The sequence below is a fragment of the Rhodophyticola sp. genome, assembly GCF_965284195.1.
GTDB lineage: Bacteria > Pseudomonadota > Alphaproteobacteria > Rhodobacterales > Rhodobacteraceae > Rhodophyticola.
On record NZ_CBDIRM010000001.1, the window covers coordinates 3376477 to 3430972 of the forward strand.

At 64.8% G+C, this 54496-nt stretch carries 58 protein-coding genes (2 of these 58 running past the window's edge); 23 read left to right on the top strand and 35 right to left on the bottom strand.

Features of this window, described 5'->3' with window-relative positions; all coding sequences use genetic code 11:
- Nucleotides 1–188, bottom strand: partial view of a preprotein translocase subunit SecA gene (gene secA / locus ACQ651_RS16865; protein WP_430449924.1) — the start only. It extends 2527 nt beyond the left edge of the window; only the first 188 of its 2715 coding nucleotides appear in the window; it begins with the start codon at nucleotides 186–188; the stop codon falls past the left edge of the window.
- 226 nt (nucleotides 189–414) lie between these two features.
- Between secA and ACQ651_RS16870 the strand changes: the two genes are divergently transcribed.
- From ACQ651_RS16870 to ACQ651_RS16880, 3 genes are read left to right on the top strand one after another with little or no spacing between them, the layout of a single operon-like run.
- Complete coding sequence (locus tag ACQ651_RS16870; RefSeq protein WP_227286385.1) at nucleotides 415–1248, top strand: peptidylprolyl isomerase; 834 nt, start codon at nucleotides 415–417, stop codon at nucleotides 1246–1248.
- 10 nt (nucleotides 1249–1258) lie between these two features.
- Nucleotides 1259–2527, top strand: coding sequence for a bifunctional glutamate N-acetyltransferase/amino-acid acetyltransferase ArgJ (gene argJ, locus ACQ651_RS16875; protein ID WP_430449925.1), 1269 nt, complete (start codon nucleotides 1259–1261; stop codon nucleotides 2525–2527).
- A gap of 34 nt (nucleotides 2528–2561) precedes the next feature.
- Nucleotides 2562–2960, top strand: a complete 399-nt coding sequence (locus ACQ651_RS16880; RefSeq protein WP_375551069.1) for a (deoxy)nucleoside triphosphate pyrophosphohydrolase — start codon at nucleotides 2562–2564, stop codon at nucleotides 2958–2960.
- A 260-nt stretch (nucleotides 2961–3220) separates the two neighbouring features.
- On the opposite strand, the gene hemH is transcribed toward ACQ651_RS16880, so the two are convergent.
- Together hemH and ACQ651_RS16890 are read right to left on the bottom strand one after the other, a co-directional pair.
- On the bottom strand, nucleotides 3221–4273 hold the full coding sequence (hemH, locus tag ACQ651_RS16885) for a ferrochelatase (protein ID WP_430449926.1): 1053 nt from the start codon (nucleotides 4271–4273) through the stop codon (nucleotides 3221–3223).
- A gap of 22 nt (nucleotides 4274–4295) precedes the next feature.
- Nucleotides 4296–5150 (bottom strand): methyltransferase domain-containing protein, encoded by an 855-nt coding sequence (locus ACQ651_RS16890; protein WP_430449927.1) that lies wholly within the window; start codon nucleotides 5148–5150, stop codon nucleotides 4296–4298.
- A gap of 43 nt (nucleotides 5151–5193) precedes the next feature.
- Between ACQ651_RS16890 and ACQ651_RS16895 the strand changes: the two genes are divergently transcribed.
- From ACQ651_RS16895 to ACQ651_RS16905, 3 genes are read left to right on the top strand one after another with little or no spacing between them, the layout of a single operon-like run.
- Nucleotides 5194–5916: a double zinc ribbon domain-containing protein gene (locus ACQ651_RS16895; RefSeq protein ID WP_430449928.1), complete on the top strand. Its 723-nt coding sequence runs from the start codon at nucleotides 5194–5196 to the stop codon at nucleotides 5914–5916.
- Between the two features lie 36 nt (nucleotides 5917–5952).
- Nucleotides 5953–6210, top strand: a complete 258-nt coding sequence (gene grxC, locus ACQ651_RS16900; protein ID WP_430449929.1) for a glutaredoxin 3 — start codon at nucleotides 5953–5955, stop codon at nucleotides 6208–6210.
- Nucleotides 6211–6263: 53 nt separating this feature from the next.
- Entirely contained in the window at nucleotides 6264–6707 is a 444-nt protein-coding gene (locus ACQ651_RS16905; protein ID WP_121896759.1) for a MarR family winged helix-turn-helix transcriptional regulator, read from the top strand.
- A 187-nt stretch (nucleotides 6708–6894) separates the two neighbouring features.
- Here ACQ651_RS16905 and ACQ651_RS16910 read toward each other — a convergent pair whose 3' ends face one another.
- From ACQ651_RS16910 to ubiG, 3 genes are all read right to left on the bottom strand, one after another.
- On the bottom strand, nucleotides 6895–7755 hold the full coding sequence (locus ACQ651_RS16910; protein ID WP_430449930.1) for a CPBP family intramembrane glutamic endopeptidase: 861 nt from the start codon (nucleotides 7753–7755) through the stop codon (nucleotides 6895–6897).
- 542 nt (nucleotides 7756–8297) lie between these two features.
- Nucleotides 8298–8609 (bottom strand): VOC family protein, encoded by a 312-nt coding sequence (locus ACQ651_RS16915; protein WP_375551065.1) that lies wholly within the window; start codon nucleotides 8607–8609, stop codon nucleotides 8298–8300.
- A 74-nt stretch (nucleotides 8610–8683) separates the two neighbouring features.
- Entirely contained in the window at nucleotides 8684–9430 is a 747-nt protein-coding gene (ubiG, locus tag ACQ651_RS16920; RefSeq protein WP_227286373.1) for a bifunctional 2-polyprenyl-6-hydroxyphenol methylase/3-demethylubiquinol 3-O-methyltransferase UbiG, read from the bottom strand.
- A gap of 72 nt (nucleotides 9431–9502) precedes the next feature.
- Here ubiG and pip point away from each other — a divergent pair, with 72 nt between their 5' ends.
- Nucleotides 9503–10492, top strand: a complete 990-nt coding sequence (pip, locus tag ACQ651_RS16925) for a prolyl aminopeptidase (protein ID WP_121896012.1) — start codon at nucleotides 9503–9505, stop codon at nucleotides 10490–10492.
- 39 nt (nucleotides 10493–10531) lie between these two features.
- Here pip and ACQ651_RS16930 read toward each other — a convergent pair whose 3' ends face one another.
- The 8 genes from ACQ651_RS16930 to ACQ651_RS16965 all read right to left on the bottom strand — a co-directional run bounded on the left by ACQ651_RS16930 (nucleotide 10532) and on the right by ACQ651_RS16965 (nucleotide 17156).
- A complete protein-coding gene (locus tag ACQ651_RS16930) occupies nucleotides 10532–11029 on the bottom strand; it encodes a hypothetical protein (RefSeq protein WP_227286370.1) in 498 nt (165 codons plus the stop codon).
- The gene (locus ACQ651_RS16935) at nucleotides 11023–11502 is read right to left on the bottom strand and encodes an RNA pyrophosphohydrolase (RefSeq protein WP_430449931.1); all 480 of its coding nucleotides are present in this window, start codon (nucleotides 11500–11502) and stop codon (nucleotides 11023–11025) included. The genes ACQ651_RS16930 and ACQ651_RS16935 overlap by 7 nt, the downstream gene beginning before the upstream one ends.
- 6 nt (nucleotides 11503–11508) lie before the next feature.
- On the bottom strand, nucleotides 11509–12834 hold the full coding sequence (locus tag ACQ651_RS16940) for a S41 family peptidase (RefSeq protein ID WP_227286365.1): 1326 nt from the start codon (nucleotides 12832–12834) through the stop codon (nucleotides 11509–11511).
- 19 nt (nucleotides 12835–12853) lie between these two features.
- Nucleotides 12854–13999 carry a murein hydrolase activator EnvC family protein gene (locus tag ACQ651_RS16945; RefSeq protein WP_227286362.1) on the bottom strand — a complete coding sequence of 382 codons (1146 nt, stop codon included), beginning with the start codon at nucleotides 13997–13999 and terminating at the stop codon, nucleotides 12854–12856.
- Nucleotides 13996–15513 carry a 2,3-bisphosphoglycerate-independent phosphoglycerate mutase gene (gene gpmI / locus ACQ651_RS16950; RefSeq protein WP_430449932.1) on the bottom strand — a complete coding sequence of 506 codons (1518 nt, stop codon included), beginning with the start codon at nucleotides 15511–15513 and terminating at the stop codon, nucleotides 13996–13998. Before gpmI ends, ACQ651_RS16945 begins: the two co-directional genes overlap by 4 nt.
- A gap of 39 nt (nucleotides 15514–15552) precedes the next feature.
- Nucleotides 15553–16023, bottom strand: coding sequence for a 23S rRNA (pseudouridine(1915)-N(3))-methyltransferase RlmH (rlmH, locus tag ACQ651_RS16955; RefSeq protein WP_227286357.1), 471 nt, complete (start codon nucleotides 16021–16023; stop codon nucleotides 15553–15555).
- A 9-nt stretch (nucleotides 16024–16032) separates the two neighbouring features.
- Nucleotides 16033–16464 (bottom strand): ribosome silencing factor, encoded by a 432-nt coding sequence (gene rsfS, locus ACQ651_RS16960; protein ID WP_227286356.1) that lies wholly within the window; start codon nucleotides 16462–16464, stop codon nucleotides 16033–16035.
- Nucleotides 16465–16631: 167 nt separating this feature from the next.
- On the bottom strand, nucleotides 16632–17156 hold the full coding sequence (locus tag ACQ651_RS16965) for a hypothetical protein (protein ID WP_227286355.1): 525 nt from the start codon (nucleotides 17154–17156) through the stop codon (nucleotides 16632–16634).
- 70 nt (nucleotides 17157–17226) lie between these two features.
- Here ACQ651_RS16965 and ACQ651_RS16970 point away from each other — a divergent pair, with 70 nt between their 5' ends.
- Together ACQ651_RS16970 and ACQ651_RS16975 are read left to right on the top strand one after the other, a co-directional pair.
- Nucleotides 17227–17769, top strand: coding sequence for a DUF2975 domain-containing protein (locus ACQ651_RS16970; RefSeq protein ID WP_430449933.1), 543 nt, complete (start codon nucleotides 17227–17229; stop codon nucleotides 17767–17769).
- Nucleotides 17769–17981 carry a helix-turn-helix domain-containing protein gene (locus tag ACQ651_RS16975; RefSeq protein ID WP_121896021.1) on the top strand — a complete coding sequence of 71 codons (213 nt, stop codon included), beginning with the start codon at nucleotides 17769–17771 and terminating at the stop codon, nucleotides 17979–17981. Before ACQ651_RS16970 ends, ACQ651_RS16975 begins: the two co-directional genes overlap by 1 nt.
- A gap of 30 nt (nucleotides 17982–18011) precedes the next feature.
- Here ACQ651_RS16975 and ACQ651_RS16980 read toward each other — a convergent pair whose 3' ends face one another.
- On the bottom strand, nucleotides 18012–19205 hold the full coding sequence (locus ACQ651_RS16980) for a TsoY family (seleno)protein (protein WP_430449934.1): 1194 nt from the start codon (nucleotides 19203–19205) through the stop codon (nucleotides 18012–18014).
- Between the two features lie 89 nt (nucleotides 19206–19294).
- Nucleotides 19295–19744, bottom strand: a complete 450-nt coding sequence (locus ACQ651_RS16985; RefSeq protein WP_375551059.1) for a GNAT family N-acetyltransferase — start codon at nucleotides 19742–19744, stop codon at nucleotides 19295–19297.
- A gap of 151 nt (nucleotides 19745–19895) precedes the next feature.
- Between ACQ651_RS16985 and smc the strand changes: the two genes are divergently transcribed.
- Nucleotides 19896–23366, top strand: coding sequence for a chromosome segregation protein SMC (smc, locus tag ACQ651_RS16990; protein WP_430449935.1), 3471 nt, complete (start codon nucleotides 19896–19898; stop codon nucleotides 23364–23366).
- Between the two features lie 6 nt (nucleotides 23367–23372).
- On the opposite strand, the gene ACQ651_RS16995 is transcribed toward smc, so the two are convergent.
- From ACQ651_RS16995 to ACQ651_RS17015, 5 genes are all read right to left on the bottom strand, one after another.
- Nucleotides 23373–24773 (bottom strand): GntP family permease, encoded by a 1401-nt coding sequence (locus tag ACQ651_RS16995; RefSeq protein ID WP_227286348.1) that lies wholly within the window; start codon nucleotides 24771–24773, stop codon nucleotides 23373–23375.
- 84 nt (nucleotides 24774–24857) lie between these two features.
- Nucleotides 24858–26033 carry a lytic murein transglycosylase gene (locus ACQ651_RS17000; RefSeq protein ID WP_430449936.1) on the bottom strand — a complete coding sequence of 392 codons (1176 nt, stop codon included), beginning with the start codon at nucleotides 26031–26033 and terminating at the stop codon, nucleotides 24858–24860.
- 62 nt (nucleotides 26034–26095) lie between these two features.
- Nucleotides 26096–26998 (bottom strand): adenosylcobinamide-phosphate synthase CbiB, encoded by a 903-nt coding sequence (gene cbiB / locus ACQ651_RS17005; RefSeq protein ID WP_430449937.1) that lies wholly within the window; start codon nucleotides 26996–26998, stop codon nucleotides 26096–26098.
- Entirely contained in the window at nucleotides 26995–27960 is a 966-nt protein-coding gene (locus ACQ651_RS17010) for a threonine-phosphate decarboxylase (RefSeq protein WP_227286345.1), read from the bottom strand. The genes cbiB and ACQ651_RS17010 overlap by 4 nt, the downstream gene beginning before the upstream one ends.
- Before the next feature lie 21 nt (nucleotides 27961–27981).
- Nucleotides 27982–28971 (bottom strand): glutathione S-transferase family protein, encoded by a 990-nt coding sequence (locus ACQ651_RS17015; protein WP_430449938.1) that lies wholly within the window; start codon nucleotides 28969–28971, stop codon nucleotides 27982–27984.
- Nucleotides 28972–29175: 204 nt separating this feature from the next.
- Between ACQ651_RS17015 and ACQ651_RS17020 the strand changes: the two genes are divergently transcribed.
- From ACQ651_RS17020 to ACQ651_RS17040, 5 genes are all read left to right on the top strand, one after another.
- A complete protein-coding gene (locus tag ACQ651_RS17020; RefSeq protein WP_375551053.1) occupies nucleotides 29176–29526 on the top strand; it encodes a hypothetical protein in 351 nt (116 codons plus the stop codon).
- A gap of 189 nt (nucleotides 29527–29715) precedes the next feature.
- Nucleotides 29716–30717, top strand: a complete 1002-nt coding sequence (gene dgcN, locus ACQ651_RS17025; protein ID WP_430449939.1) for an N-acetyltransferase DgcN — start codon at nucleotides 29716–29718, stop codon at nucleotides 30715–30717.
- Nucleotides 30714–31676: an N-acetyl-D-Glu racemase DgcA gene (gene dgcA, locus ACQ651_RS17030; RefSeq protein ID WP_430449940.1), complete on the top strand. Its 963-nt coding sequence runs from the start codon at nucleotides 30714–30716 to the stop codon at nucleotides 31674–31676. Before dgcN ends, dgcA begins: the two co-directional genes overlap by 4 nt.
- A 76-nt stretch (nucleotides 31677–31752) precedes the next feature.
- Nucleotides 31753–32547 (top strand): alpha/beta hydrolase family esterase, encoded by a 795-nt coding sequence (locus tag ACQ651_RS17035; RefSeq protein ID WP_430449941.1) that lies wholly within the window; start codon nucleotides 31753–31755, stop codon nucleotides 32545–32547.
- A gap of 64 nt (nucleotides 32548–32611) precedes the next feature.
- Nucleotides 32612–33466 carry a D-amino-acid transaminase gene (locus ACQ651_RS17040; protein ID WP_430449942.1) on the top strand — a complete coding sequence of 285 codons (855 nt, stop codon included), beginning with the start codon at nucleotides 32612–32614 and terminating at the stop codon, nucleotides 33464–33466.
- On the opposite strand, the gene ACQ651_RS17045 is transcribed toward ACQ651_RS17040, so the two are convergent.
- Entirely contained in the window at nucleotides 33463–33915 is a 453-nt protein-coding gene (locus ACQ651_RS17045) for a VOC family protein (protein WP_430449943.1), read from the bottom strand. The two genes, ACQ651_RS17040 and ACQ651_RS17045, sit on opposite strands and share 4 nt — an antisense overlap.
- Nucleotides 33916–34012: 97 nt before the next feature.
- Here ACQ651_RS17045 and ACQ651_RS17050 point away from each other — a divergent pair, with 97 nt between their 5' ends.
- Nucleotides 34013–34489 (top strand): MOSC domain-containing protein, encoded by a 477-nt coding sequence (locus ACQ651_RS17050; RefSeq protein ID WP_430449944.1) that lies wholly within the window; start codon nucleotides 34013–34015, stop codon nucleotides 34487–34489.
- Nucleotides 34490–34550: 61 nt separating this feature from the next.
- On the opposite strand, the gene ACQ651_RS17055 is transcribed toward ACQ651_RS17050, so the two are convergent.
- The 3 genes from ACQ651_RS17055 to dapE all read right to left on the bottom strand — a co-directional run bounded on the left by ACQ651_RS17055 (nucleotide 34551) and on the right by dapE (nucleotide 39620).
- Nucleotides 34551–35900, bottom strand: a complete 1350-nt coding sequence (locus ACQ651_RS17055) for a lytic murein transglycosylase (protein ID WP_430449945.1) — start codon at nucleotides 35898–35900, stop codon at nucleotides 34551–34553.
- 171 nt (nucleotides 35901–36071) lie between these two features.
- Nucleotides 36072–38342: a ribonuclease R gene (gene rnr / locus ACQ651_RS17060; RefSeq protein WP_430449946.1), complete on the bottom strand. Its 2271-nt coding sequence runs from the start codon at nucleotides 38340–38342 to the stop codon at nucleotides 36072–36074.
- Between the two features lie 129 nt (nucleotides 38343–38471).
- Nucleotides 38472–39620: a succinyl-diaminopimelate desuccinylase gene (gene dapE / locus ACQ651_RS17065; RefSeq protein WP_227286325.1), complete on the bottom strand. Its 1149-nt coding sequence runs from the start codon at nucleotides 39618–39620 to the stop codon at nucleotides 38472–38474.
- A 277-nt stretch (nucleotides 39621–39897) separates the two neighbouring features.
- On the opposite strand from dapE, the gene ACQ651_RS17070 reads away from it, so the two are divergent.
- Both ACQ651_RS17070 and ACQ651_RS17075 read left to right on the top strand, forming a co-directional pair.
- A complete protein-coding gene (locus tag ACQ651_RS17070; protein WP_430449947.1) occupies nucleotides 39898–41475 on the top strand; it encodes a Hint domain-containing protein in 1578 nt (525 codons plus the stop codon).
- 87 nt (nucleotides 41476–41562) lie between these two features.
- Nucleotides 41563–42597: a Hint domain-containing protein gene (locus ACQ651_RS17075; RefSeq protein ID WP_227286323.1), complete on the top strand. Its 1035-nt coding sequence runs from the start codon at nucleotides 41563–41565 to the stop codon at nucleotides 42595–42597.
- On the opposite strand, the gene ACQ651_RS17080 is transcribed toward ACQ651_RS17075, so the two are convergent.
- From ACQ651_RS17080 to dapD, 5 genes are all read right to left on the bottom strand, one after another.
- Nucleotides 42594–42944, bottom strand: coding sequence for a hypothetical protein (locus ACQ651_RS17080; protein WP_227286322.1), 351 nt, complete (start codon nucleotides 42942–42944; stop codon nucleotides 42594–42596). The two genes, ACQ651_RS17075 and ACQ651_RS17080, sit on opposite strands and share 4 nt — an antisense overlap.
- A 110-nt stretch (nucleotides 42945–43054) precedes the next feature.
- Complete coding sequence (locus ACQ651_RS17085) at nucleotides 43055–43246, bottom strand: hypothetical protein (protein ID WP_227286321.1); 192 nt, start codon at nucleotides 43244–43246, stop codon at nucleotides 43055–43057.
- 72 nt (nucleotides 43247–43318) lie between these two features.
- On the bottom strand, nucleotides 43319–44065 hold the full coding sequence (locus ACQ651_RS17090) for a MipA/OmpV family protein (protein WP_430449948.1): 747 nt from the start codon (nucleotides 44063–44065) through the stop codon (nucleotides 43319–43321).
- A 90-nt stretch (nucleotides 44066–44155) separates the two neighbouring features.
- Nucleotides 44156–44404, bottom strand: a complete 249-nt coding sequence (locus ACQ651_RS17095; protein ID WP_375551040.1) for a GlsB/YeaQ/YmgE family stress response membrane protein — start codon at nucleotides 44402–44404, stop codon at nucleotides 44156–44158.
- Nucleotides 44405–44472: 68 nt separating this feature from the next.
- A complete protein-coding gene (gene dapD / locus ACQ651_RS17100; protein WP_430449949.1) occupies nucleotides 44473–45300 on the bottom strand; it encodes a 2,3,4,5-tetrahydropyridine-2,6-dicarboxylate N-succinyltransferase in 828 nt (275 codons plus the stop codon).
- Between the two features lie 160 nt (nucleotides 45301–45460).
- Between dapD and ACQ651_RS17105 the strand changes: the two genes are divergently transcribed.
- Nucleotides 45461–46300, top strand: a complete 840-nt coding sequence (locus ACQ651_RS17105) for a TIGR00730 family Rossman fold protein (protein ID WP_430449950.1) — start codon at nucleotides 45461–45463, stop codon at nucleotides 46298–46300.
- 12 nt (nucleotides 46301–46312) lie between these two features.
- Here the strand turns inward: ACQ651_RS17105 and ACQ651_RS17110 are convergent, their stop codons facing one another.
- From ACQ651_RS17110 to ACQ651_RS17125, 4 genes are all read right to left on the bottom strand, one after another.
- Nucleotides 46313–47188, bottom strand: coding sequence for an esterase-like activity of phytase family protein (locus ACQ651_RS17110; protein ID WP_430449951.1), 876 nt, complete (start codon nucleotides 47186–47188; stop codon nucleotides 46313–46315).
- Nucleotides 47164–48084, bottom strand: coding sequence for a penicillin-insensitive murein endopeptidase (gene mepA, locus ACQ651_RS17115; RefSeq protein WP_430449952.1), 921 nt, complete (start codon nucleotides 48082–48084; stop codon nucleotides 47164–47166). The genes ACQ651_RS17110 and mepA overlap by 25 nt, the downstream gene beginning before the upstream one ends.
- Nucleotides 48081–49430 carry an MFS transporter gene (locus tag ACQ651_RS17120; protein WP_227286314.1) on the bottom strand — a complete coding sequence of 450 codons (1350 nt, stop codon included), beginning with the start codon at nucleotides 49428–49430 and terminating at the stop codon, nucleotides 48081–48083. The genes mepA and ACQ651_RS17120 overlap by 4 nt, the downstream gene beginning before the upstream one ends.
- Nucleotides 49431–49506: 76 nt before the next feature.
- Nucleotides 49507–50037 (bottom strand): acyl-CoA thioesterase, encoded by a 531-nt coding sequence (locus tag ACQ651_RS17125; RefSeq protein ID WP_430450342.1) that lies wholly within the window; start codon nucleotides 50035–50037, stop codon nucleotides 49507–49509.
- Between the two features lie 121 nt (nucleotides 50038–50158).
- On the opposite strand from ACQ651_RS17125, the gene ACQ651_RS17130 reads away from it, so the two are divergent.
- Nucleotides 50159–50446 carry a YggT family protein gene (locus tag ACQ651_RS17130; protein ID WP_227286313.1) on the top strand — a complete coding sequence of 96 codons (288 nt, stop codon included), beginning with the start codon at nucleotides 50159–50161 and terminating at the stop codon, nucleotides 50444–50446.
- 3 nt (nucleotides 50447–50449) lie between these two features.
- Here the strand turns inward: ACQ651_RS17130 and msrA are convergent, their stop codons facing one another.
- Nucleotides 50450–51115 carry a peptide-methionine (S)-S-oxide reductase MsrA gene (gene msrA, locus ACQ651_RS17135; RefSeq protein ID WP_227286312.1) on the bottom strand — a complete coding sequence of 222 codons (666 nt, stop codon included), beginning with the start codon at nucleotides 51113–51115 and terminating at the stop codon, nucleotides 50450–50452.
- A gap of 110 nt (nucleotides 51116–51225) precedes the next feature.
- On the opposite strand from msrA, the gene ACQ651_RS17140 reads away from it, so the two are divergent.
- The 3 genes in view from ACQ651_RS17140 to ACQ651_RS17150 are tightly spaced (at most 56 nt apart) and all read left to right on the top strand, a layout consistent with a single transcriptional unit that may run on beyond the window.
- On the top strand, nucleotides 51226–52131 hold the full coding sequence (locus ACQ651_RS17140) for a D-amino acid aminotransferase (RefSeq protein WP_430449953.1): 906 nt from the start codon (nucleotides 51226–51228) through the stop codon (nucleotides 52129–52131).
- A 36-nt stretch (nucleotides 52132–52167) separates the two neighbouring features.
- Nucleotides 52168–52872: an HAD family hydrolase gene (locus ACQ651_RS17145; RefSeq protein WP_227286310.1), complete on the top strand. Its 705-nt coding sequence runs from the start codon at nucleotides 52168–52170 to the stop codon at nucleotides 52870–52872.
- A 56-nt stretch (nucleotides 52873–52928) separates the two neighbouring features.
- Nucleotides 52929–54496 carry the 5' portion of an adenine deaminase gene (locus ACQ651_RS17150; RefSeq protein ID WP_430449955.1) on the top strand. The gene runs 232 nt beyond the window's last position, so 1568 of the gene's 1800 nt are visible here — the first part of the coding sequence; its start codon is at nucleotides 52929–52931; the stop codon falls past the right edge of the window.

Consider the following 54496-nt stretch of genomic DNA (forward strand, 5'->3'; position numbering starts at 1 on the left):
TCCAGCGCCTCGCCGTTCTGAACCCGGTTGCGGAACTCGGCCGTCTTGGCGACGATTTCCGTGTCGCTCAGCTTTTCGAACTCCGGTTCCAGCGCATTGATCCGGTCAACCACCGGTCTGACCGATTTCACCTTGCGGTCATTCGGCGTTCCGAAGACCTTCTTCGCGATGGTTCCAAGCCCCAGCATGTTCTCAAACGCCTTTTTGTTGCGGGTGGCGCCATTGGCGGCATTCCCCCGGATCATCAATTCGTGTGCGGCACGCGGCTTGTTTGGCCAGACTCTGCGGTCTATCAACGGCGGCAAGATCGGCACGGCCCCGGTGCGAAACCCGTCAGGGACATAAGGGGCCGCCGGATATGTGTCAACGCGGCCAATGGATCAAGGGCCCGACGAAAACAAAGGACTTTCGAAAATGAAACGACTTCTTGCCGGTGTGGCTCTGTCCGCGCTTCTTGCCGCTCCCCTTCAGGCCCAGGACGCAACCACCGTTCTGGCCACCGTGAACGGCACCGACATCACGCTTGGCCACCTGATCGCAATGCAATCGCTTCTGCCCGACCAGTATCGCCAGTTGCCCGATCAGGTGCTGTTCGAGGGGATGCTGGAGCAGCTGATTCAGCAGGAGGTCATGGCCGGGCAGGCGCGGGGCATGATGACCTCCCGGATGGAACTCGGTCTCGAAAATGAACAGCGCGCGTTCCTCGCCGCCGCGCTGATGGACGAGATCGCGATGGCCGATATCCCCGAGGAGGAGATCGAGGCCGAATACGAAAGCATCTACGGCGCGACCGAACCGGCGCGGGAGTACAACGCCTCCCACATTCTGGTCGAAACCGAAGAAGAAGCACTGGCGCTGATCGCGGAACTGGAGGGCGGTGCCGATTTCGCCGAGCTGGCGCAGCAGCACTCCACCGGTCCCTCGGGCCCGAATGGCGGGCAGCTTGGCTGGTTCACCGCCGGCATGATGGTCCCCAGCTTCGAGGAGGCGGTCTTCGCCCTTGAGGCGGACGAGATCTCGGCGCCTGTCGAGACCCAGTTCGGCTGGCATGTGATCCGCCTCAATGAAAGCCGGCTGCAGGACGCGCCCGCGCTAGAGGATGTGCGCGAGGAACTGGTTCAGGGGCTGCGCCGCGCCCGCGTCGATGCCCGCATGGAAGAGCTGACCGCCGAAGCCGATGTGGAGCGCCCGGATCTGGAAGGCTTCGATATCAGCCTGATCCGCGACATGGATCTTCTGGAAAACTGAGCGCACACCAATGAGCGACAGTGCCACGAAAGCCAAGCCGGCGGTTTCGCCGCTGGCGCCGCCGGGCGGGTTTCCGGACCTGCCGGTGATCGACGGGGTGCGCTTTGCCGCGGCGGCGGCCGGCATCAAGTACAAGAACCGCGAAGACGTGATGCTGGCCGAAATCGCGCCCGGCGCGTCGCTCGCCGGGGTGTTCACCCGCTCCGCCACCCGCTCCGCGCCGGTGCTGGATTGCGAGGCCAAGCTGGCGGCGCTCGGGGCGCAGGAGGCCGGGTTCGCGATTCTGGTCAATTCCGGCAATTCCAACGCCTTCACGGGGGCCGCGGGCGCGGAGACGGTGCGCGCCGTCTGTGCGCAGATCGCCCGCGCCATGGACCTGCCGGAGGCGCATGTCTTCACCGCCTCCACCGGCGTGATCGGAGAGCCGCTGCCTGCGGAAAAGATCACCGGCGCCATCGCTGCGCTCAAGGCCGGCCTGTCGCCCGCAGGCGGGGCCGCCGCCGCGCGCGCCATCATGACCACGGATACCTTCGCTAAGGGTGCCACGGCCACGATGCGGATCGGCGGCACGCCGGTTTCCATCGCGGGCTTCGCCAAAGGCTCCGGCATGATCGCGCCGGACATGGCGACGATGCTGGCCTATGTCTTCACCGATGCCGCGATTGACCGGCCCGTGCTGCAGGACATGCTGCGCGCGCAGACCACACGCACCTTCAACGCGATCACCGTCGACAGCGATACCTCCACTTCCGATACGGTGATGGTGGTGGCCACCGGCAAGGCGGGCCACGAGCGGATCACCGATGTCGACAGCGCCGAAGCGCGGGAGTTCGCCGCGGCCCTAGAAGCGGTGATGAAAGACCTTGCGCTGCAGATCGTCCGCGACGGCGAAGGCGCGACGAAGCTGGTCGAGGTGCGGGTGACCGGCGCGGCCAGCGATGCCGATGCCGACAGGGTTGCCCGCGCCATCGCCAATTCACCGCTGGTGAAAACCGCCATCGCCGGGGAGGATCCGAACTGGGGCCGCATCGTCATGGCCGTCGGCAAATCCGGCGCAAAGGCGGACCGCGACCGTCTCAGCATCCGGTTCGGGGACATCCTCGTGGCCGAAGACGGCTGGGTCGCGCCCGGCTACCGGGAGGAGGCGGGCGCGGCCTACATGACCTCCGACACCTTGCTGATCGCGGTCGATCTGGGCCTTGGCGACGGGTCCGCGACGATCTGGACCTGCGATCTGACCCATGGCTACATCACCATCAACGCGGATTACCGGTCGTGACCGCCGATTGTCGGTGCGATCGTCGGGGCCGCGGATGAAAACGGTTCTCGTCTCGGCGGTCGCGCTGATCGACCCGGATGGCCGCGTGCTTCTGGCCCAACGCCCCGAGGGCAAATCCATGGCCGGTCTGTGGGAGTTTCCGGGCGGCAAGGTCGAACCGGGCGAAACGCCCGAGGCCGCGTTGATCCGCGAGCTGCACGAGGAACTGGGGATCGACACCTGGGCTTCGTGCCTCGCCCCGCTCACCTTCGCCAGCCACAGCTACGCGGAGTTTCACCTGCTGATGCCGCTTTTCGTCTGCCGGAAATGGCAGGGCATACCCGCCCCGCGCGAAAAACAGGTGCTGAAATGGGTCGCGCCAAAGGCCCTGCGCGACTACCCGATGCCGGCGGCCGATATCCCCCTGATCCCCATCCTGCGCGACTGGCTTTGACCCGGCCGCGCCGGATTTGATCCGGACCGCCTGATATTTCCGCGATTTTCCGGCCTATACGCCGGTTTTTGGGGCTGCTTTTTCATAAAACTGGAATAGTATCGGATAATCACAGCCAATCGGGGGATTACGACTGTGCTCAAGACGATCACATTGGGAACTTGCGTGTCCGTTCAGGGCATTTTTGTGCGGGCGCTGACCGATGGCAAGATCATGGTGCGCGTCGGCGACCGGATCTTCACCGGACGCCCGGTAAGCGCCTAACCCACCCAGCCTTTCAGATTGTCATCCACCACGGCGGCCAGTGCCGCGATATGGGCGTCGTCATCGTTGAGGCACGGGATATAGGTGAACTCCTCGCCGCCGGCCTCTTCGAAGCTCTCCTTGATCTCTTCGTTGATCTCTTCCAGCGTTTCGATGCAGTCGGCTGAAAACGCGGGCGCACAGACGGCGATCTTCTTCTTGCCGGTCTCCGCAAGCCGCGCGACCTCCTCCACCGTGTAGGGTTTCAGCCATTCCTCGGGGCCGAACCGGCTCTGGAATGTGGTCACGATATCCGTATCGGCCCAGCCCAGACGTTCCTTCAGCAGGCGCGTCGTCTTCTGGCACTGGCAGTGATAGGGATCGCCCTCCATCAGATAGCGCTTCGGCACGCCGTGGTAGGAACAGACCAGAATATCCGGCCGGTTCTCCAGCGCGCCATAGACCCGCTCGATCGACTGCGCCAGCGCCTCGATGTATAGCGGATGCTCGAAATAGGGCTCGACCGTGCGCACGATCGGCTGCCATTTGATCGACATGACCGACCGGAAGAACTGATCGCAGGCGGTGGCCGAAGTGGCGCCCGCATATTGCGGGTAAAGCGGGAAGAACAGAATCTTGGTGCAGCCCTGCGCGACCAGCTCATCCACCCTGGATTTGGTCGAGGGGTTGCCGTAGCGCATGCAGAAATCCACCACGACCCTGTCGCCATGGCGTTCGGCCATCACCGCCTTCATCTTGGCGGTCTGGTCCTTGGTGATCGTCATCAGGGGGCTTTCACCCGCCTCGTGGTTCCAGATCGAGGCATAGGCCTTGCCCGAGGAAAACGGTCGTTTCGACAGGATGATCAGCTGCAGGAGCGGCTGCCAGATCCAGGCGGAATAGTCGATCACCCGCTTGTCGGACAGGAACTCGTTCAGATACCGGCGCATCGGCCAATAGCTGTAATCATCGGGCGTGCCCAGATTGGCCAGCAGAATTCCGATCTTGCCGAATTTCACCTGCGGGTGGTCGGCGGGCGCGTGGCTCAACGCGGGCTTTGGCTGCATCATGTTCATCTTTTCGGCTCGCACCTCAGTCAGGCTCCCGGTCTAGAACCGGTGTTGCTGTGTCGTCAAACTCGGTTGTTTGCAATGCGTCAGCCAGCCGCGTGTTGGCGCTGCCGGGACGCAGGGGTTTCTGCTGGCTCTCATGGGGGGTCCAGCCGGTCAGGAAAGCCAGCTCGAAGGTCGCGCGGATGCGCCCCCCCTCGGCCGGGAAACCTGCCGCGTAAATCTCCGCCGCGCGCCGGAACAGGCGCCGGGGCGTGGGGGCCCGGTGACGGCTGGCCAGCGCGTTTGTTTCGCCCATGGCGCGCAGATCGGCCATCAGATCGGGCAGCGTCGCATAATGCACCTCCCGGCGCGTGCTGTCGGCAACCGGCAGGGCAAAGCCCGCGCGCTGCAACAGCCCGCCCAGATCGCGCAACTCTCCCATCGGGGCGATGCGGGGGGACAGGCCGCCCAGCGTCTCGATCTCGGCCTGGCCAAGGGCGGCGCGCAGCTCGCCCAGCGTTTCGCCCGCGAAACACACCGCCAGAAACAGCCCGTCGGGGGCCAGCGCCCGGCGGCATTGCACAATCTGGCCCACCGGATCGTCGGCCCAGTGCAGGCCCATCGCGTGGATCACCAGATCTTGGGCGCCCGGCGCCAGATCGATCACCTCCGCATCCGGCACGACCACGGCGCCGGGCAGGAAACCGTCCCATTCCGCCGGGAAAGGCGTCACGATCGCGGGCCTCGTAAACGATCTGTTAACGTCGATGAGTCTTTCCTGAAGCTCGAACCGGGCTTCGTCATGCAGGAAGCCGGCCTGATCCAGCCGTGCGCGGGCACGGTGCCGGGCAAGGGCAGGTCTGTCCACCAGAGCGGCTGGTCGCTGGTTCTTCATCAAGGGTTCCGTTCGCTGACCCGCTGCAACTTAGGGGCATGACATGAGATTGCAAACGGCGGTGCATGCGGTCTTTCCGCCCGAATGCCTCTGTTGCGGCGCACAGGTGGAGACCGATTACGCGATTTGCGGCCCCTGCTGGCTTGAAACGCCCTTCATTCACAGCGCGTCCTGCGACATCTGCGGCGTGCCTCTGCCAGGGCGTGGCGATGACCGCCCGATTCGCTGCGACGAGTGCCTGACGTTCGCCCGGCCCTGGTCGCAGGGCCGCGCGGTCTTCGCCTATTCCGGAAATGCGCGCCGCCTGATCCTCGGTCTGAAACACGGCGACCGGGCCGAGGTGGCGCGGGCCGCCGCGCCGTGGATGGTGCGGGCCGCGGGGCCGCTTCTGGGCCCGCGCACGCTTCTGGTGCCGGTTCCGCTGCACCGCTGGCGTCTGCTCAGGCGGCGCTTCAACCAGTCCGCGCTTCTGGCCCATGCGCTTGGCCGCGCCGCCGGTGTGCCGGTCGCGCCCCGGGCGCTTGTGCGGGCGCGGGCCACGCAAAGCCTTGACGGGCTGGGCCGGGAAAGCCGGTTCCGAACCCTGGAGAGGGCAATCCTCCCCGCGCCGGGCCACGGGGCGGTGCTGGAGGGCCGCGATGTTCTGCTGGTCGACGATGTGATGACCACCGGCGCGACCTTCGCCGCCGCGACCGAGGCGTGTTTTCTGGCCGGGGCCGCAAACGTCTCCGTGATTGCTCTGGCGCGCGTGGCCCGGGACACCTAAATCGGAACGCAACACCGGACAGAGGGAAGCCAGATCATGCCGACAGTTGAAATCTACACCTCGCCGCTTTGCGGATATTGCCACGCGGCCAAACGCCTGCTGACCGAAAAGGGTATCAGCTTTGCGGAATACAACGTCTCCGGCGATGCCGAGAAACGCCAGGAGATGCTGGCCCGCGCCAATGGCCGCCATACGGTGCCGCAGATTTTCATCGGCGAGACCCATCTGGGCGGCTATGACGAAATGGCCGCGCTGGACCGCGAGGGCAAGCTTGACGGGATGCTTGCGGCCTGACGCGACGTGCTGGCCCCTTGCTCAAGGGGCCAGAGTCCTGTGTTATGCGCGCCATGACCTCCACCGATGACCCCCTTGCCGTCGCGCTGTTCAGCGAGATGTTCATGGCCGATCAGCTGGCGCGGAACCGGTTGTCCAGGGCGTTGCCGAAGGGGATGGAACTCAGCCATTTTTCCGTTCTGAACCAGCTGGCGCGCACGGGCGATGAGAAAACGCCGGCGCAACTGGCCCGCATCTTCCACGTCACCCGGGGCGCGATGACCAACACATTGGGCAAGCTGGAATGGGCGGGGCATGTGCATATCCGCCCTGACTGGGATGATGCGCGGCGCAAGTTCGTGTCGATCAGCCCCTCGGGCCGCAAGGCCCGCGATGCGGCGCTGGAGGCGATTGCCCCGATCCTCACGGCGACCGTGGCCGAGATCGGCGCGGACCGGGTCCGCGCGGCCCTGCCGGTGATCCGCGAGATGCGGGTGCGGCTGGAGGAGGATGGCTGATCGGCGTGCTCTTGGGTCTGCAAGGCCGCCTTCGGGAATGGCTGTTTGGAGGCCATAGTCCACGATGCCGCGAGGGGCTCAGATCGCCGCCAGGGGCCGCAAGCGCGCATGGCCCGCATGGCATTGATGTTCACAGACAGGTGCAGGGCCATCCTTTTGTTTCGCTTCAGCCGTGCGGCTTCACAGACTATCCGGACGTCGAGCGACGATGGTTCCACCACGCCCACAACCCAAGCAATATCAGACCGTAGATCAACTCCGGCGAGAGCAGAGCATACAAGGGATTATAGGCGGTTTCGGTGAGTCCGGCTGCGCCGTCGGCAGGTTCAGGCATGATTTCACCCGCGCCCAACATGGTCTGATTCAGGGTGACAGCCGCATCCCAAAGCCCGTGCATGATGATGGAGGGCCAGAGTGAGCCTGTCCACAGCACCAGGGCCCCGTAGAATACCCCTCCGCCGGCGGCGGAGATGACCTGCATGACGGTCACGTCGAAGGGTTGGCCACCCACCCAATTCATGAAGTGGAAAGCGCCGAAAATCAATGCGGCCACCAGCACTGCGGGAATGGCGGGCATTTTCGATCTCAAACCATGTAGAAGCACGCCGCGAAACAACAGCTCCTCGAACAGTCCCACAACAAGTGCGACGAAACTCGCGACCCCGACCATCCGCCAATCGGCGGCGGTCAGGGCGAACGCCTCGTCCTGCGCCAAAACGGTTCCATAGGTCACAAGGACCATGAGCAGAACCAACGCGATATAGGGGACGGCAAAGAGGCTCGCACGCCAGCGCGGCATGATTGTGAGCCCTGTTTCCCGGGTCCAGCCGAGAAGCAAGACGGCAAGCACAAGCACCCCGGCCAATCCGATTTCGGCCCACAGACCGTCCGCGAACTCAGACGCGCCCTGCTCCTGTCGCCCGTGCCCGAAGAGTTGCGAGGCATCGAGGAACAGCACAGGGGCAACGAAGTAAACCGCGGCGACGAGCAGCAGCAGACCAGCAGCGGCGAAGGGACGTTCAGCGGCCCATACACGTATGTTTTTCAAGATATCAATCCCAATGAAATCGCTTGAACGTGGTCTGGCTCGCGCGGCTTTGGCGCGTGGCCGCTCGGGGGTCGATGAACAGACTGCCCGCCGCAAGTCTAGCAGATCATGTTCACGCCGTCTTCTGGCCAAGGCGTTTCCAGCGCAAATGTGCCGATACGGTCGTTGGAGAGCTTCTGGAAATTGCGGCAGTCGCAGAGGCCGACCCTGTCGGGAGTTCGAAGCTGCGCTCACATGCGGATACGTCCGGGATCTGCCATGAAACGGGGAGCGGCAGCTTCGGGCAGCATGGGGGCAGTTTTGCCACGCAGGCATTCATCTGAGTGTTAAACTGCAGCATTGTGCCCCAAACGGCAGGTTTCGTGACGCGGGAATGCGGCGTTCAGTCAGGCACAGCGCGGCAGAAAGGGGCCTTGAATGCCGATCAGGATCCCATGTCGGCCGCGCCTCGGATGCCGCAGCCCATGCGAGGTCTGCTCAGAGCCCAATGTGTCAGCGTTTACGCGGGATGGGCGAGGATGCTTAGCAACTTTCCAGTGGGGTCAAGCATGTAAAAAACGGCGCACTCCCCAAGGTTCGCTCGTCAACTCATACTCGATTTTGTGTCCCAGCCGTTTGGCATGCTGGTAGAGAGCATCAACATCATCCACCTCGATTGATAGATCGGGTACGGCAGTCCCTGACCCGCCTTCGATTGCAATGCTAATCTGAGTTGGTGCCGTTTCACCCGAGGCAAGAGTTGCGATCCATCCATGATCCATCACAACGTCCAGATCGAACAATTCAGAGTAGAAGGCTCGAACATCGTCGACAGAAGTAACGGCTATGTTTGATACGATACGCTTAACTGTCATGACCGCCAATCCTCCACCTTCGACATGATAACATCGATGTTGGCTAAGGTCCGCCCCCTCCCGCAAACCCGCCCCTAGGCCGGTTTCGTACTGGCCGTCACATAGTTCACGCTCAGGTCGCGGTCGGAGAGGCTCCAGGTCCAGGTGATCGGGTTGAAGACGAAGCCCTTGCGGTCCACGGGCGTCAGGCCCGCATTGGCAATCAGGGCGAAAAGCTCGTCTGGCGTGATGAATTTCTGCCATTCATGGGTGCCCTTGGGCAGCCAGCGCATCACGTATTCCGCACCGACAATCGCCATCGCGAAGCTTTTCGGGTTCCGGTTGATCGTCGAGCAGATCATCAGACCGCCGGGTTTCAGAAGCTGCTGGCACGCGGTCAGGTAGCCTTGCGGGTCGGCCACATGTTCGACCACCTCCATGTTCAGGACCACGTCGAACTGTTCGCCCGCCTCGGCCAGCGCTTCGGCGGTGGTGAAGCGGTAATCGATCTCCAGCCCCGATTGCTCCGCATGAACCCGGGCCACGGGGATGTTCCGCTCGGCCGCATCCGCGCCCACCACATCGGCGCCCAGCCGCGCCATGGGTTCCGACAGGAGCCCGCCGCCGCAGCCGATATCCAGCAGCCGCAATCCCGCGAACGGGGAGGCGTCTTTCAGGTCCCGCCCGAACTCGGCGGCGATCTGGGCGGTGATGTAGTCCAGCCGCGTGGGGTTCAGCATGTGCAGCGGTTTGAATTTGCCATGGGGGTCCCACCATTCCGCGGCCATCGCCTCGAATTTGGCAATCTCGCCGGCATCGACCGTTTGTGTCGCGGTGTTCATGGACATCCCTTTCCAATCTTGTCACTCTTTTGGTCATGTCAGACCCGTCATATGGGTCTATATAGGACCGGTATGGACAAGTTCTCTGGCCAAAAGCGCGCAGCCGCGCATCTGTTTCCGCCGATCGACCCGTACGATCAGCGCATGCTGGATGTGGGCGACGGGCATCACGTCTATGTCGAGCAATGCGGCAATCCCGATGGCGCGCCGGTGATCGTGCTCCATGGCGGGCCCGGCGGCGGGTGCAGCCCGGCCATGCGGCGCTATTTCGACCCCGAGGACTGGCGGATCATTCTGTTCGACCAGCGCGGCTGTGGCCGGTCGCGGCCCCATGCGGCGATCAAGGCCAACACGACCTGGGATCTGGTCGACGATATCGAACGGATCCAGAACACGCTCGGTATCGACCGCTGGGCCGTCTTCGGCGGCTCCTGGGGCGCGACGCTGGCATTGATCTATGCCGAAACCCACCCTCACTCCGTGGCCTATCTGGCGCTCAGGGGGGTGTTCCTGTCGACCGAGCGGGAACTCAAGTGGTTCTATGGCGGCGGTGCGGGGCAATTCTGGCCCGATCAATGGGCAAAATTCACTTCCCTCGTGCCCGAAGCGGAACGCGACGACCTGATCGCGGCCTATAACCGGCGGCTGTTTTCCGGCGATCTGATGCTGGAGACACGGTTCGCGCGGGCCTGGGCGTCATGGGAAAACGCGCTCGCCTCGATGGACAGCGACGGGGCGGGGGGCGAAAGCCCGGCCGATTACGCCCGCGCCTTCGCCCGGCTCGAAAACCACTATTTCATGAATCGCGGCTTTCTGGAGGAGGACGGCCAGATCCTGCGCGACCTCTACCGGATCGCCCATATTCCCGGCACCATCGTTCAGGGGCGCTATGACATGATCTGCCCGCCAATGTCGGCCAACCTGCTGGCGCAGGGCTGGCATAACGGGCGGTTGCAGATGATCAAATCCGCGGGCCACGCCCTGTCGGAGCCCGGGATCAGCCATGAACTCGTGCGGGTGATGAAGGCCGTGGGCCAGCATCGCGGCAAATACGGGCTCTGACGGCCTTTTCAGCCCGAAAAACCCGTTTCCGTTTGCCGCTCAGTTGGCGCCGCCGCAGGCATCGCCCAGCGCGCAGCCCATGACCTCCGTCAGATCCTGTTCGGTGGGGGTCATGTAGGAATAGCGCGCGCAGGGATCCGTCTCGAAAATCACGCCGGCCTCGTCGTCCTCGCGCAGGAAAAACAGCGCATAGCTGTCAAGCGGCGGCGTTCCGCACCATGCCGAGACGCAGGACACTTCCACCGTCACATCCACCTCAAGCGGGTTCACAAACCCGTCCGCCATGGCCGAGAGGCCGGAAAACCGGGCCGGAAAGCTGTAGGGCGCGGGCAGGTTTTCGGCCCCCGTCTGCACCGCATCCGGGCGCGCGGTGTCGGGCCCCGTCCGGGTCATCTCGCCCACCGCCATCACGAAGGTCTCCTCCCGCTCGTTGGCGGCGTTGAAACTGTCGGTCACGCTGGGTGCCAGACAGCTCAGCGCAAGCGCGGGCGTGGCGGCAAGGCCGAGACAGGCGGTCACGCATAGCCGTTTCAGCACAATCCGAACTCCTTGAAGACCTGTTCGTACATCCCGCGTTTGAACGGCACGATCAGATCAAGCAGCGTCGCCGCGGGCATCCAGCGCCAGTCCGAGAATTCCACATCCTTGTGGCGCAGATCGATCACCGCGTCGTCCGCCTCCAGCCGCATGAGAAACCACATCTGTTTCTGTCCGCGATATCTGCCGCCCCACCGCCCCGGTACGATCTCCGGCGGCAGATCGTAGGTCAGCCAGTCGGCGGTCTGGGCCGCAAGGGCCACATGTTCCGCGCCGACCCCCGTTTCCTCCAGAAGCTCCCGGAAGGCCGCGGCCTCCGGCGTCTCGTCCGGGTCCACGCCGCCCTGCGGCATCTGCCACGCGGGCGTGTCCATATCGGCCCGCTGGCCCGCGAAGACCAGACCGTCGGCGTTGATCAACACAACGCCGACGCAGGGCCGGTAAGGCAGCTTCTCGATCTCGGCGGGGGTCATCGCCCCCTACTGCGCGCCCGGCGCAAGCGCGTTCAGCCCGGTCAGGATGTCGATGGCATAGGCCAACTGGTAATCCTCGTTCCTCAGCTCTGCCGTGGCTTCGGCAACCGCCTGCTCCTCTTCCAGCTGGCGGCGCTCATCCTCGGTCAGGGTCGAGTTCTGAAGCGACCCGCGAAGCGAGGCTTCGGTCCGCTGCGGGCGGTCCTCCTCGTCCGACTCGACGCTTTCGCGCTGCTCCACCAGAATGTCCGGTGCTACGCCAAGCGCCTGGATCGACCGGCCCGAGGGCGTGTAGTAAAGCGACGTGGTCAGGCGCATGGCGCCTTCGCCCTGCAACGGCATCACCGTCTGGACCGACCCCTTGCCGAAGCTGTTGGTGCCCACCACCACCGCGCGGCGATGATCCTGCAGCGCGCCGGCCACGATCTCCGAGGCGGAGGCAGAGCCGCCATTGATCAGCACCACCACCGGGCGGCCGTCGATCAGATCGCCGGGCGTGGCATTGTAGCGTTCGCCATCGGCCTCGTCCCGGCCGCGGGTCGATACGATCTCGCCGCGCTCCAGAAACGCGTCGGAAACGCGGATCGCCTGGCTCAGCAGCCCGCCGGGGTTGTTGCGCAGATCCAGAACCACACCATCGAGATTTTCCAGCCCGCCGACCTCGGCGATCAGTTCGTCCAGACCTTCGCGCAGGTTCGGATAGGTCTGGTCGTTGAAGGTGGATACCCTGAGGATCGCGGTGTTGCCTTCCAGCCGCGCGCGCACGGCTGTCAGGCGGATCCGGTCGCGCACGATGGTGATGTCGAAGGGCTCGTCCACCTCCTCGCGGACCACGGTGATCACGATCTCCGAGCCGACGGGCCCGCGCATAAGATCGACCGATTCCTCCAGCGTCAGACCCAGAAGCGCCTCGCCATCCACATGGGTGATGAAATCGCCCGCTTCGACACCGGCGGCCATCGCCGGGGTGTCGTCCATCGGCGTGATGACGCGGATGAACCCCTCTTCCTGGGTCACTTCGATGCCCAGCCCGCCGAATTCGCCGCGTGTCTGCACCTGCATCGTGTCGTAATCGCGCGGCGGCAGATAGCTGGAATGCGGATCGAGGGAGGTCAGCATGCCGTTGATCGCCGCCTCGATCAGATCGGCCTCGTCCACCTCTTCCACGTAATTGGCGCGGATCCGTTCGAAGATATCGCCGAACAGGTCGAGCTGTTCGTAAACCGAGGCGTTGCGGTCATTTTCCTGGGCGATCAGCGGGCCGGCGATCTGCGTGGTCAGCAGAACGCCCGCCGCCGTTCCGCCTATGGCCGCCATGACAAATCTTTTCATCTGAGCCTTATCCTCATCTCTACTCGGTGACGAACCACTCGGTCGGGTCCACGGGCACATTCTCTTCTCTTAGCTCTATATAAAGCGTTTCTGACAACTCTCCGCCACCACCTTGCGCATTTGTGACAATCACGTTGTCGCTGGTCTGCGGGGCGCCGCCCATCAGGCCGATCGGTGCAGAGGGCGGCAGAACCTCGCCGGGGCGCACGAAAACATCCGCCAGTCCCGCCAGAACCAGCAGGTAATCGCCATCCGGCTCGATGATCACGACGGTGCCGTAATCCAGCAAAGGCCCCGCATAACGGACGGTTGCGGGCCATGGCGCGGTGACCATCGCCTGCGCCTGCGTGGCCAGCACCAGACCGGGCCGGGCGATGCCTGCGGCGTCCTCCTCGTTGAACCGGCGCAGCACACGGCCAAGTGCCGGCAGCGGCAGAGAGCCCCGCGCCTCGGCGAAATCGGGCAGGTCGAACCCGCTCAGATCGGTCTCGGCGGGCTGTTCGCGAAGGCTTTCGGCGAAACTGTCCAGCGAATCGACGCTTTCCATCAGTTGCAGCATGGCTTCGGTGTTCAACTCGAACCGGTCGGGCAGAACGCGCCGGTCGGCGATGGCCTGCGACAGCCGGGTCCGGGCCTCCTGTGCGCCGTTCAGCCCGGCGCTCAACCGGGCCAGCGCGCTTTCCTGCAGGGCGCGCAGCTCCGCGATTTCCTGCAACTGGCCCTGCAGGCGCGCGGCCTCGCTGGCGATCGCGGGGCTTACATCGGACAGGATCATGCCCGACCGCGCGGTGCCGACCGGCCCCGAGGGGTGCAGCATCAGCAAGGGCGCGGGCGCGCGCTCCATGGTCTGCAACACGCCCAGAAGGCGCGCCAGCCGCTCCCGCTCCGCCTCGAACACCACCAATATGGTCTGTTCGCGCAGGGCGGCGCGGCGAATGCCCTCGCGCAGCGCCAGAAGCCCCTCCTCATAGGCGCGCACGGTTTCGGTCAGGGCCTCCACCCGGTCGCGCGCCCCGTCTGCCTCGCCCAGCGAGGTCGCCGCTGCATCCAGCATCTGGGCTGCGCGCTGCGCCGTCAAAGCCGGGTCCAGATCGGCCCGCGCCGTACCGGGGGGCAGCGCCCAGACCAGAGCCCAGATCAGCGCCAGACGGGCCAGATGCCTCATGCGATCAGGCTCTTTCCGGTCATTTCCGGCGGTGTCTCCAGCCCCATAAGCTGCAACAGCGTCGGCGCCAGATCGGCCAGCCGGCCATGGGACATGCGCGCGCCCTCCGGCCCGCCCACAAGGATGACGGGCACCGGGTTCAACGTATGCGCGGTATGCGGCCCGCCGGTTTCCGGGTCGATCATGACTTCGCAATTGCCGTGATCCGCGGTGACAATCATCGCGCCGCCCGCTGCCTCCAGCGCGGCCAGCGCCCGCCCCAGCCCGGCATCGACCGCCTCGCAGGCCTTCTTCGCCGCCTCCAGATCGCCGGTATGCCCGACCATGTCCGGATTGGCGTAATTCACCACGATCAGATCATATCCAGCCTCGATCGCCGCCACGAACCTGTCGCTCACCTCGCCCGCCGACATTTCCGGCTGCAGATCGTAGGTCGCCACATCGGGGGATTTCGGCATGCAGCGGTCCTCCCCCGTCTCGGGCACTTCCTTGCCGCCGTTGAGGAAGAACGTCACATGGGGGTATTTCTCGGTTTCGGCCAGCCGGTACTGGCGCAGCCCGTGCTTCGAGACCCAGGCGCCCAGCGTGTTGACCACGCGCTGTTTCGGATAGGCGGTGGTCATGAACTCCTCATGCGTGTCCGAGTAATCGACCATCCCCAGCAGCGCCGCCAGATCCGGGCGCCCGCTCACGTCGAACCCGTCGAACCCCGGCGCGCCGATCGCGCTCAGGATCTCGCGCGCCCGGTCCGCCCGGAAATTCAGGCAGAAAAACCCGTCGCCCCCGGCCACCCCGCCGAAATCGCCGATCACCGTGGCGGGGATGAACTCATCGGTCTTGTCGTCCTCATAGGCGGCCTCCACCGCCTGCTCCGGCGTTTCCGCCCGCGCCCCGTCGCCGCGGATCATCGCGGCATAGGCTTTTTCCACGCGGTCCCAGCGGTTGTCCCGGTCCATCGCGAAATAGCGCCCGATCACGGTGCCGATCCGCGCCCCCTCGGGCAGCGCATCCTGCAGTTCCGCGATGAAACCCGCGGCCGATTTCGGGGCCACATCGCGCCCGTCGGTGATGGCATGGATCACAACCGGCACCCCGCCATCGGTCACGGCTCTGGCCGCCGCCACGATATGGCTCAGATGCCCGTGCACCCCGCCATCGGACACCACGCCCATCAGATGCGCCGTCCCGCCGGAAGATTTCAGCGCGTCGACAAAGCCCAGAATCTGCTTGTTTTCAAAGAAACTGCCGTCTTCGATGGCCAGATCGATCATTCCCAGATCCATCGCCACCACCCGGCCTGCGCCGATATTGGTATGCCCGACTTCGGAATTGCCCATCTGCCCCGTGGGCAGCCCCACATCGCGGCCATGGGTCGTCAGGGTCGCATGCGGGCATTCGGCCATCAACCGGTCGAAATTCGGGGTGGCGGCTTGCTTCGGCGCATTGCCTTCGACGGAGGGATTGATCCCCCAACCATCCAGAATGCACAGAACGACAGGTTTCGGATTGTTCATGCCCCGCGTTCTACGCAAGGCCGCAAGGACAGGCAAGGATCAGACCCGGTGATAGGGGCTTCCCGCAAGGATCGACGCGGCGCGATAAAGCTGCTCGGCCAGCATCACGCGTGCCAGCATGTGCGGCCAGACCATCGGCCCGAAGGAAATCGCCCGGTCCGCCTCCTCGCGGAACGCGCCGCTCACCCCGTCGGCGCCGCCGATGACACAGGCCAGATCGCCCCGCCCCCGATCGCGCAGATCGGCGACGTCGCGGGCGAAGTCGGGCGATGTCATCATCCGCCCCCGCTCGTCCAGCACCCAGAGCGCGGCTGCCTCGGGCAGGGCGCGGCGCAGCAATGCGGCCTCCGCCTCCGGCCCGCCGCCTTTCTTGTCTTCCACCTCGATCACGCGCGCCGGGCCAAGCCCCAGGGCCCGCCCGGTCCGGTCGAACCGTGTCAGATAATCGTCGATCAAATCACGTTCCGGGCCGGCCCGGAGCCGGCCCACGACGCAAAGATGTATCCGCATGCCGCGCGTCTACTGCGGTTTCGCAGCGGCGTCCGCGGGCATCCACATCTTTTCGAGCTGATAGAACTCCCGCACTTCCGGGCGGAAGACATGGACGATCACATCGCCCGCGTCGATCAGCACCCAGTCGCCGGCATCCTTGCCCTCCACCTTGCAGCGGCGCCCGGTGACGGTTTTCAGCCGATCCACCAGCTTTTCCGACAGCGCCGAGACCTGACGGGTGGAGCGCCCGGACGCGATCACCATGTAATCGGCCATGGACGACTTACCGCGCAGATCGATCTGCACGATATCTTCCGCCTTGTCATCGGTGAGGGAGGCAATGATCCGTTCGAGAAGCTCTTCGCTCGAAACGTTTTGCAAATCAGGCGCTCGTCGCGCCTCAGGTGCGGCAGTATCAGATGCCGCAAGAGTTGGTCCAGCCAGGACTCTGTCCTCCATTTGACGCGCCGCAATGCCCCGGCGCCGGGCCCACATCAAAGATAACATCGCCAATGCCCGATCTCAACGGTATTGAAAAAAATGCGCGGATTGCGGTGGCGCAAAGGGAACGCGCCGTCTGTTGGATGTACCGCAATCCGCGCGGGGGAGAGGCGCCGGGACGCCTCTCAGCCGGCCTGGGGGCACGCCGGCAGCTCGGTTGGGTTTTCGCCCAGAACACGGCGCAGACGCATGTCGTCGATCACCGGGATGAACGGGCCGTCCAGTTCCGCTCTCAGATGCACCGAGACCCGCGCCCGCCGCGCCGGGCCATCGCCCACGCGACAGGGGTCGATGGTGAACCCGAAATTGCCGTCCACCTCGATCTCCTGTCCCATCCAGCCCAGGATCAGCCCCTGCTGATCCGCCAGGCGGGCCCGATCGCCGCGGCTCAGCACGAAGACATCGGGCGTCTCCGCGGGAACCATCACATAGCGTTCGGCGGAGACGGCCTGGGTTTGCGTATTGACCGCCGACAGCACGATGACCGCGCCGCCATCGGGCAAGGCCACCCCCTCCGGCAGGATCACCCGGGCCGCCACACCCGCGGGATCGGCGGTTACCGGGTCCACGGGCTCGGCGGCGAGAAGACTGGTGCCAAGCAGAATGGCGGTGACGCCGACGGCGAGGAGGGGTATGAGTCCGGTATGCATTGAAGTTTCCTCTTTTAACAATGAATTTTTACTGTATTACATTAAAGAAATATCAAAAGGAAAGAAGAAAATGACGAATCGTGATCTCAACCACATCATCTCCCTGGCGCGGCTGTTGCATCTGGCCTCGACCATCGGCCTGATTTTCCTGCCCGTCGCCATTGGTCTGACTTTTGTCATCGGCGAGGCCGGCATCGACGATCTGCGCGAAACCTACGCGGAGCTCACGCTGCCGGAAGTGATCGGCACCGGCAGCTATTTGTCGATCCTTGTCATTCAGTCGGTCGGGCTCTTGCTGACCTTCTATGCGCTCTGGCAGATGCGCGGGTTGTTCGCCTATTACAAATCGGGCGAAACGCTGACCGCCCGCTGCGCCGGCCAGATCTTGCGGATTGGCAAGGCTCTGGTGGCGATCGGGGTTATCGGCATTCTCTCCAATACGCTGATCGTGCTGATCCTGACATGGGGCAACCCGGCCGGGCAGCGCGTTCTGTCGGTCAGCTTCACCGATGGCCATGTGGGCTTCATCCTGGCCGGTGGTCTGATCGTGGTGATCGGATGGGTCATGCGGGAAGCGGCGCTGGTCGCCGAAGAGAACCGGGGGTTCATCTGATGGAGATCGTCGTCCGGCTGGATGTGATGATGGCGCTGCGCAAGATGAAGGGCCGCGATCTGGCGGCCCGGATCGGCATCACCGAGCAGAATCTCAGCCTGCTGAAAAGCGGCAAGGTCAAGGGGATCCGCTTCGAGACGCTGGCCCGGATCTGCGAGGTGCTGGAGTGTCAGCCGGGCGACCTGCTGGAGGCCGCACCGACCGAAGATTGATATACGATTGTTATACCCGTCAGGGCCGGTTCAGGCGGTGACGGCCGGTGTCTGCAAGGGTGCGAAATGCCTCCGGGACAGCATCCAGACCAGCAGGATCATCCCCAGTTGCAGGGCAATGGCCACGCCCGAGATCGCCCAGTAGGCAACGCCGAATTTCGCAACCAGCCCGGCCGCGACAAGGCCCTTGTTCAGCCAGAAATGCACCAGAACGGACAGCGCCACACCCGGGCAGACAAGCGCATAAGACCCGGCCGACGCACCGCTTCCGCGCAGGAACTGCGCCACGTAGCCGACCCGCGACAGAACCATAAGCCCAAACAATGCAAAGAGAATTTCCACCGACAGAAGCCTGGTCAGCAGCATCAGCGTCTCGCCCGCGCTGCCATGGGTCTCGAAATGCACATGCAGCCCGTGGTTGATCCGCAGCATGGCGATGCCGATCACCGTCATCAGCGGGATCACCACCATCAATGTCGGCGCGGCCTCGGCATTCACCCCGTTCTCCATCATCGAGCGGAGGCCGAGAATGCCGGCCGCAAGCGCCACGATCAGGGCAGCGACCATGAAGAAACTCGCCGCCATGATGCTGATCCCGGCCGTCACCGGATTACCCGACATCGCCGCCGGCGCGGCCAACCCGACGGCGACCATCGACAGGGCGAACCCGGGCAGCATCTGTGCGAAAGAGTTGTTGGCCTCACAGCTAAAGCCGCCATTTGAAAGGCGTTTTCCGATGAACCCGCCCAACATGCGCAGCGCATAAAGCCCGATCGTCAGAAAGGCGGCGAGGGCGACGGGGAACAGATATTCGACCACGGACCAGAGGCCCGGCACGAAGGTGAGACCGAGAATGAAGCCCACATTGATGCTCATCGCGAGCGCAAGCGGCATTGCAAGGATCTGGCTGCCCGCGTTCGATTCGCTGAACGCGGCATAGGCGTCGGATCTCCGGAAGGCGAAAAACCGGCGCAGATTCCAGATCAGCAGCTTGATGTTCAGAACCGCGAACAGCGCAATGCCGGCCATCGCGCCCAGAACCAGGGCCTGCTCCGGCAAGGTGCCCGTGCTCAGCAGTGCCAGATTGTCTTCGAAGACCGGAACGGGCTGGCCGGGATGGGGAACCCAGAACATCAGCCACATGAAAAACGTCACCGTCAGCCCGCCCGCGCCAAGCGAGGCAAGGAAATAGAGTGGTGAATAGCGTGAGGATGCCACAGTCATGATTGACACTCCATATATTTAACATTGCAAACTATATGGCATGAAGGTGACGCGCGATCAATCGACAGAAAGTCGCAGATGCGCGATGATCAGAGTGGTTTTTCCATGAAGATCGAACTGGCGTTGTCGGGATAGTCCCCGAACGGCCCGCGCCGGATATATCCGTGGCGTGTGTAAAGCCCTATGGCCGCGGGACTCAGCCGCCCGGTTTCCAGCCTCATCAGGCGGATGCCCTCGGCCCGGGCCGCATCCTCCAGTGCCTCCAGCAGCGCCGAGGCGAGGCCTGTCCCCCGGGCTTCGGGCGCGGCGAACATGCGCTTGAGTTCTGCATAGCTGTCGAAAACTGTGTATCCGCAGCACCCAAGCGCCGTGCCGTCGATCCGCGCTACGAAGAAGCGGACGTCGTTTTCAACCAGTTGCTCCGGTGACATCGCAAACCGGTCTTCAGGCGGGTAGAGCGCCGATTGCTCCTCCTCGCTGCCGGCAATCAGGCGCAGGGCGTCTTCGGAAAAGGGGTCGGCACGCGTGACGGTAATCATCGGATGATCTTGCCGCGCCTGCCCGCGCACCGCAATATGCCGTTTAACAGCCCATATTTTGTGGATAACCGCCGGAATACGCCCAGATGCAGGGCTTCACCGTTGACTTAAGCCCCTCCGAAGCCAGACAATCCACGACCAACGGAATCACATGGGCGATGACGGCTTGCGCTTTTCCAAGATCAGACTGAACGGCTTCAAGAGCTTCGTGGACCCGACCGACCTGCTGATCGGTGACGGGTTGACCGGCGTGGTCGGCCCGAATGGCTGTGGAAAGTCGAACCTGCTTGAGGCGCTCAGATGGGTGATGGGCGAAAACCGCCCCACCGCCATGCGCGGCGGCGGCATGGAGGATGTGATCTTTGCCGGTGCCGCCACCCGGCCCGCCCGCAATTTCGCCGAAGTCTCGATCATCATCGACAATTCGGAACGTCTTGCGCCGGCCAATTTCAACAGTGAAGACCAGTTGGAAATCGTCCGCCGGATCACCCGCGATGCCGGCAGCGCCTACAAGACCAACGGCAAGGACGTGCGCGCGCGCGACGTGCAGATGCTGTTCGCGGATGCCTCCACCGGGGCGCATTCACCGGCTCTGGTGCGGCAGGGGCAGATCTCGGAACTGATCAACGCCAAGCCGAAATCCCGCCGGCGGGTGCTGGAAGAGGCCGCGGGCATTTCGGGCCTGTACCAAAGGCGGCATGAGGCGGAGTTGAAGCTGCGGGGGGCGGAGACGAACCTGGCCCGCATCGACGATGTGCTGGAGCAGTTGGCAAGCCAGCTTGCGGCGCTGGCGCGGCAGGCGAAACAGGCCGCGCGCTATCGCGAGATCGGGGCGGAGCTGCGCCATGCCGAAGGTGTGCTTCTTTACCTGCGCTGGCGTGAGGCGGATCAGGCCCGGATGGCTGCGGAGACCGCGTTGCAGGCGGCGGTCCGCGATGCCGCTGCCGCGGAGGGTAACGCGCGTCACGCGGCAAAGATGCGCGAGACAGCCGAGACGGATCTGCCCCCGAAGCGGGAGGAGGAGGCGATTGCCGCGGCCCTGCTGCAACGGGTCACGGTGGAGCGGGCAGCGCTGGACGATGAGGACGCCCGTGCGGCAAAAACCATCGAAACTCTCACCGCGCGGATCGAGCAGCTGAGCCATGATATCGGGCGCGAGCAGAACCTGAATGCGGATGCGGGCGACACGATCGCCCGGCTGGAGCAGGAACGTGCCACGTTGACCGCGGCGAGCGAGGGCCACGAAGACGCGCTTGCCGCCGCATCGGCGGAGGCCGCGGATGCGGCGCGCGTTCTGGCGGATCGGGAAACCGCGTTAAGCCAGTTGACCGAAGATGCCGCCCGGCTTGCCGCGCGCCATCAGTCGGCGCAGCGCCTGGTGGAGGATGCGAGCCGCGCGGAGGCGCGCAATACCGCCGAGGCGGAAAAGGCCGGTGCCGCGGCCGTCGAAGCCGAGGATCGCCTGAAAAGCCTGACCCGCGATCATGAAAATGCCGAAGCGGCACTGACCGCCGCGACCGATCTGGCCGCCCGCGCCGAAGACACGCTTGCCCAGACCGAAGCTGCCCGCGCGCAGGCGCAGACCAGCGAGGGCGAGGCCCGCGCCGCCCGTGCCGAGGCCGAGGGGCAGCTGGGCACGCTGGATGCCGAGGTTCGCGCGCTGACCAAATTGCTGGATCGCGAACGCGGCAGTGGCGATCAGATCCTCGATCAGGTGCAGGTGGCCCCCGGGTTCGAAGCGGCGGTCGGCGCCGCTCTGGCCGACGATCTGAAAGCGCCCGTTGCGGCAAAGGCGGGGGCCAGCGGGTGGACCGCTCTGCCGGCCTATGACACGGCGCAGCCGTTGCCTGCGGGCGTGTCCGCGCTGACAGGGTATGCCGATGCGCCGGAGGTTCTGGCCCGGCGGCTGGGTCAGGTTGGCGTGGTCAGCCCCGAAGACGGGCCGCGTCTGCAGGCGGCGCTTTTGCCGGGGCAGCGTCTGGTCAGCCGCGAGGGGGATTTGTGGCGATGGGACGGGTTCGCGCTGCCTGCGTCCGAAGGGTCCTCCACCGCTGCGCGGCGGTTGAGCCAGGTCAACCGGCTGAACGATCTGTCCGCCGAACTGGAACGCGCGACCAAGGCTGCTGACCGTGCCCGCGCGACCCATGAAAGCAACGCGGCCCGTCTGGCCGACCTGACCGGCGCCGACAAGGCCGCGCGGGAGGCCCGGCGCGCCGCCGATGCGCAGGTCGCCGAGGCGAGCCGCGCCTTCAGCCGGGCCGAGGCCGAACGCAACATTCTGGCCGGGCGTCTGGAAACCCTGCGGCAGGCCGCCCGGCGCCACGAGGACGAGGCCGCCAATGCCCGGCGCGACCTGAGCGAGGCCATGGCCGCACAGGCCGGGCTGGACGATCTGGAGACTGTCCGCGCGCAGGTTGCGGATACCAAGACGACGGTCGAGGCCGCACGCCTGACGATGCTGGCCCGGCGAACCGGGTTCGACGAGTTGAAACGCGACGGCGAGGCGCGCGCCAAGCGGATCGCCCAGATCGCGGGCGAGCTGGAAACCTGGCGCAAGCGGCTGGCCACGGCCGAGACCCGGATTGCCGAACTGAACAGCCGCAAGACCGCGTCGGAGGCCGAGCTGAGTTCCGCCCGCGCCCTGCCTGCGGAGATCGCGGCGCGCCGGGACGCGCTTGCCGGCACCATCGCCAAGGCGGAGACGCGCCGCGCTGTCGCGGCGGACGCGCTTTCGGCCGCGGAAACCGCGCTGAAATCCGCCGTCGCCGCCGAGCGGGAGGCCGAACGCGCGGCCTCCGACGCGCGGGAGGCCCGCGCCCGTGCCGAGGCCCGCCGCGATGCCGCCGCCGAGGCCGTTGCCCAATCCGCCGACCGGATCACGGACGAGATGGAACTGACCCCGGACAGGCTTCTGGAAAGCCTCGATGCCGATCCCGAAAAGCTGCCCGGGGCCGAGCGGGTCGAAAGCGATGTCGTTCGGCTGCGGCGTCAGCGGGATGCGCTGGGCGCCGTGAACCTGCGCGCCGAGGAGGATGCGGAAACTGTGCGGGAGGAGCATGACACGCTGGAGGCCGAAAAGCTCGATCTGGAAGAGGCGATCAAGAAATTGCGGGCCGGGATCACGGCGCTGAACCGGGAGGGGCGCGAACGGCTTCTGACCGCCTTCGAAGAGGTCAATCGCAATTTCGGCGTGTTGTTCACCCATCTGTTCGGGGGCGGCGAGGCCAAGCTCGTGCTCGTGGAAAGCGACGACCCGCTGGAGGCCGGACTGGAGATCCTGTGCCAGCCGCCGGGCAAGAAGCTTTCCACCCTGTCGCTGCTGTCCGGTGGTGAGCAGACGCTGACGGCGCTTGCGCTGATCTTCGCGGTGTTTCTGGCCAATCCGGCGCCGATTTGCGTGCTGGACGAGGTCGACGCGCCGCTGGACGATGCCAATGTCGCGCGGTTCTGCGATCTGCTGGACGAGATGTGCCGGCGCACCGATACCCGCTTCCTGATCATCACCCACCATGCGGTGACGATGTCGCGCATGGATCGGCTGTTCGGGGTCACGATGGCCGAACAGGGTGTCAGCCAGCTGGTCAGCGTCGATCTGAAGAAGGCCGAGCAGATGGTGGCCTGAGGCGAGCTAGAAACTGCCGAACAGGCCGCCGAGCGTGAGCACCACGATCAGCGCCAGTGTCGGGATCGCAACGGCTACCATGAACACATCCGCATAGCTTTCCTTGTGGCTCAGCCGACCGATCGCAAAAAGGGTGATCACCGCGCCGTTATGGGGCAGCGCGTCGAGACCGCCGGTGGCGATCGACATCACCCGGTGCATCAGCGAGGGTTCGATCCCGGCGGCCTCAGCGCTTGCCACATACTGATCGCCGAGCGCGTCGAGGGCGATGCTCATCCCGCCCGAGGCAGACCCTGTGATCCCGGCCAGGATCGCCGAGGAGGCGGCAAGGGAAATCAGCGGCCCGCCGGGCAGCGCGGCCACGGCATCGCGGACCATTTCGAAGGCGGGAAGACCGGCGGCGACCGCACCGAAGCCGACGAGGGCGCTGGTGTTGAAGATCGGCAGAAGCGAGGCTTCGGCCCCCCGGCTGAGAGAGTTGGCCGGCTGGTCGAGCGTTCGATGGAAAAGCGCCATCGCCAGCAGGATGCTGCAGATCAGCGCCGCGATGATCGACCAGATCCCGATCAGCGCGCCTGCATCGGTGCTGCCCCACCGAGCATCGGCCAGGTAGCTGGTATCGAGCCCGGGCAGCAGGATGGTGCTGAACACGAAGTTCAGGATCAGCACCGACAGGATCGGGCTGAGCGCCAGCCAAAGCGGCATCGGCTTGCGGATCAGCGGCTGGCTCGGCGTGTCTTCCGCGATCTCCGTCCCGCGTGGCGGGCTTTCGAAATGCTCGCCCGCGGCCCTGAGCGTGCGGGCGCGCCGGGCAAGCCAGAACAGGCCGAACCCCGCCATGATCAGCCCCGCTATGATACCAAGCCCCGGGGCGGCGAAGGCGGTGGTGCCGAAATACGGCATCGGTATCGCGTTCTGGATCGCTGGCGTCCCGGGCAGGGCGGTCATCGTGAAAGTGAAGGCGCCAAGCGCGATGGAGGCCGGGATCAGCCGGCGCGGCAGGTCCGCGCTGCGGAAAAGCGCCATGGCCAGCGGGTAGATCGCGAAGGCGACCACGAAAAGCGACACACCGCCATAGGTCAGGATCGCGCAGGAAATCACCACCGCCGGGATCGCCTGTTGCTGGCCGAGGGCGCGCACGATGCCATCGGCCACGCGGCGGGCCGCGCCGCTGTCCTCCATGATCCGGCCGAAGACCGCCCCAAGCAGAAACAGCAGGAAATAGGAGATGATGAAGCCACCGGTCGCGGGCATGAAGCGCTGCGTGAGGCTGGCCAGAAGCGGCTCTCCGGCCATGCCGGCGGCAAGCAACGCCATCACCGGCGACAGGATCAGAACCGAAACGCCCCGCCAGGCGAGCCAGATCAGCAGGGTCAGCGGGATCAGGATGGTGGCAAGGGTCAGCATCGCGGCTCCGATATGGGGTCGGAGCCACTCTGCCGGTCTGGGGGGCGGCGAAAACCCGTCGAAATGCCGCAGTGCGGCGGCAGCTCAGAGCGCGCGCAGCAGTTCCACCGTTGGCCAGGCGTCCGCGGGCAGGCCAAGGCGCTGCTGTTCGGACTGTACGGCCGCACGGGTCATCCGGCCCAGAATGCCATCGACTCCGCCCACGTCATGGCCGCGCGCCACGAGCCGCTGCTGCAACTGGCGCATCTGGTCGGGGCTGAGCCCGCCGGTGGCGCCACCCGCGTTGTAAACCGGCGCGCCCTCCAGACGAGTGGCGAAATAGGCGGCGGTGGTCACATAGACAAAGCTTTGATTCCATTCGAAGAACACGTTGAAATTGGGGTATGCGAGGAAGGCCGGACCGTTCCGGCCCTGAGGCAGGAGAACGGAGGCCTGAAGGTTGCGGCCCGGCAGGCTGCCGGTTCTGGCGCGAATGCCCGCCGCCTCCCATTCCGATACCCGGCGGGTCGTGTCGAGGCCGGTCTGCGCCCAGTCCAGATTGCCGGGCACGCTGATCTCGACCAGCCAGGGCTCGTTCGCGCGCCAGCCAAGTCCGCGCAGCATGTTGGCCCCCGACAGGAGCGCATCGGCCGGCGAGGTTTTCAGGGTGACATGCCCGTCGCCGTCACCATCGACACCCCGGGTCAGGATATCTTCGGGGAGCATCTGCACCATGCCGATTTCCCCCGCCCAGGCCCCGGTGGTCGTGGCCGGGTCGAAATCGCCATTCTCGAACAGTTCCAGCGCCGCGAAGATCTGCGGGCGGAAAAGCTGCGGGCGGCGGCAATCATGAGACAGCGTCACCAGCGCGTTCAGCGTGTTGAAATCGCCCTGAACCGCCCCGTAATCCGTCTCCAGCGCCCAAAAGGCCAGAAGCACCCCGCGGGAGACGCCGAACTGCCGCTCCGCCACGTCGAAGACGGCGTCGTAGCGCTGGCTGTTGCGGGCGCCGTTGGTGATCCGGTTCTGACTGATCACCCGGCGCGAAAATTCCGTAAAGGGCAGTTGGAACACCCCTTGCCGGCGATCGGCATTGATCACCGACTGGTCGAACCGGACCGAGCGGAAGAATGCATCGACATTGGCCTGGGAATGGCCCCGGCTGACCGCCTCGGAGCGCAGACCGTTGACGAAGCTGCTGAAATCCCCGCCGCATTGCTGGGCGATGGCGGGCGCAGCGCTGAGCGTGACGGCGAGAAGGGCGGCGGGCAAAATGCGCATCGGGAAATCCTGTTTTTTGCGAACGTCGGCAGATTAGCAAGGTTGCGTAGGCTGGCAAACCGTCAGAATAGCGCGAGGGCGAAAACAAGCCCAAGCATCAGCGCCCATGTTCGCCAAAGCACGCCTATGGCGGCGTCGATGTCGCGCGGCCCGGGGTCGTGGCGGCCGGACGCATTCACGAAGGGAAACGCCTTGCGCTCTCCGTGATAGCTGCGCGGACCGGAGAGCGCGATGCCCAGAACGCCCGCCATCGCCGCCTCGGGCCAGCCCGCGTTGGGGGACCGGTGCCTCCATGCCTCGCGGCGGGCGATGTGCCAGGCCTGCGGGGCGCCATGGGCCAGGGCTATCAGAAGCGCAGTGAGCCTTGCGGGCACCCAGTTCAGAACATCGTCCAGCCGCGCGGCGGCCCATCCGAATTGCGCGTGCCGGGCGGTGCGATGGCCGATCATGCTGTCGGCGGTGTTCACGATCTTGTAGATCAAAATGCCCGGTAGCCCGAGCGCAAGAAACCAGAATGCCGGCGCCACCACCCCGTCGGAGAGGTTTTCGGCAGCACTTTCGATGGCGGCGCGGGCAACCTCCGGTTCGGTCATCCCGCCGGTGTCGCGACCGACGATCATCGCCACGGCCCGGCGCCCGGGCAGGGTGCCGTAGCGCAGTGCGTCGGCCACCGCCTGCACATGCTGCACAAGGCTGCGCTGCGCCAGAAGGATGGCCGCGCCAAGCGTGGACCAGAGCCAGCCAAGAGGCAGGGCATCTGCGATCACACCGATCATGCCCGCCAGGCCGATCAGCCCGGCGAGTGCGAAAATGCCCATCGCCCGCCGGTTTGCGCCGGTGTTGAACCGGGCATCGCACCAGCCGACCGCGCGCCCCATCAGAACCGCGGGATGCGGGATGCGCGACCAAAGCCAGCGCGGCTCCCCCAAGATCGCGTCCAGCAAGAGAGCGAAGAACAGGCTCATGGCCGGCCCGGGTCGCCGATTGCGGCCTCCAACCGTTGCCAGTGGTCGGGATGCGGAAGGCCAAGGCGGATCCAGCGGCTGGAATAGGGGAAGATACGCGTCCAGATGCGGTGCCGGGCGAGGCGGGTCTGCCAGGTGCGCGCGTCAGCGACATCGTAAAGCCGGAAGAGTGAGGTGCCGCCGACACGCGTTGCGCCGCCGCCGGCCATCAGGGCGTCCATGCGCGCCGCGTCCACGGCAAGCCGTCTGCGGGTCTCCTCCGCCCAGGTATCGTCGCTCAGCGCACGTGCCCCGATATGCAGCGCCGGGCCCGAGACGGGCCACGGCCCGAGCCTCTCCGCAAGCTCCGCCAGCGTTTCGGGCCGCGCGATCGCGAAGCCAAGACGCAGCCCCGCCAGCCCCCAGAACTTGCCGAAGCTTTTCAGGACGAGGGTACCCGGTCGCCGGGCCAGCCCGATCAGTGTACGCTCCGGCGTGACGTCGCAGAAGCTTTCGTCGATCACAGTCAGCGCGCGCTGCGGGATCTCCGCAGCATCCCGCATCCGGCCATCGGGGTTGTTGGGCTGGACGATGACTTGCGCGTCGCCCGCGTCCCCCAACTGCCAGCCTGCCGCGCGAAACGCCGCCTCGTGTTCGTTATAGGTGGGGCCGTTGATGGTGACCGTGGTCGCCGGGGCAAGCCGTGGCAGTTGCGCGATCAGCGCCGATGCCCCCGGGGCAGCCAGAATATCCGTCCCGTCCGGCAGACCCCAGAACCGGCGTGCCTGAGTCAGAAGAGCTTCCATGGCCCGGGTGTCAGGCAGGTCGGCCCAGGCCGCCATCGGAACATCGCCAACCGGATACGGAACCGGGTTGATGCCGGTCGACAGATCCAGCCACTCATGCCGCCGCCCGCCAAAGCGACGGGCGGCGGCATCGATCCCGCCGCCATGGTCGCGTGTTGTGTGAACCGGCCCTGTCATGACGCCGGTTGAACCTGATTTTCAGGCCGCCTGCAACGCCTCCCGCCCGTGGGGCTCGGCCCAGTCGATCACCGGGTTGATCGGAATGATGCGGTGCGGATTGATGCTGTCATGGCTGTAGTGATAATGCCGCACGATGTGATCGAAATGAATCGTGCCCGCGACACCCGGCCATTGATAGAGCTCCCGCGTATAGGCCCAGAGGTTCGGGTAGTCGACGATGCGCCGTCGGTTGCATTTGAAATGCAGGTGGTAGACCTGATCGAAACGGACAAGCGTGGTCAGCAGGCGCCAATCCGCCTCGGTCACCTGATCGCCGGCCAGATAGCGGATTTTCGACAGCATCCCCTCGACCCATCCCAAGGCCTCGAAAAGCGCGGTGACGGCGGTGTCATAGGCGTGTTGCGAGGTGGCGAAACCGGACTTGTAGACCCCGTTGTTGATATCGGAATAGACGCGCGCATTGATGCCGTCGATCTGCTCGCGCAGCGGTTCGGGGTAGAAATCCTGCGTGTCGCCGGTGATGTCGTTGAAGGCAGCGTTGAACATGCGGATGATCTCGGCGCTTTCGTTGGAGACGATGGTCTCCCGCTCCTTGTCCCACAGGATCGGGACGGTCACCCGGCCTGTCATGTCGGGTTTCGCGCGCAGGTAGATGTCCCGCGCGAAGGGCAGCCCGAACAGCCGGTCTCCGGTCGCGCCGTCGAAATCCGTATCGAAGGTCCAGCCCTCGGACAGCATGTCGGGATGCACGACGGAGATGTCGATGTGATCCTCCAACCCTTTCAGTGCGCGGAAAATCAGGGTCCGGTTGGCCCAAGGGCAGGCATGGGAGACATAGAGATGATAGCGCCCGCTTTCGGCCTTGAACCCGCCCTCGCCCGAGGGGCCGGCGCTGCCATCTGCGGTGATCCAGTTGCGAAACTGCGCCTCCTGACGCTCGAAGGCGCCATCGGTCGCCTCGGTCTCGTACCACTTGTCCTGCCATTCGCCGTCAACCAAAAGGCCCATATGCATGCTCCTCGCTCTTTGCTCACCAGGCAGAAGTAGTGCCCGGGGCCGTCGGGGGAAACAGGAACCGGCGCAGGGATACATCGGCAGCAATGCACAGCCCGACTGTGGCCAAGCGGTGACGCTTGCCCGTGCCGCTCAGGAAAAATCTTGACGGAAGGCATGGTTACGACATCCTAACCATGTCTGGGACAAGGTGCTGCCATGACCGGTTTTTTGCCCAAAGAAGTGCTTGATGGCCTCAATGCGGCCCGCAAACGCGACATGAAACGCCGCGCCCGCCGCAGGGTCCACGTGGGCGAAAACGTGTATCCGATTCTCGACTATGCGGATGAAGGCTTTGCCGTGGATGCGGAAAATGCGCCAAATCTGCGGGGCTTGGTGGATATCTATGACGGACCGCAGCATCTCTATCAGGCGCTGATCGTCGCCTCGGCTCGGGACGGCGACCTGATGCGCTATGAATACAAGCGCAACACCCCCGCCGTGCATCACGCGCCGGTGGACTTCGAGCGGCCGGATACGAGCCCGATCGCGTTGCTGACACGGGGATAGCCCGGCAATCGGCGATTCGCGATGTATCGGGGCAAACCGGTTTCTATCTGCACAATTCTTGCGCCAATCGGCCCTCCGGCCGGAGAAACTCCGCCCATGGCCCATGCAGGGCGGCAAAGCTGCGAAGTAATTCCGGCCCGGCGCCCCTAAACTTGCTAGGACAGACATGGCCAGCGGAGCGCGCGAAAGATGATCCAGACCCCCTATCTGCTTTTCCTTGGCGATGCGCCCGATCAACTGGCCGCCAAGGTTGCGCGCGGCATCCGCGACTGGCGGCCCGGCAATTGCGTCGGCCAGTTTCGGATGGAGGGGTGCAAGGCGGACATCGGCCTGCCCGACATGACCCTGGCCCAGGCCCGGTCCGCCGGGGCGCGGACGCTGGTGGTGGGCGTGGCCAATCGTGGCGGTGTGATTTCGGCGGCATGGAAGAAGGTGCTGGTGATGGCGCTGGAGGAGGGGTTCGATCTGGCCTCCGGTCTGCACAACCTGCTGCGCGACGAGCCCGATCTTGCCGCCGTGGCCAAGGCGACGGGTCGGGCGCTGCACGATGTCCGCGTGCCGGAAGTGGCCTATCCGATTGCCAATGGCGTGAAGCGAACGGGCAAACGCTGCCTTGCGGTGGGCACGGATTGCTCGGTCGGCAAGATGTATACGTCGCTGGCGATGGACAAGGAGATGAAGGCGCGCGGTCTCAGATCGAGCTTCCGGGCCACCGGGCAGACCGGCATTCTGATCACCGGCAACGGCGTGCCGCTGGACGCGGTGGTGGCGGATTTCATGGCCGGGGCTGTCGAATGGCTGACCCCCGACAATGACGCCGATCACTGGGATCATATCGAGGGGCAGGGCAGCCTGTTCCATGTCTCCTATTCCGGGGTCACGATGGCGCTGATCCACGGGGGCCAACCCGATGCCCTGATCCTCAGCCATGAGCCGACCCGTACCCATATGCGCGGGCTGCCCGATTACGACCTACCGACGTTGGAGGCGTTGCGCGATACCGCCCTGCCGCTGGCGCGCATCGCAAACCCGGCGGCCGAGGTTGTCGGGATCTCGATCAACACCGCCGCAATGGCCGAGGATGAGGCGCTCGATCATCTCGCCGAGGTCGAGGCAAGGATGGGTCTGCCCACGGTCGATCCGTTCCGGCAGGGGGCCGGCCGGCTGGTAGATGCGTTGTCGGGCCTATGATCTCGGTCACGCCGGATACGTTTCGCCTCGCGGAAGTTTTCACCATCGCGCGGGGGTCGCGCAGCGAGGCGCATGTGCTGACCGCAAGGGTCATCCGCGACGGCGTCATCGGTCAGGGCGAATGCGTGCCCTATGGGCGGTATGGGGAAACGCGCGAGAGCGTGACCGCGCAGATCGAGGCGCTGCCGCAAGGGATCTCCCGCCAGGATCTGCAGGATGTGTTGCCTGCCGGCGCCGCGCGGAATGCGGTGGATTGCGCGCTGTGGGACTGGCAGGCGAAACAGACCGGTGCGCCCGTCTGGCAACTGGCCGGGCTGCCGCGGCCCGGGCCGGTGGTCACGGCCTTCACCCTGTCGCTCGACACGCCGGACAACATGCGCGCGGCGGCGGCGAAGCACAGCTTCCGCCCGCTTCTGAAAATCAAGCTCGGCACACCCGATGACATGCCAAGGCTGGAAGCCGTGCGGGCGGGCGCGCCCGCATCCCGCATCATCGTCGATGCCAACGAAGGCTGGTCGGCGGAGGTTTATGCCGATCTGGCCCCGCATCTGATCCGTCTGGGTGTGGAAATGGTGGAACAGCCGCTGCCCGCGGGGCAGGATGATCTTCTGTCCGAAATCGACCGGCCGCTGCCGGTTTGCGCCGATGAAAGCTGCCATGACCGGGCCAGCCTTCCGGGACTGGCCGGAAAATACGACATGGTCAACATCAAGCTCGACAAGACCGGCGGGCTGACCGAGGCTCTGGCGCTTCGCGGCGCGGCGCAGGAGGCCGGCTACAAGGTGATGGTCGGCTGCATGGTCGGCTCCTCCCTTGCCATGGCCCCGGCGATGCTGGTGGCGCAGGGCGTCGATCTGGTCGATCTCGACGGTCCGCTCCTTCTGGCCGAAGACCGCGACGTATCCCTGCGCTTCGATGGCAGCACCGTGTTGCCGCCCGCGGCGGATCTCTGGGGCTGAGGTCACGCGACTGTGCGGTGCAATCCCGCGCCGCAGGCTGCACCATCCTGTCCGACTGGATACAGGATGTTTCGCCATGCGCATGCTCACCCTTCTTCTGACGGTTCTTTTCGCAAGCCCGGCCGCGGCCTGCGGGCCGGATACGGATTGCGTGGCCGGGGAGCGTACCTATCGGCTCTACATCCCCGAGAATTTGAGTCCCGACCCGGTCGGTGCGGTCGTCTTTGCCCATGGCTACCGTGGCAGCGCCGAGGGTGCGATGCGCAACCGCTCGCTGCGCGGTCTGGCCGATGAGCTGGGCATGGTCTTCGTCGCGCTGAAATCCGCAGGCGATGACTGGAACCTTGCCCATCGCCCCCGAAATCCGGCCCAGACCGAGGCGCTGGAATACACCTATGTCGCCGCCGTGCTGGATGATGTGGCGGCGCGTATTCCGCTTGATCGCGACCGTGTTGTGGCCACGGGCTTTTCGGCTGGCGGGATGATGACATGGACGCTTGCCTGCGGGATGCCGGAGCAGTTTGCCGGGTTCGTCCCGATATCCGGGACCTTCTGGGCGCCGGTGCCGGAAACCTGCACCGGTCCGCCGGCCAACCTTGTTCATATCCACGGAACGCAGGACAGCGTCGTGCCCCTTGGCGGGCGCCCGATCGGTGAGGCCCGGCAAGGCGACGTCCCGACGGCGCTGGCGAATTATGCGGCCCATGGCGGCTTTTCCTACACGGAAACCATTGAGGCCCCGGGCGATATGACCTGCCGGCAATCCGAAAACGCCGCCGGGCAGGTGCTTGATTTCTGTACCTTCCCGGGCGGGCATGATTTTTCCGTCACGCGGTTGCGCCATGGGATTGCACGGGTGCTCGGCCACTGAAACGGGGTTGACAGACCCGCGCCCGCAGACCCACCTGAGACCGGAAAAATCAGAGGTATGCCCCATGTCCCGCACTGTCTACGTCAATGGCGAGTATCTGCCCGAGGAAAAGGCCACCATCTCGATCTTCGACCGGGGCTTTCTCTTTGCCGATGGCGTTTACGAGGTGACCTCGGTCCTGGACGGCAAGCTGATCGATTTCGCGGGCCACGCCAGACGTCTGGAACGGTCGCTTGGCGAGCTTGAGATATCCGCCCCCTGCTCCATGGATGACCTGCTGGAGATTCACCGCCGCCTGGTGGCCGAAAACGACATCACCGACGGGCTGGTCTATCTGCAAATCACCCGGGGGGCGGCGGACCGGGATTTTGCCTATCCCACCGACGCGACGCCGACGCTGGTGCTTTTCACCCAATCCAAGCCCGGCCTTGCCGACAGCCCGGCGGCGCGCACCGGCATCAAGGTGATCTCGATCGAGGATAAGCGGTGGGGCCGCCGCGATATCAAGACGGTGCAGCTTCTCTACCCGTCCATGGGCAAGATGATGGCGAAGGCGGCAGGCGCCGATGACGCCTGGATGGTCGAGGACGGCGCAGTGACCGAGGGCACCTCCAACAATGCCTATATCGTGAAGGGCAATACGATCGTCACCCGACAGCTGGGCACCGAAATCCTCCATGGGATCACCCGCGCGGCCGTACTCCGCTTCGCGCGCGAAGCGCAGATGAGGGTGGAGGAACGGCCCTTCACCATCGACGAGGCGAAAGCGGCGGACGAGGCGTTCATCACCTCGGCCAGCAGTTTCGTGATACCGGTGGTGGAGATGGACGGCGCGCCGATCGGAACCGGACAGCCCGGCGCGGTGGCCACCCGCCTGCGGGAGATCTATCTGGAGGAAAGCCGCAAGGCCGCGGTTTAGGGCCCGCACCAGCCCGGGTCTTTCGCGACCAGTTCCACCGTGTTGCCTTCGGGGTCCTCGGTGAAGATGCCGCGCCAGCCGATCCAGTCGAAATGCTCAACCCTGTAGCGTTGGCCCCTGGCCTCGTACCAGGCGATGACCGCCTCCTGCTCGGCAAAGGGCAGGCTCAGGGCAAGATGATGCAGCGATGATCGCGCCCCGGTTTTGGGTGCGTCCTTGCCTGTCGGATGCAGGCCCGGCCGCCCGGAAACGCTCTTGTCGAACAGGGCCAGCACCGACGTGTGCCCGGCGAACCCGTCGGCAATGCGGAAAAACACGATCCCGTCCCCGGTATTGCCGCTGAGCCTCGTCAAGCCGATTACATCTTCGTAAAATGCGCTCATCGCGGCGATGTCGTCGCAGCGGATGGCGATCTCTCCCAACGCGCGCACCTGGAACCCACGGGTCATCTGAGGCCCCCTTTCCGCCTCGACTATCCGTCCGGGCGCTTCGGTGCGTCAAGGCGTGTCTTGGCGCATGTGCCCGCCCGTGTCATGGATTGCGTGCATGGAGACGCTTTCCACCCTCACAGCCCGCCATGCCCGGGACGGTCGGCTGGACTGGATCGGGCGGCGCCCTGCGCGCCGGGCCGGAATGATCTCAGTCCACAGGGTCCGGATCTCCGAAACCGGCCTTGACGGCGATCATCGCACGAAACCCGGAAAGCGCGCGGTCACCCTTGTTCAGGCCGAACATCTGCCGGTAATCGCAGCGTTTGCGGGGCTGGAGGCCGTCACCCCGCAAATGCTCCGCCGGAACCTGATGATATCCCGCATCAATCTGGCGGCCCTGCGCGGGCGCATCCTTGCCCTCGGCGCGGCGCGGTTGCACATCACCGGCCCTTGCGCGCCCTGTTCCCGGATGGAAGAGGCGCTTGGCCCCGGCGGCTACACTGCGATGCGCGGGCATGGCGGCTGGACGGCGGAAGTGGTCACGCCCGGAACCGTTCAGATCGGTGACGCGGTCAGCTTGGCCCGGCCCTGATCTCTTCTGCTCCGGCGTACAGGCGGCACTGCGGGAGGGTCGGACCTCCGCCGTCCCGTATCTAGCGCAGACGCTGCAATATCCGGAGAGAGGCATACCCATCTGGCACCACGCCGATGGAGGCCTGATACCGGCGCACGGCTTCGATGGTTTCGGGTCCGACGATCCCGTCGATACCATTGGTCGAGAACCCCGCCCGGGTCAGCCGGCGCTGCAGTTCCTCACGCTCGTCCCGCGTCAACGCCCGGTCGGTGCGGGGCCATGTGGCGCGGAAGCTGGTGCCGCCCGCGATCCGGTCGGACAGATGGCCGACGGCGATCACATAGGCATCCGCGGTGTTGTACCGTTCGATCACGTGGAAGTTGTTGAAAATCACCAGCGCCACGCCCTCCGCTCCGGCCGGCAGGAGGATTGACGAGGGGCCGTGATCAGGCAGTTGTCCGCCATCCGGCAGGCGCACACCCATCGCATTCCAGTGGCTCACGTTCTGTTTGATCCGCTCCCCCGATTGCGCGTAGTCGAACCCGCGGGGCAGAACCACCTCCATCCCCCAGGGTTGCCCATGGGTCCAGCCGAAGCTGCGGAGATAATTGGCGGTGGAGGCCAGCGCGTCGGCGGGATTGTCCGACCAGATGTCGCGCCGGCCGTCGCCGGTGATGTCGACCGCATGTTCCAGATAGCTGTTGGGCATGAACTGCGTGTGGCCCATGGCCCCGGCCCAGGATCCGGTCATCTGTTCCGGCTGAACGTCGCCCGCTTGCAGGATCCGCAGCGCATCAAGCAGTTGCGCTTCGAAGAACTCCTGCCTACGGCCCTCATAGGCGAGCGTGGCCATCGCCTCTATTATGTTGATATCGCCACGAATATTTCCGTATGCGCTTTCCAGCCCCCAGATCGCGGTGACCACTTCGGCCTCCACGCGATAGGTCGCCTCGATCTGTTGCAGGAGGCGCTGATTCTGGCTGAACGCGGTGCGGCCATTGTTGATGCGCGTGGGCGAAACGGCGGTATCCAGATAATCCCACAATGCCCGGGAAAATTCCGACTGGTTGCGGTCCCGGTCGATGACCGTGCTGTTGAGCCGGACATTGCGAAACGCTCGGTCAAGGGTGTTCTGGCTGATGCCTGCGGCTCGGGCGCGGGTCTGGAACCGTTGAATCCATTGACGAAAACCGGTGTCATCCACGACAGTCTGAATCTGCGCAACGGTCTGAACCGGCGGGGATATGCCGCGCGCGACGGGGCGCAGAGAAGTTCGGACGGCATGCGATCCCTGTTGCGTGGACACCGTGACGGCGGCCACCGGCCGGGGTTCGGGCCGCAACGACGTATCCGGCGGAAACGCCAGCGCCGCACCCGGTAGAAAACTGAAAAGAATGCCGATCCCGGCCCATACGCCACGCATGCCCATACCTGTTTTATTGGTTCTCTGCTCACCCTCAGTATAGCGCGATCCGGGACGGTTAAGAAGCGGAATGCGGTCCATGCGCGGGCTGTTGCCGGATCGGACAGGTTACGAAAAATCCCGAAAATGCGAAAACGCGACCCTATCGGCATGGTCGTCGCATCAGGCAGGCGCCGCTCAGCGTCGCTTGCGCAGAACCTTCTTCTTGCCTTTCGCGGCCTTGGCGCGGGACTGTCCGGCCTTGCGCCGGGGCGCCTTGCCGCGCCGGCCCGAATTGCGGCCCCCGCCGGGCCCGTGCCGCACGATCTCTCCGTCGATGGACACCAGTTCCAATGTCAGCCCGCCGGTGACCGGCACCGCTTCGGCCAGTTTCACCGTCACCTCCTGCCCGATGCCGATGACCAGCCCGGTATCGGCCCCCATCAGTGTCTGCGTCTCGGCGTCGTGGTGGAAATACTCCCGGCCGAGCGCGCGCATCGGCAGCAGACCATCGGCACCCGTTTCGTCCAGTTTCACGAAGGCGCCGAAGCGCGCAATGCCCGAGATGCGCCCGGTGAACTCCGCGCCGACCCGGTCGGAGAGATAGGCCGCCAGATAGCGGTCGTTCGTGTCGCGCTCCGCCATCATCGAGCGGCGTTCGGTGTCGGAGATGTGCTTGGCCGTCTCGTCCAGCCGTTCGATCTCCTCGGGGCTCAACCCGTCGCGGCCCCAGCCATGGGCCGCGATCAGCGCGCGGTGAACGATCAGATCCGCATAGCGCCGGATGGGCGAGGTGAAATGGGCGTAGCTTTTCAGGGCCAGTCCGAAATGGCCGAAATTCTCCGCATTGTAATAGGCCTGCTGCATCGAACGCAGGGTGGAGATGCTGATCAACTCGCTGAAATCGCTGTCGCGCGCGGCATTCAGGAGCGCATTCAGATGCTGCGTCTGCAGAACCTGCCCCTTGGCCAGTGTGAAACCGCTGCTCTGGGCGGTTTCCCGCAGGGCGTCCATCTTCTGACGGTCCGGCTCCTCGTGAACGCGGAACAGCAGCGGGGTGCGTTTGAAGATCAGGGTTTCGGCGGCCGCGACATTGGCCAGAACCATGAACTCCTCGATCAGCTTGTGGGCATCGAGCCTGTCCTTGAACGCGACCGACGTGACCTTGCCCTCCTCGCTCAGCACGATCCGGCGTTCGGGCAGATCAAGCTCCAGCGGCTGACGGTGGGCGCGGGCGCGTTTCAGCGCGGCATAGGCGGCATAAAGCGGCGCGATAACCGGCTCCAGCAGGGGCTGGCATTTGTCATTCGGCTGCCCGTCCTCTGCCGCCTGAACCTCTTTGTAATTCAGCGATGCGGCGGACCGCATGAGCCCGCGGTGAAAACTGTGGGAAAGCTTTGCGCCCTCTGCGTCGATCACCATACGCACGGCGATGCAGGCCCGCGGCACCCCTTCATGCAGCGAGCACAGATCGCCCGACAGCCGGTCGGGCAGCATCGGCACCACCCGGTCGGGGAAATATGTGGAATTGCCGCGCTTCTTCGCCTCGCGGTCCAGCGCGCTGCCCGGGCGCACGTAATGGGCCACATCCGCGATGGCGACCCAGATCACATGCCCGCCCGGGTTTTTGGGATCGTCATCGCCATGGGCATAGCAGGCATCGTCATGGTCGCGCGCGTCGGCCGGGTCGATGGTGATCAGCGGCATGTCGCGCAGGTCGTCTCGGCCGGACAGCCCGGCCGGCCCGGCGCGGTCGGCCTCCTCGATCACCGCATCGGGAAAGGCGTCGGGAATGCCGTGTTCGTGGATCGCGATCAGGCTGACGGCCTTCGGCGCGCCCGGGTCGCCCAACCGCTCGGTGATCCGCGCCCGCGGCAGGCCCAGGCGGTTTTTCGGTCCCGCCTGTTCCGCCTCGACCAGTTCGCCATCCCGGGCGCCGTAGGTGGCATCTGCGGCTACGATCCAGTCCTTGTCGCTGCCCTTGGCGATGGGCACGATCCGGCCGCCCTCGGCGGATTTGCGGAAGATGCCAAGCAGCTTGCGCGGGTTGGTGCCGATCCGCCGGATCAGGCGGGCGATATACTGGTGATCCTCGCCCGAGACCTCCTGAAGGCGCGCAAGGATCCGGTCGCCCTCGCCAAGCGCGGGGTCGGTGGCGCGGGGCGCGAACAGAATGCGCGGCTCCGGCCCTTCGCCATGCCATTCCAGCGGGCGCGCGAACAGATCGCCCAGATCATCCGGCGGCAGCATCTGCAGGACGGACACAGGCGGCAGCTTGTCCGGATCGCGATAGGTCTTGCGGCGCCTTTCAAGATGCCCGTCCTCTTCCAGTTCCCGGAGGATCTTTTTCAGGTCGATCCGCGCCGCACCCTTCACATGAAAGGCCTTGGCTATGTCTCGCTTGGAGGTCTGGCCGGGATGATCGGCGATCCAGGCGAGGATGTCTGATTTGGAAGGAACACGGTTCATGAGAGGGGAGGTAGCACGAGGGGCAGGGCGCGTCATCGGCGAAGTGCGATGCGGCCGGATCGCCCGGGCCCGGGCGGGTGGACCGGACGGGTATCCGCAGAGCACGACGGCCGGCACGCGGGAGGTGGCTCAAGCGAAGTAATCGGTCAGGATGCGGCCATAGATCCGTTTCAGATCGTGGATATCCTGCACCCAGACCCGTTCATCCACTTCATGCATCCGGTGTCCGACAAGACCGAACTCCACCACCGGGCAATGGGATTTCACGAACCGCGCGTCGGATGTCCCGCCGGTGGTGGACAGAACCGGATTCTGATTGGTCTCCTTGTGGATCGCCTGACTGACCAGCGTGGAAAGTGCGCCCGGCGGCGTCAGAAACGGCTCGCCGGAGATTTTCGCCTCAAGCGTGATCCGCGTGCCCGTCTCCTCAGCGACCCTGTCGGCCTCTGCCAGCAACCATTCGGTCAGGGAGGCCCCGCTATGAGTATCGTTGAACCGCAGATTGACGGTCATCCGGGTTTGCGCCGGGATGACGTTGGAGGCCGGATTGCCGGTGTCGATCGTGGTGACCGAGCAGGTGGAGGGATCGAAATGCTCCGTACCTTCGTCCAGCACATGGCTTGACATACGATGGGCGAGAAGCGCCACCGCGGGCATCGGGTTCAGCGCCTTGTGCAGATAGGCGGAATGGCCCTGTTTGCCGGCAACCGTGATATGCGCGGTCATCGAGCCGCGCCGCCCGATCTTGATCATGTCGCCGATGGTCTCCGGGCAGGTGGGTTCGCCGACGAGGCAGGCGGTCATCTGCTCGCCCTCCGCGGCCATCCAGTCGAGGATTGCGATCGTGCCGTCGGTCGAACTGCCTTCCTCATCCCCGGTGATGGCAAGGATGATCGCGCCGTCTGGCGGCGTGGTGCGCACAAAATCGATCGCCGCGGCAACAAAGGCGGCGACACCGGATTTCATGTCGGTCGCGCCGCGCCCGTAAAGCCAGCCTTGGTCAAGCTCCGCGCCGAAGGGCGGGTGGGTCCAGGCGGCTTCGTCGCCGACGGGCACCACATCGGTATGGCCATTGAAGCCGAAGCTTCGGGCATGGCCCTTGGTGCCCCACCGCGCAAACAGATTGGGCGTGCCGTTCCGGTCCACCCGAATGCTGAGAAACCCGGCATCGGCGAGCGCCTCCTGCAGCAGCTGCAACGCGCCACCTTCCTCCGGGGTGACCGAGGGGCAGCGCACCAGATCGGCGGTCAGTCTGGCGGGATCGACGGGCTGGGACATGGGGGTTCGCCTTCTGCAATCGGGGTGATGTCAGCGATAGCGCCGGGGGCAGGCGGGGACAAGCGGGCACAGTCCGCCACGGTAATCTGCGATGTCTGCCCAACTTTCGCCTCAATTCTGGCTAGACTTCGGAAAAAAGGCTGGGGCAGTCTTGCGGCAAAGACCGCGTTTCGAAGACCGTTTCGAAGACAAGGATCATTCCTGACGCTCTCCGCGCCGGGAGTTCAGCTTTGTCAACGGGTATGCCCGAGCCTTGAACGAGGCAGAGGCAGACCACATGGCCACAGCAGACGAGCTGACAATCAACACGAGCGCCTCCGCCATGCAGATGGCGCGCGCGATATTCGGCGATGGCATCACCATCGTGGATGCCGACTACGACGGCGACAGCCGGTCTTCGGGCATCTGGAGCGGCGGGGACAGCATCGCCCCGGGGCTGACGCCTTCGGATCGCGGCGTGATCCTGTCGACCGGCCGGGTCACGGATATCACGCGCGATGGCGGCGGTGACCCGAATACCCGCACCAATACCAGCACAAATACCTCCGGTGACAGCAACCGGTCCGATTTCAACGGCGTGGCCGGTCGGTCGACCTTTGATGCATCGGTCATGGAGGTCGATTTCATCCCGGACACCGATGTCATGTCGATGCAGTTCACCTTCGCGTCCGAGGAGTATCCGGAATACACCGGTTCGGTCTTCAACGATGTGGTGGCGGTCTGGGTCAATGGCCAGCTTGTGACCTCGCCGATTTTCGAGGTCACGCAGATCAATTCGGTCAACCAGTCCGAGAACGAGACGCTCTTCGTCGACAACACGGGCGATGCCTACAATACCGAGGCCGATGGGTTCACCGTGACCCTGCGCCTGATCTTGCCGGTCAACGCGGGCGTGCAGAACACCATCAAGTTCGGCATCGCCGATGTGCAGGACAGCAGCTACGATTCCGCGCTTCTGATCGCGGCGGACAGCATTCAGGGCGACTTCATCGCCGGGGACGATACCAAGACCCTGTATGAAGGCTTCACCGGCACCGTGGACGTTCTGGCCAATGACGGCGATGGCGTGGGCCTGATGATCGTCACCCATATCAACGGGCAGGAAGTGTCGGTCGGCGACACGGTAACGCTCAGTTCCGGCCACGAGATCACCTTGCAGGCCGATGGCAATCTGGCGGTGACACCGCCCTCCGATCTGGTCGGGCTGGTCGACCCGGATGTGGTCAATTTCAGCTATACGGCCGAAAATGCCGAGGGTATTTCCGACACGGCCTTCGTCACGGTCACCACGATCCCGTGTTTCGTGCGCGGGACGCGGATTCTGACGCCTTCCGGCGAGGTTCCGGTCGAACGGCTGCGGGTGGGCGACCTCGTACAGACGCGCGATCACGGGCCGCAGGCCATTCGCTGGATCGGCAACCGGCAGGTGGAGGCCACGGGACAGTTCGCCCCCGTGGTGATCAAGGCCGGCACCTTCGGTGCGCATGGCACATTGCGCCTGTCCCCCCAGCACCGGGTGATGATTTCCCATTACATGGCCGACTTGCTGTTCGGCGAGGATGAGGTTCTGGTTACGGCCAAGGATCTCGTCAATCATCGCAGCGTCTGCTTCGAAACCGGCGGTGATGTGGAATACTATCACCTGCTGTTCGACACCCATCAGATCGTCTGGTCCGACGGGCTTCTGACCGAGAGCTTCTTTCCGGGTCCGCACACGCTTGGCGGGTTCGAAGAGGAAACCCGGGCGGAAGTACTCGCATTGTTTCCGGAATTAAGCCAAAACTCCGGTTTCGGATATGGGCCGTCCGCCCGTCCGGCGCTGAAATCCTATGAAGCCCGGGCTCTGTTTGCGTGAGCCCTGAATTTGCCTCACTCCGGATGAAATCTCCCCACATTCTTGTGCCACATTGTTTCCGTATCAGGTGTTATCGAGGTGGTTGAGATGGTCTGGGCAGCAATCTGGGATGCAACAGGTCAGGTGGACGGCGTTGAAATCGCCACGATGCCGAAGCCGGTATCGTCCGAATCCGGCCATGTCACACTGATCGTCGAAGGACGCCTGCCCCGTGGCGGCGAACGCCCGATCCGGCTTTGGGCCGGCGTCGGCACCGAAGCGGAACAGTTCGGGCTTTTCCGCATGCCCGATGGCGCGATGCGCCTTTTCCACCGCGATGTCGATATCATGACACAGCCCGGAATGCTGCAGCCCGGCGAGACCTTCCATCTGCATTACCGCACCGATATCCATGGCCGCGATACGCTTGTCGATATCCGCAATCTTGACAGCGGCCTGCGGCTCCTCCTGCGTCCTCGGGTGCCGGTCGCCCCGGATCTGACCGATTTTCTGCCGCGCAGCCCACGATATGCGGAGCAGCTGAACTTCGCCGCGCTGGCGACCCATGACGTGCCCGTGGGCCCCGCCCCCTGTTTTCAGGCGGGTACGCCCATCAACACGCCTGCGGGCCCCGTTCGCGTCGAGGATCTGCGCCCCGGCATGGTCGTCGACACGCTCGATCGCGGGCCGCAGGTCGTGCGCTGGGCCGGACGGCGCGAGGTCTTGTGCCTTGGCTCCATGGCCCCCGTCGTCCTGCGTGCGCCCTATTTCGGACTGACCCGGGATTGCACCGTGTCCGCGCAGCATCGCCTGCTGATGGATGGAACCGATGTGGAGTATCTGTTCGGCGAGGAACGGGTCTTCGTGCGCGCCAGAGATCTGGTGAATGGCATTTCGGCCCGGCGCGACCACACGCGGCCCACACGGGTGTTCCACCACTTCCTTCTGGATGATCATGATTGCGTCATGGTCGGGCGCTGCCGGTTGGAGACGCTTCTGCTTGGCGACATGCTCAGTGCAAACGGGCGCAATACCGGCCAATTGTCCGAAGCGGATGCAAGTCCGCATTATCCGACGCTGGATCGCGCGGCGGCGCAGAGCCTGTTGTCCCTGATCGCAGAACATCGCCGCGTTGCAGCCTAGCGCGCGGACCCGTCTTCTCCGAAAAACGGTGTCATCTGCGCCACGATCACGGCGTTTTCGGCTCGCGCGCGCTCCATCAGCGCGGTTTCTTCGGCATCGATGTCATGGCCCTGCGCAAGCCGTTCATCGCGCGTGCCATAGCCGGTGACGTCTAGTGGGGCCAGCTCGGCCTGTTTCAGGATCGCCACGGTTTCACGCACCGCTTCCGCTTCGTCGACACCGGATGCATAGCAGATCAGGGCCGCACCGGTGGCGCCATCCGGCAACCCGTCGCCCGCCTTGCGGCCCACTTCCACCAGCAGGGTGAAGATCTGCTGGGGGCGCTTTTCCTTCTTGGCATCACTCATGGGAGCGGCTTTGCGGGTTTGGAGGTGCCGCTGTCAAGTCGATGGCGCCCCAACGGACGGGCCGAACATCCGCCCTGGCGCTCTTGGGTGGCCAAGGCGGGGCCGCGGGATCAGAAAAGATCCAGCGGTTCGGCGCCCGCCGGGTGCGATCCCGGCGGTGTTCCCGCGATCGGCAAGGTGCCGAGGGTCATGGCAGGGCCACCCTGGTTCTGGGCGACCTGTGTCTGGTGCTCTTCGGCCTGCATCTTTTGCGCAAAAAGGCCCACTGCGATGGCCATGGTCAGAAGGAAGGCTCGGGTCATGGTCTGGCTGATCTCCCTGTGCGGTTCCGTCCGATGACACGCAACGGGGCCGCACTTCCGTCGGACGCGGCCTCAGAAACTGAACTGGATGCCGATATTGGCGCTATAGAGCCTGTCTTCGTCGACGATGGGGCTGTCGGTGATCGTGTCATCCGGAAAAGATGCCTGTGCGGTGGCAAAAATCGCCGCGCTGTCGGTGATCGGAAAAGCGGTCGACACGCCCACGAACGGGATTACCGCCGCATCGGGCGCATAGGCCGGGCGGGTGCCGGTCGCTTCGGAGGGGCGGACCCCATAGAGATACCCGGCCAGATCCTCGCTTTGCCATGTCAGCCCCGCGCTGAGGCCGAGAGGCACCTGCCCCAGCATGAGTTGATGCCGGACATCCACGGTAAGCTCCCGCCCGTCATGTTCGCCGGTGATTTCCTGCAGGAATGTGGCGTTTACCGTGGCCTGCGGGCTGATGTCATAGGCAAGGCTGAAGCCCGCATCGACGGTGATATCGCGGTCGAGCCCCTGAAGGGCGACGGCATCGGGATCGTCCAGCGCGGTGAAACGGGGGGCAAGCCGCCCCTGCACGCGCACCCCACCGCGATCGATCATGTCGACCGTCAGCCCGTCGAACCCGACCGAAAAGCCCTGCCCCTGATAGCTGAGTAGCGGAAAGACCGATGTGTCATCCTCATCCCCCACATAAAGGGAGTTCGACACTCCGGCCACGAGCCCGAAGCTCAGCCCCTGCGGCTGTTCCTGGGCAAAGGCCGTGCCGGTGGCGAACACGCTCAGAACAAGGGCCGGACCGGCCAGATTTCGGGTCATTTTCAACTCCGTTTTTCCAACTGCAAGATACGCTTACGCCTCTGGTTTGGCAGAGAAATAAACTAAACTGATCAGTTTGAAAAGAAGTTTTTACCGGCGTATGGCCCGCCATCCGGCAATCAGCAGACAGGCCCCGATCAGGCCGACGATGCCCTGCGAAATCCATGTGGGCGATGCGTTGATCCCCACCAGACCGAGGAGGAAATTGGCCACCAAGGCGCCGACGATGCCCAGAACAATATTCAGCAATAACCCGGTATCGGCCTTCATGATCGAACTGGCCGCCCAACCGGCCAGCCCTCCCACGATGATCGCCGCAATCCACCCAAGACCTTGCATGATACACCCGCTCGTTTACCTGATGCGCCGAGGCTAGCACGTTCCGATTTGGCCGGAAAGCACCAGGCTCAGTCGCGCAGAAGATCGTTGATAGACGTCTTCGAGCGGGTCTTTTCATCGACCCTTTTGACGATGACGGCGCAGTAGAGATTGACGCCGTTCTTCGACGGCATCGAGCCCGCGACAACGACCGAGCCCGCCGGCACCTCGCCATACATGACCTGGCCCGTTTCGCGGTCCACGATCTTGGTCGACTGCCCGATGAAAACCCCCATGCCCAGCACGGACCCCTCGCGGATGATGCAGCCCTCGACCACTTCGGAGCGGGCCCCGATGAAGCAATTGTCTTCGATGATCGTGGGGCCTGCCTGCATCGGTTCCAGCACACCGCCGATGCCGACGCCGCCCGAGAGATGTACGTTCTTGCCGATCTGCGCACATGACCCGACGGTGGCCCATGTGTCGACCATCGTGCCGCTGTCTACATAGGCGCCGAGATTGACGAAGGAGGGCATCAGCACGACGCCGGGCGCGATATAGGCGGATTTCCGGACGACGCAGTTCGGCACGGCGCGAAAACCCGCCGCGCCCCACTCGTTTTCGCCCCAGCTTGCCCATTTGCTGTCGACCTTGTCCCACCAGCTTCCGCCCTGGGGCGAGCCGCTCTGCATCTCCATGTCTTTCAGGCGGAACCCGAGCAGGACCGCCTTCTTGGCCCACTGGTTCACGTGCCAGTCCCCGTTCTCCTGCCGTTCGGCGACCCGCAACTGCCCGCTGTCGAGCGCGTTCAGAGTGTCCTCGACGGCCTCGCGGGTTTCTCCGGTCGTGGCCGGTGTGATCTGGTCGCGCGCCTCCCAGGCGGCCTCGATCGCGGTTTCAAGCTGGGCGTTTGACATTGGGGTCCTCCGGGGATCGTGTTGGCAGGAGGCTATAGGCAACGCGGGCGGGTTTCGCAATCAGATCACGGCCACGGAGAGGCGGGTATTCCGGTGGCACCGCGCCTGCCGGGCCGCTAGTGTCGCGGAACGGATTGCCCGAACAGGAATTTGTGCAAAAATGAATGACGATCAGAGACACGGCCCTTTCCGCGATGCTCATCAGGATATCCAGTCGAGCCAGATCAAGCCGGACACGCCGCAGGCGCGCTCCCCGGCTTACCGGCTCGCATTCGCGGACCCGGATTTCCTCTGCCGGGACGAGCTCAGACCCGTTCGGTTGCAGCTGGAACTGCTGAAACCGCAGCTTGAGATGGATGAACGCGGGATCGAGACGACGGTGGTGATGTTCGGCGGCGCGCGCATACCGGCACCCGGGGAGACGGCCCGGTCGGCGGCGCTCAACGACATGAGCCGGTATTATGAAGAGGCGCGCAAATTCGCACGGCTCATCACCGAGCGTTCGGTCAGCACCGGCTGCACACGCGATGTCGTAGTCACCGGCGGCGGACCCGGCGTGATGGAGGCGGGAAACCGGGGGGCGGCGGAGGCGGGCGGTTGTTCCATCGGGCTCAACATCGTTCTGCCCCATGAGCAGGTGCCCAACGCCTATATCACCCCCGAGCTGTGTTTCAATTTCCACTATTTCGGCATCCGCAAGATGCATTTCCTGATCCGCGCGAAGGCGATCGCGGTCTTTCCAGGCGGCTTCGGAACCATGGATGAGCTGTTCGAAAGCCTGACCCTGATCCAGACCGGCCGGATGGAGCAGGTGCCGGTCCTGCTGTTCGGCGAAAGCTTCTGGCGGGAGGTGGTGAACTGGGACGCCCTGGCCCGCGCCGGAACGATCGCGCGCGAAGATCTGGAGCTGTTCTGCTTCGTCGAAACGGCGGAGGAGGCGATGGCCGTGATAGACGACTGGGCCTATGAGGGCAAACGCGGGGACATACCGGGCCGTTAGACCCCCCTCTCGTCAATCCGGCATCGGGTATTCGACGATCTGGCTGCGGAACATCCGGTTGTAATTGTCATCCGCGACAAGGGTCGCGATCAGCCGCCCGGTCTGATCCCGCCAGAGGCTGATGCCTTCGAGATTGGGATGACGGCCGGGGGCGGTTTCCAGCAGCGTCGCCAGCGGGCCGAGGCCGCTTTCCGTGATTTCCGCGCGCCGGATACGGGTGGCAAACCCACCGAACATGCTGAAACTGCGTTCAAGGATGTAAAGACGGCCAAGATCGTCGAAATCCATGCCCACCGGATCGAACCCGTCGCTGCGCGGATACATGAAGCCCGTATCCCAGACGCCGCCGGCGAAGCGGTAAAGCGGGGCCTGCCCGTCCGGGCCCCGCTCGGCAAGCGTGTAAAGCGTGTTGTCGGGCCCTATGGCGAGAGCTTCGAACGAGCCGTTTAGCTCCATCCTGGCGATATCCGGCGGCGTCGGAAAGCTGAGATTGACGCGGCCGTCCGGTGTGTGACCCGTCAGCCGATGATCGCCTTCGTAAGAGATATAGACATGGCCGCCCGTGCTGACGGCGAGGCCTTCGCTGTCGCGGGCGGCGCGGGTTTCGGGGCGGTTGCCGGCGGCGTCCAGAAGTTCGGCGATCCGCGTGATCCCGATGCCGGTGATGGCTCCTTCGATGCGGGTGATGCGGGCGGCGATAAGATAACCCCGGTCGGACAATGCCCAGAGCCGGGTGCCATCGCTGCTGATCTCCACACCCGAAAGTCCCCCCAGTTGCGGCGCGTCATCCTGCCAGTCATGCTCGCTCAGCGGGTCCGCGACCGCCGGAGCGCACAGGGCCAGACAGATCAGGGCAGCGCGGATCAGGGCGACAGGATCGCCGCGCATTGGCGCGGCAGATCGCCAAGGGTCAGTTCCCGGCGCGGCTGGGGTGGCGGCGCATTCGGGTCTGGCGGCGGCGGGTTCAGGATGTTCTGAACCCATTCGCGGGCCTGATCGCAGCCGTCTCCGGGCGGCGGTGCGGCCTGATCCTCGCAGTCCGGCATGCCCGGCGGGCAGGATAGCCGCACATGGAAATGGTAGTGATGGCCCCACCAGGGCCGGATATTGCGCAGATAGCTGCGGTCGCCGGTTTCATTGTCGCACATCCAGACTTTGGCACCGGGAAAGACGAAGATGCGCGCCACGCGCGGGTCAGAGGCGGCGGCGCGCAGGACCCGCCAGTGATCCTCGGTCCAGCTGTCATTGACATAGGCGCCATTGGCCCGCCGCATGGAGATGGAGGAGAGGGTTTCCCGCTCGGCCCGGGTGAGATTCAGATTGGTGGCAGGCCGCATCCAGATATCTATGTCGAGACCGGATTGGTGGCTGCGATGGCCGGTCAGCATCGGCCCGCCTCTCGGCTGGCTCATATCGCCGACGTAAATTCCGTTCCAGGATGTGGTCTGCGCTACTTCGCGGCTGAGATCCTGAACGTAGTCCAGCGTGACCGGCAAGGCCCAGTTGCGGTTCCGGCTCAGGCGCATCGCCTGCCAGGTCGGGCCGGTTTCGGGCAATTGCTCGGCACCCGCGACGCAGCCGCGCGCATATCCGCCGAACGCGGCGGGGCTGGCAGGGTAGCTGACACTCTCGGCGCCGAAAAGCTGGCGCGCCTCCTGTCGGGACTGGGTCACATCCAGCGGCGGCATAGGGGGGGCGGCAGGCCTGCGATCCGGCCCGGCACCGTTGCAGGCGGCCAGAACCGCAAGGCCGAGAGCGGCAAGTACGGGGCGGGTGCGGATCATGCGGCGGGCTCCTGTCGGCCATCTGGATTCACCCAGATTAGCAGAACAAGCCCAAGCAGGAAGAGGGCGATCAGCGGTGTGATCCCCATTTGCTGACTACCGCTTATCTGGGTTGTCACCCCGATCAGAAGCGGTGCGATGAACGAGGTCGCCTTGCCCGCCAGCGCATAGAGCCCGAAGCCTTCGGTCATCCGGTCGGGTTCTGTCTGTCGGACCAGCATCGTCCGGCTGGCCGATTGCAGGGCGCCGCCCGCCGCGCCGATCATCGCCCCAAGGACGTAGAAGGCGATATCTGGCAGGAAGGATTCCGGCCCGACCGGGACGCCGAAGACGCTGTCCCGAGAGATGAAGACGATGCCGATCCCCACAAGGGTCAGCACGACCACGTTGAGCGTGATCACGGGCTTGGGGCCGAAGCGGCTGTCGGCCATGCCGCCAAGCCAGGCGAAAAGGGCGCCGGTCAGCACCGCAAGGATGCCGAAGATCCCCACATCGACGACCGACCATCCCAATACGCCCGCCGCATAGATGCCACCGAAGACATACATCCCGTTCAACCCGTCGCGGTAGAACATGGAGGAGCCCAGAAAGGCGAACAGGCTCCGGTCCGAAGGCAGGGCCTTGAGATGACTCACCAGATCGGGCAGAGCGGTCGACACGGCCCTGCCTATCGGTACCGCGTCTGGCAGCCTTGGCTCTTTCACCCAGAGGAAGAAGGGGATCATGAAGACGGCGAACCACAATGCCGTGAGCGGGCCGACCGCCCGGGTGCCTTCGCGCATCCCCGCATCCAGGCCCAGGATCGGATCGATCCCGATCAGGGTTTTGCCGGTTTCGGCGTTTTCGGCCAGCAGCAGCAGCATGATCACCAGCGCCAGAAACCCGCCCAGATAGCCGATCGCCCATCCCGTGCCCGAGATACGGCCCATATCCGCGCGCCCGCCCAGAGACGGCATCAGCGAGTTGGTGAAGATCGTCGCGAATTCCATTCCAATCAGGCCGATGGCGAAGAAACACAAGATGAAGACGAGGTTGAAATCGCCGGGCACAGCCAGCCACAGGCCCGCGGAGCCGATCACGTACATCAGCGAAAACAGCCAGATGAACGGCATCTTGTGGCCCGCCTTGTCGGCTATCGCCCCAAGGATCGGCGCCATCAAAGCAATCAGCAGGCCGGCGGCACCGATACCATAGCCCCAGGCCGTCTGTGCCGCCGTGCCGTCGCCAAGCAACTCGTTGATATAGGGGCCGAAAATGAAGGTCAGAAGCAGGGTGTTGTAAGGCTGGCTTGCCCAGTCGAACGCCCACCATCCCCAGATACGCCTTTGCAATACCGTCGCTGTCATGCCCGTCCCTATGGTCCCGATTTCGGCGCAGCATCGGTGGCGCGGGGCGATTTGGCAATGAAAATGCCCGTGTGGCCTACATTCGCGGCGGCCAGGGGCGGGTCGCGTCCGCATCGATCCAGGCGGCGGCCCAGTCGGGAAGGTCGGGGGAGGGTTGCGATGTGCCAAGTGCCTCGACCACATGCGCGGTAGGCACGATCCGGCCGTTTTCCGTCACGGCGGTGCGCAGCAGGACATGGTTGCAGCACAGCTCGCCCCGCCACATGGATTGCTCGATATAGACAAACCGGGCATCCCAAGCGAGCGCGCGGCTGCGCATCTCGAAGGTCTGAAACGGCCGGATGCGGGCCCGGTAGCGTACCGAGCTTCCGGCCACGACCAGACCCCATCGGCGCTGTCGGAGGACCTTTATCAGCCCGATCCGAACCGCCAGCCCGAAGCGGCCGATATCGAACAGCGACAGCGTGCGCCCGTTGTTCAGTTCCAGAAAAAGGTCGATATCGCCGGGCCAGCACCGCATTCGGGTCTTGTGCAGCCCCAGAAGCGGCAGAGGGTCGGCGCGGCGGGCGCGCAGCATTTCGGCGGCGGTGCGGATGATCGGGGTCATGACCGGGCAGATGATTTCGGTTTGCGTCGGGGTCAAGCCCGGGCGTTGCGTCACTTGCAGAGCCTGCACATCCCGCTTAGGTCTGGAAGCAAGCTGATTTCCAAGGCAAAAGGCCGCGCGCATGACCTCGCTTTTCCAAATACTGATGCTCCTGATCAACGTGGCGTTCTTCATCGTGATCGCCCATGTGATCATGAGCTGGCTGATCAATTTCGGCGTGCTGAACATGCGCCAGCCGGTTGTCGCCCAGATCTGGGACGGGCTGAACCGGCTGCTTGAGCCCGTCTATGCGCCGATCCGCCGGCTGTTGCCGAGCATGGGCGGGCTGGATCTGGCGCCGCTGGTGGTGATTCTGGGCCTTTACGCGCTGGAGATCATCCTGCGCAACAACGTGGCCTTGTTCCTCTGACGCTCAATGGGTGAGTGCGGCGTTGCCCCAAAGCTCGCGCAGCCGCGCGTCCCGGCCACAGGCTTCGCGGTAAAGCTCATAGGCCACTGATTTCCGCCGCGGGCCGAATCGTGTCACGATCAGATCGGAACTGCGGTAGTAATCCTGATGATACGCCTCGGCAGGGTAGAACGGCGCCGCGTCCCGCACGGGCGTCACGACCTGACGGCCCAGTTCGGCGCTTGCCTCGGCCAGCGCCGCCTCGGCAGTCGCACGTTCCTGCGGGGTTTCCACGAAAATCGCGGTGCTGTAGCTGTGCCCCCGGTCGCAGAACTGCCCGCCCGCATCCAGTGGATCGACGGACCGCAGGAACATGTGCAGCAGATCCGCGTAGGACAGCCGGTCCGCGTCATAGGTGATCTGCGCGACCTCCAGATGTCCGGTGCCGCCGCGCACGACCTGCCGATAGGTCGGGTTGGCGACCGTTCCGCCCGCATAGCCCGAGACGACTTCGATCACGCCGGGCACCTGTTCGAAATCCGCCTCGACGCACCAGAAACACCCGCCGGCAACCACGGTTGTCTGAATATCGGCGGCATGGGCCTTGCCATGCTGCAAGGCCAGCCCGGCCAGAATGGCAACGCCAAGCATGGCGATTTTCAGCGTGTCGCGGATCGGAAGTCGGGACATGGGAAAGCGCGCTCCATACTGCGGTCGGCCACAGTTTAACGATCGAGAGGCATTGAAATACAACGCACATGGGTGTGAGGTCACGGAGCGGTGAAGAGGGAGCCTTGGCCATGGACGACGCGGTAACAACCCATCAGGCGGAAGAGGATGCGCGGAACGACAACATCCTGATTTGGGTGAACGGCGTGCTGAAGCCGCGCGGCGCGGCGATGGTCAGCGTCTATGACAGCGGCTTCATGCTGGGCGATGGCGTATGGGAAGGCCTGCGGCTTTACAACGGGCGCTGGGCTTTTCTGGATGAGCATCTGGACCGCCTGTTCGACGCGGCCAAGGCGATCGACCTGGATATCGGCCTTGATCGTCCGGGTCTGCGCGCGGCGCTGGAGGAAACCCGTGCCGCCAACGGGATGCACGGTGATGCCCATGCCCGTCTGATGGTGACGCGCGGCGTGAAGCAGCGCCCGTTCCAGCACCCGGCCCTGTCGGTGTCCGGTCCGACCGTGGTGATCATCATGGAGCATTCCCGCCCATCCCTGCCGCGCCCGATCCGGCTGGCCACGGTGCCGCATCTGCGGGGCCTGCCGATGACGCAGGATCCGAAGCTGAACTCCCATTCGAAGCTCAATTGCATCCTGGCCTGCATTGCCGCCGAAAAGGCCGGGGCGGACGAGGCGCTGATGCTCGACGTGCATGGTTTCGTGAACACGACCAATGCGTGCAATTTCTTCATCGTGCGCAAGGGCGAGGTTTGGACCTCGACCGGCGATTACTGCATGAACGGGATCACCCGCCAGAAGGTGATCGACCTCTGCCGCGCCAATGACATCCCGGTTTTCGAGCGGAATTACTCGCTGGTCGAGACCTACGGGGCGCAGGAGGCGTTTCTGACCGGCACGTTCGGTGCGCAGACCCCGGTGGGGGAGATCGACGGACGGCAGATCGGCGATGGCCGGATGGGGGCGATGACGCAGAGAATCCGGGCGCTCTATGCCGATCTGGTGGCGCGCGATGGATGAACGGTTCGTGCGCGGCGCGCATGCGGGGCGAGTGAGATGAAGATTGCCATGTGGTCTGGGCCGCGGAACCTTTCCACCGCGATGATGTATGCATTCGCCGCGCGGGGCGATTGCGCCGTCTGGGACGAGCCGTTCTATGGGGCCTATCTGCGGGAAAGCGGCTCGGATCACCCGCTCGCCGGTGAGATCATCGCCGCCCATGAAAGCGATCCGGCCGTGATTGGTGCGCGTTGTGCCGGGCCGGTTCCGGATGGCAAGGCGCATTTCTACATGAAGCACATGCCCCATCACATGCTGCCCGGCTTTCCGCTGGACTGGGCCGAGGACTGCGTGAATGTCCACCTGATCCGGCATCCGGCACGGGTGATCGCGAGCTATGCGGCCAAGCGCGAGGCGGTGACGCTGGAGGATATCGGGTTTCCCCAGCAAGCGGCGCTCTATCGGCGGCTTGGCGGTGTGGTGATCGACAGTTTCGATATCCGGCAGACCCCCCGAGGGATGCTGGAGGCGCTGTGCGGGGCGCTTGGGCTGTCGTTCACCGGGGCCATGTTGCGCTGGCCCAGAGGCGGCCGGCCCGAGGATGGGATCTGGGCCAGACACTGGTATGGCGCGGTGCATGACAGCACCGGGTTCGCGGGTGCCGAAGGCCCTTTGCCGGTCGTCTTGGAGGCCCATCGCCCCGTGCTGGACGCGGCGCTGCCCATTTATGAGCAGATGCGCGCCGACGCTCTGACGGTCTGACCCGCCGTCATCGAAATGTCGCTTGAAGCCGGCCTGTCACGGTGGGAAACTGTGCCATGGAAATGCTGAAGACCTGGGCCGATAGCGCCGCCGATCTGGTGGCTGTCGCGGCCGGACGAAAATCCGCCGATCTGGTGCTGAGAAACGCCTGTCTGGTCAATGTGCAAACCCGCGAGATCCTCGACGGGTGGGATGTGGCGGTGGCTTGCGGACGGTTCGCCTATGTGGGTCCGGATGCCGGCCATTGCATCGGGCCGGATACGGAGCTTGCCGATCTTCAGGGAAGATATCTGATCCCCGGTTTTTGCGATGGGCATATGCATATCGAAAGCGGCATGCTGACACCCGCCGAGTTTGCCCGTGCCGTCATTCCGCACGGCACCACCACGATGTTCACCGACCCCCATGAGATCGCCAATGTCTTCGGTCTGCGCGGTGTCAGGCTGATGCATGACGAGGCGCAGCTGCAACCGGTCAACATCTATACCCAGATGCCCTCCTGCGCGCCCTCCGCGCCGGGTCTGGAGACCACCGGTTTCGGGATCGGGCCCGAGGACGTGGCCGAGGCGATGACCTGGCCGGGCATCGTCGGTCTGGGCGAGATGATGAACTTTCCCGGCGTGGTTGCGGGCGATGCGATGTTGCTGGCCGAGATGGCCGAAACCGTAAAGGCCGGCAAAGTGATCGGTGGGCATTACGCCTCCTCCGATCTGGGCCCGGCGTTTCACGCCTATGCCGCGGGCGGGCCGGCAGACGATCATGAAGGTGTGGCCGAGGCGGACGCCATCGCGCGGGTGCGTCAGGGGATGCGGGCGATGCTGCGCCTCGGGTCTGCCTGGTATGATGTGGAAAGGCAGATCACCGCCGTCACCGAGCGCGGGCTGGATCCGCGCAACTTCATCCTGTGCACGGATGATTGCCATTCCGGCACGCTGGTGAATGACGGGCATATGAACCGGGTTCTGCGCCATGCCATCGCGTGCGGCTGTGACCCGCTGATCGCGTTGCAGATGGCCACGATCAACACCGCGACGCATTTCGGGCTGGAGCGCGAACTTGGGTCGATCGCGCCGGGGCGCCGGGCGGATCTGATCGTGACATCGGATTTGCGCAGCCTGCCGGTTGAAACCGTCTATGCGCGGGGCAGGAAGGTGGCGCAGGATGGCGATTGCCTTGTTGCCTGCCCGCATCTGGATTGGCCTGACGATACCCGCAGATCGGTCAATCTGGGCAAGACACTCAGCGCGACGGATTTCGAGATTGCCGCGCCCGATGGCGCCAATCAGGTCAAGGCCAAGGTGATCGGCGTGGTGGAGAACCAGGCGCCGACCAGGGCGCTGACCGCCGATCTGCCGGTGCGCGATGGCGTGGTGGAGGGGGCGGGCGACGTCTGCCAGATCGCATTGGTCGAACGGCACAAGGGCACGGGCGGCGTGGTCAACGGGTTCGTCTCGGGCTTCGGATATCAGGGCAATGTCGCCGTTGCTTCGACCGTGGCCCATGACAGCCATCACATGATCGTGGTCGGCACGGATCGGGACAGCATGGCCAGGGCCAGCATGCGGCTGGCGGAGGTTGGCGGCGGTGTGACCGTTTTCAGGGATGGCGCGGAGCTGGCGCTGGT

Coding starts and splice junctions, on each gene's coding strand:
- ACQ651_RS16870 (WP_227286385.1), top strand. CDS start 415: ATGAAACGACTTCTTGCCGGTGTGGCTCTGTCCGCGCTTCTTGCCGCT.
- argJ (WP_430449925.1), top strand. CDS start 1,259: ATGAGCGACAGTGCCACGAAAGCCAAGCCGGCGGTTTCGCCGCTGGCG.
- ACQ651_RS16880 (WP_375551069.1), top strand. CDS start 2,562: ATGAAAACGGTTCTCGTCTCGGCGGTCGCGCTGATCGACCCGGATGGC.
- hemH (WP_430449926.1), bottom strand. CDS start 4,273: ATGATGCAGCCAAAGCCCGCGTTGAGCCACGCGCCCGCCGACCACCCG.
- ACQ651_RS16890 (WP_430449927.1), bottom strand. CDS start 5,150: ATGAAGAACCAGCGACCAGCCGCTCTGGTGGACAGACCTGCCCTTGCC.
- ACQ651_RS16895 (WP_430449928.1), top strand. CDS start 5,194: ATGAGATTGCAAACGGCGGTGCATGCGGTCTTTCCGCCCGAATGCCTC.
- grxC (WP_430449929.1), top strand. CDS start 5,953: ATGCCGACAGTTGAAATCTACACCTCGCCGCTTTGCGGATATTGCCAC.
- ACQ651_RS16905 (WP_121896759.1), top strand. CDS start 6,264: ATGACCTCCACCGATGACCCCCTTGCCGTCGCGCTGTTCAGCGAGATG.
- ACQ651_RS16915 (WP_375551065.1), bottom strand. CDS start 8,609: ATGACAGTTAAGCGTATCGTATCAAACATAGCCGTTACTTCTGTCGAC.
- ubiG (WP_227286373.1), bottom strand. CDS start 9,430: ATGAACACCGCGACACAAACGGTCGATGCCGGCGAGATTGCCAAATTC.
- pip (WP_121896012.1), top strand. CDS start 9,503: ATGGACAAGTTCTCTGGCCAAAAGCGCGCAGCCGCGCATCTGTTTCCG.
- ACQ651_RS16935 (WP_430449931.1), bottom strand. CDS start 11,502: ATGACCCCCGCCGAGATCGAGAAGCTGCCTTACCGGCCCTGCGTCGGC.
- ACQ651_RS16940 (WP_227286365.1), bottom strand. CDS start 12,834: ATGAAAAGATTTGTCATGGCGGCCATAGGCGGAACGGCGGCGGGCGTT.
- ACQ651_RS16945 (WP_227286362.1), bottom strand. CDS start 13,999: ATGAGGCATCTGGCCCGTCTGGCGCTGATCTGGGCTCTGGTCTGGGCG.
- gpmI (WP_430449932.1), bottom strand. CDS start 15,513: ATGAACAATCCGAAACCTGTCGTTCTGTGCATTCTGGATGGTTGGGGG.
- rlmH (WP_227286357.1), bottom strand. CDS start 16,023: ATGCGGATACATCTTTGCGTCGTGGGCCGGCTCCGGGCCGGCCCGGAA.
- rsfS (WP_227286356.1), bottom strand. CDS start 16,464: ATGGAGGACAGAGTCCTGGCTGGACCAACTCTTGCGGCATCTGATACT.
- ACQ651_RS16965 (WP_227286355.1), bottom strand. CDS start 17,156: ATGCATACCGGACTCATACCCCTCCTCGCCGTCGGCGTCACCGCCATT.
- ACQ651_RS16970 (WP_430449933.1), top strand. CDS start 17,227: ATGACGAATCGTGATCTCAACCACATCATCTCCCTGGCGCGGCTGTTG.
- ACQ651_RS16975 (WP_121896021.1), top strand. CDS start 17,769: ATGGAGATCGTCGTCCGGCTGGATGTGATGATGGCGCTGCGCAAGATG.
- ACQ651_RS16980 (WP_430449934.1), bottom strand. CDS start 19,205: ATGACTGTGGCATCCTCACGCTATTCACCACTCTATTTCCTTGCCTCG.
- ACQ651_RS16985 (WP_375551059.1), bottom strand. CDS start 19,744: ATGATTACCGTCACGCGTGCCGACCCCTTTTCCGAAGACGCCCTGCGC.
- smc (WP_430449935.1), top strand. CDS start 19,896: ATGGGCGATGACGGCTTGCGCTTTTCCAAGATCAGACTGAACGGCTTC.
- ACQ651_RS16995 (WP_227286348.1), bottom strand. CDS start 24,773: ATGCTGACCCTTGCCACCATCCTGATCCCGCTGACCCTGCTGATCTGG.
- ACQ651_RS17000 (WP_430449936.1), bottom strand. CDS start 26,033: ATGCGCATTTTGCCCGCCGCCCTTCTCGCCGTCACGCTCAGCGCTGCG.
- cbiB (WP_430449937.1), bottom strand. CDS start 26,998: ATGAGCCTGTTCTTCGCTCTCTTGCTGGACGCGATCTTGGGGGAGCCG.
- ACQ651_RS17010 (WP_227286345.1), bottom strand. CDS start 27,960: ATGACAGGGCCGGTTCACACAACACGCGACCATGGCGGCGGGATCGAT.
- ACQ651_RS17015 (WP_430449938.1), bottom strand. CDS start 28,971: ATGGGCCTTTTGGTTGACGGCGAATGGCAGGACAAGTGGTACGAGACC.
- ACQ651_RS17020 (WP_375551053.1), top strand. CDS start 29,176: ATGACCGGTTTTTTGCCCAAAGAAGTGCTTGATGGCCTCAATGCGGCC.
- dgcN (WP_430449939.1), top strand. CDS start 29,716: ATGATCCAGACCCCCTATCTGCTTTTCCTTGGCGATGCGCCCGATCAA.
- dgcA (WP_430449940.1), top strand. CDS start 30,714: ATGATCTCGGTCACGCCGGATACGTTTCGCCTCGCGGAAGTTTTCACC.
- ACQ651_RS17035 (WP_430449941.1), top strand. CDS start 31,753: ATGCGCATGCTCACCCTTCTTCTGACGGTTCTTTTCGCAAGCCCGGCC.
- ACQ651_RS17040 (WP_430449942.1), top strand. CDS start 32,612: ATGTCCCGCACTGTCTACGTCAATGGCGAGTATCTGCCCGAGGAAAAG.
- ACQ651_RS17045 (WP_430449943.1), bottom strand. CDS start 33,915: ATGACCCGTGGGTTCCAGGTGCGCGCGTTGGGAGAGATCGCCATCCGC.
- ACQ651_RS17050 (WP_430449944.1), top strand. CDS start 34,013: ATGGAGACGCTTTCCACCCTCACAGCCCGCCATGCCCGGGACGGTCGG.
- ACQ651_RS17055 (WP_430449945.1), bottom strand. CDS start 35,900: ATGGGCATGCGTGGCGTATGGGCCGGGATCGGCATTCTTTTCAGTTTT.
- rnr (WP_430449946.1), bottom strand. CDS start 38,342: ATGAACCGTGTTCCTTCCAAATCAGACATCCTCGCCTGGATCGCCGAT.
- dapE (WP_227286325.1), bottom strand. CDS start 39,620: ATGTCCCAGCCCGTCGATCCCGCCAGACTGACCGCCGATCTGGTGCGC.
- ACQ651_RS17070 (WP_430449947.1), top strand. CDS start 39,898: ATGGCCACAGCAGACGAGCTGACAATCAACACGAGCGCCTCCGCCATG.
- ACQ651_RS17075 (WP_227286323.1), top strand. CDS start 41,563: ATGGTCTGGGCAGCAATCTGGGATGCAACAGGTCAGGTGGACGGCGTT.
- ACQ651_RS17080 (WP_227286322.1), bottom strand. CDS start 42,944: ATGAGTGATGCCAAGAAGGAAAAGCGCCCCCAGCAGATCTTCACCCTG.
- ACQ651_RS17085 (WP_227286321.1), bottom strand. CDS start 43,246: ATGACCCGAGCCTTCCTTCTGACCATGGCCATCGCAGTGGGCCTTTTT.
- ACQ651_RS17090 (WP_430449948.1), bottom strand. CDS start 44,065: ATGACCCGAAATCTGGCCGGTCCGGCCCTTGTTCTGAGCGTGTTCGCC.
- ACQ651_RS17095 (WP_375551040.1), bottom strand. CDS start 44,404: ATGCAAGGTCTTGGGTGGATTGCGGCGATCATCGTGGGAGGGCTGGCC.
- dapD (WP_430449949.1), bottom strand. CDS start 45,300: ATGTCAAACGCCCAGCTTGAAACCGCGATCGAGGCCGCCTGGGAGGCG.
- ACQ651_RS17105 (WP_430449950.1), top strand. CDS start 45,461: ATGAATGACGATCAGAGACACGGCCCTTTCCGCGATGCTCATCAGGAT.
- ACQ651_RS17110 (WP_430449951.1), bottom strand. CDS start 47,188: ATGCGCGGCGATCCTGTCGCCCTGATCCGCGCTGCCCTGATCTGTCTG.
- mepA (WP_430449952.1), bottom strand. CDS start 48,084: ATGATCCGCACCCGCCCCGTACTTGCCGCTCTCGGCCTTGCGGTTCTG.
- ACQ651_RS17120 (WP_227286314.1), bottom strand. CDS start 49,430: ATGACAGCGACGGTATTGCAAAGGCGTATCTGGGGATGGTGGGCGTTC.
- ACQ651_RS17125 (WP_430450342.1), bottom strand. CDS start 50,037: ATGACCCCGATCATCCGCACCGCCGCCGAAATGCTGCGCGCCCGCCGC.
- ACQ651_RS17130 (WP_227286313.1), top strand. CDS start 50,159: ATGACCTCGCTTTTCCAAATACTGATGCTCCTGATCAACGTGGCGTTC.
- msrA (WP_227286312.1), bottom strand. CDS start 51,115: ATGTCCCGACTTCCGATCCGCGACACGCTGAAAATCGCCATGCTTGGC.
- ACQ651_RS17140 (WP_430449953.1), top strand. CDS start 51,226: ATGGACGACGCGGTAACAACCCATCAGGCGGAAGAGGATGCGCGGAAC.
- ACQ651_RS17145 (WP_227286310.1), top strand. CDS start 52,168: ATGAAGATTGCCATGTGGTCTGGGCCGCGGAACCTTTCCACCGCGATG.